A 57,671-nucleotide genomic window follows, 5' to 3' on the forward strand; every position below is an offset into this window, starting at 1 on the left:
TCACTTGTCTGGCTTCACCACCGGTCAGCGGCAAACGCCAGATTTGCGATGAACCACTGCGTCCTGCGATAAAATACAGCGCGTCGGAATTTTTCGACCACTGCACGCCATGTTCGCGGTCGTCGCTAAAGGTCAGGCGGCTGACTTTATTGCCTTCCTGCAAGTCCATCAGGTACAAGTCAGCGCTGGTATCGGCCGGGTTTAAACCGCCATTTTTCTGGCCGTACACCAGGTATCGGCCGTCAGGTGAGACATGAACGTCGTATAACTTGTTGAATTTGTTTAAGTGTTCGATAGTCAGTGGCGACTTGGCGACAGCTGCAGTGCTCATCAGAGCAAGTGCAACCAAAGATAAGGCTTTCATAACGTCTCCTGAAAAAACGCCCTGAAAGTCAGGGCGTTTTAGCTATTTTTTATAAGATTCAGGCGCTTGGCTCGAGCTCAGCAATCTTCACTTTCCAGATTGCAGGTCCTTGTTTATGCACGTTATTCCCGTTGCTGTCAACCGCTACGGTCACTGGCATATCTTCCACGTCGAACTCATAAATGGCTTCCATTCCCAGGTCTTCAAAGGCCACCACGCGGGCCTTTTTAATGGCTTTCGACACCAGGTAGGCTGCACCGCCCACCGCCATCAGATACACAGCTTTGTGCTCTTTGATGCTGTCGACCGTTTTGTCGCCGCGCTCAGACTTACCAATCATGCCCAATAAGCCAGTCTGGCTCAGCATCATGTCAGTAAATTTGTCCATCCGTGTGGCTGTGGTCGGACCGGCCGGGCCCACCACTTCGTCACCGACGGCGTCGACAGGGCCAACGTAATAAATGAATTTGTTTTTGAAATCGACACCGGCTGGTAAGCCTTCGCCTTTGGCCAGCATATCGGCAATACGCTTGTGCGCCGCGTCACGGCCGGTCAGCATTTTGCCCGACAGCAACACAGTTTCACCGGCTTTCCAGTCCAGCACTTGCTCTGGGGTCACTGTGTCCAGGTTGACCCGGCGCACATTGGTGCCAAGCTCCCAGGTCACTTGTGGCCAGTCTTCCAGTTTTGGCGGCGTTAATACGGCCGGGCCAGAACCGTCCAGGTGGAAATGCACATGGCGGGTCGCGGCGCAGTTCGGGATCATCACCACAGGCTTAGACGCTGCGTGAGTGGCGACCGATTTAATTTTTACGTCGACCACTGTGGTTAAACCACCCAGGCCCTGAGCACCAATGCCCAGTTTGTTGACTTTGTCGTACAGCTCCAGACGCAGTTTTTCGTCCGCGGTTTCAGCGCCTTTTTCCAGCAGGTCCTGAATATCCACCGGCTCCATCAGCGCTTCTTTGGCCAGCACTGCGGCTTTTTCTGCGGTACCGCCGATACCAATGCCGAGCATGCCCGGTGGACACCAGCCAGCCCCCATTTTTGGCAGGGTTTCCAGCACCCACTCCACCACAGAGTCAGACGGGTTCAGCATCACCATTTTGGTTTTGTTCTCTGAACCACCGCCTTTGGCGGCAATCATCACTTCAACATGGTGGCCTGTTACCATGTCGATATGCACCACTGAAGGTGTGTTGTCTTTGGTGTTTTTACGGGCACCTGCCGGGTCGGCCACAATAGAAGCGCGCAGCGGGTTGTGCGGGTTCAGGTACGCACGGCGCGTTCCTTCGTCCACCATTTGCTGCACTGTCATGTCCGTTTTGTCCCACTTCACGTCCATACCAATTTTGACGAAGCAGGTGACAATACCAGTGTCCTGGCAAATAGGCCGGTTGCCTTCAGCGGACATCCGCGAGTTGATCAGGATTTGCGCAATGGCATCTTTAGCGGCCGGGTTCTGCTCTTTGTGGTAGGCCTTTTCCAGAGCCTGTACAAAATCCAGCGGGTGATAATACGAGATGTACTGCAGCGCATCTTCGATGCTGTCGATGAAGTCTTGCTGGCGAATTACCGTCATGTTGTGCCCTTTTATCTCTGGTTCAGACGAGGTTACAGCCCCTGCACAGGCTATAGCGTCAGGATTAACTAATGGTGGTCAGGCTGTTATGATACCGCGCAACCGATCCAGCGGCTAGTCGACCAAAGTCGTTTTGCTGGAAATTGACGATTGATCAAGATGAGTTTTGCATGGCCACTGCGCTGTTATTAGCTGACACCCCTTCGGATTTAACCCGGTATTTTGCCGCTGTGGCACATCAACCCTGGGCATTGTTGTTTGATTCTGCGGCCCCTTCGCATGTGAACAGCCGCTTTCATCTGCTGCTGGCACAGCCGGTGGCCACCCTGATCTGCCGTGACGGCGAGTTAACCCTGAATAAAAACGGCCAGCAAAGCCAGTTTCAGGCCGACCCTTTTGCCACATTGCAGCAATTGCATCAGGAATATTTCCCCAAGCCGGTGGCTCCAGCGCAGCAGCCGCATTTGCCTTTTGCCGGCGGTTTGGCCGGTTTTTTTGGTTATGAGCTGGGCCAGTTGCTGGAACCTGTGCCAGAGGTGGCGGCACCAGAGCGCGCCCTGCCCGATTTAGCGGTAGGCCTGTACCTGTGGGCATTGGTGCTGGACCAGCAGCGTGGCGAGCTGTGGTACCTGGATGCCAGCGGCGACGCCAAGCAAAGCTGGCCAGAGCGGAAAAAGTTGTTTGACGGCAGCGTGACAACCACTGAGTTTTCGCTAAGCAGCGACTGGACCGCCAATATGGACAAGGCAAGCTACAGCGATAAATTTAACCGGGTGCAGCAGTACCTGAAAAGCGGCGACTGTTATCAGATTAACCTGGCGCAGCGCTTTTCTGCCCGTTACCAGGGTGACGAGTGGCAGGCTTACCTGAAACTACGCGCCAAAAATGCCGCGCCGTTTTCTGCCTTTATGCGGGTGCCGCAAGGCGCGGTGCTGTCGCTCTCACCCGAGCGTTTTATTGAAGTGAAACAAGGCCGGGTGGAAACCAAACCAATTAAAGGCACTTTACCCAGAAGCGCCGACCCGGTGCAGGACGCCGCCAACGCACAAGAGCTGCAGCAGTCGGAGAAAAACCGCGCCGAAAACGTGATGATTGTCGACTTACTGCGCAATGACCTTGGTAAACACTGTGTGCCGGGGTCAGTCAAAGTGCCTTCCTTATTTGCCATTGAGTCTTTTCCGGCGGTGCACCATTTGGTCAGCACAGTGACAGGTGAGCTCAACCCAAGTGCCGACGCCTTTGACTTACTGCGCGGCGCGTTCCCGGGCGGCTCTATTACCGGCGCCCCCAAAGTGCGGGCCATGCAGATTATTGCTGAATTAGAACCGCACCCCCGTTCGGTGTACTGCGGCGCCATTGGTTACATTAACCAACACGGCGATATGGATACCAATATCGCGATACGCACCCTGGTGCTGGCCGGTGGCGAAGCGCTGTGCTGGGCTGGTGGCGGCCTGGTGGCAGACTCAGAAGCCGCCAGCGAATACCAGGAAACCTTTGATAAGGTGCAGCGGATCCTACCTGTCCTTTCGGAGCAGCCCTGATGCAGTGGCAGCAGTTTTACCCGCGTTTTTTGCTGCAGCAAGCAGAGCCGCATCAGCGGTTGCTGCCCGCGCAGGCGCGAGCGTCAGCGGTGCTGGTGCTGCTACGCGAAGGGACAGAAGGGCTGGAAGTACTGCTGACAGAACGAGCCGCCCATCTAAAGCACCACCCCGGGCAAATTAGTTTTCCGGGTGGCCGCCTTGAAGAGGGTGAAAGCAGCTGGCAGGCCGCCGTCAGAGAAAGCTTTGAAGAAGCCGGTGTGCTCGAGCGCAATATCAAAGCATTAGGCCAGTTGCCGGATTACGTGACAGGCACCGGCTTTTTTATCTCGCCGCACCTGGCGCTGCTCACCAACGACCAGCCACTGGTGCTGCAAGCCGACGAAGTTGCCTCGGCGTTTTGGCTGCCACTGGCAGCGCTGACGGCCCCTGGCGCGCTTTACTCCGAGCTACGCCAGTTTGGCCCTGTACTGCACCGGCTGTATTATTTCCCTTACCAACACAAACTGATTTGGGGTGCCACCGCCGCCGTGCTGGTGAACCTGCTGCAACACACCACCTTCCTCGCCACCCCCCCTAACGCTGTAATAAACACCGACCAGTTACAAAGCGGGTTACAGTGCTGGTGGCTTTGGTTAGAATAGCCGCCATTCCAAGTTCACAAGAAGTATAACTATGATCATCAGCGCATTTGATATGTTCAGCATTGGCATAGGCCCGTCCAGCTCTCACACGGTTGGCCCTATGCGTGCAGCCAAAAAATTCTGTGAAGAGCTGCGCTCACAAGGTTTATTCGACCAGGTTACCCAGGTAAAAGTGGAGCTGTTTGGCTCATTGGGCCAAACCGGCATAGGCCACGGTACCGGCAAAGCAGTGATTTTGGGCCTGTCAGGCTATTTACCTGAAACTATTGATCCAGACGCTGTACCCGGCTTGCTGAAGCAGGTAGAAAGCAATGAGAGCATTCAGCTGGACCAGCAACGTGCTGTGCAGTTTCCGCGCGAAGGCGCCATTATTTTTCACCGCCGTAAAACCTTAAAAGAACACTCCAACGGCATGGAACTGATTGCTTATGCCGGCAACGACGTGCTGCTGAGCGAAATTTACTTTTCAATTGGCGGCGGTTTTATTGTCAAAGCAGAAGACTTCGCCCAGGAAAAAGAAGCGGCCAGCCAGTTTGCCGCCAATAACCCGCCCCCCTTTCCGTTTGAAAGCGGCGCCGAGCTGCTGAAGCTGTGTAAAGACAACGGCTTGTCTATTGCCGGCCTGATGATGGAAAACGAAAAGGTGCTGCGCAGCGAAGAGCAAATTCGCGCGGAGCTGGGCGCCATCTGGCAAACCATGGTGAACTGCATTAACCGCGGTATGCGCACCGAAGGCATTTTGCCGGGCGGCTTAAAAGTAAAACGCCGCGCCCCTGCCCTGTACAAACGCCTTGCGGCTGAGAAAAGCGCCGACCCGCTGCAGGTGATGGACTGGGTGAACCTGTTTGCCCTGGCGGTGAACGAAGAAAACGCCGCCGGTGGCCGCGTGGTGACAGCCCCCACCAACGGCGCCGCCGGTATTATCCCGGCCGTGCTGATGTACTACGACAAGTTTATTCAGCCGGTGACGCCAGAGATTTACAGCCGTTACCTGCTGACCGCCGCCGCCATTGGCATTTTGTATAAGAAAAACGCTTCTATTTCCGGCGCGGAAGTGGGCTGCCAGGGTGAAGTGGGGGTGGCCTGTTCAATGGCTGCTGGCGCGCTGACGGAGATTTTAGGTGGCAGCGTGGACAACGTTGAAAACGCCGCCGAAATTGGCATGGAACACAACCTGGGCCTGACCTGCGACCCGGTCGGTGGCCTGGTGCAAGTGCCCTGCATTGAGCGCAACGCCATGGGTTCGGTCAAAGCCATTAACGCCTCCCGTCTCGCGCTGCGCGGCACAGGCGAGCACAAAGTGTCATTGGATAAAGTGATCAAAACCATGTGGGACACAGGCCGCGACATGCAAAGCAAATACAAAGAAACCTCACGCGGCGGTCTGGCGGTAAACATTATCGAGTGTTAAACCCAGCCAGGTTCTGGATAGTAAGGGTGCAGTTTACTGCGCCCTTTTTATTTGGCAGACATCAGTCGTTTTGCTGGGGCGTACCTTGGTGCGCCCTTTTTATTTCTTTATTCTTGCTGACAGATTGTTACAGCTTGAACACTGGTCACTCACCAGATGGTCAGGCGACCCGGACAGGGGTAACTACTGCGTTCGCCCGTTCGCGCCTCCCGCGCTCACTTTTATATCGCTAACTACGCAGTCCCCCTGCCCGATTTGGTGGCCATCTAAGGTGGTTCAATACTGCTAAATACTGCTATCAATACAGCAAACATCTAATTCTAACGTCCATTAAAAATGGGATGTTTACCGTACCAGGTGAGCCAGCGATTCACTGATGAACGCCCCGCCTGAAGCACACGGGCGACTTCAGATTTGGAGGTCCCTTTTAACACCAGCAGAACCGCATTGGCTCTGCGGCATAGGTCTTTATCTCTGGTTTTATGAATGACTTTCTTCAAACGACGGGTTTCAGCGCCATGGAAAAATGTTATTTTGTTCATACTCAATGCGGTTAGTGATTTGTGTGGTTTGGCGACTGATCAGATCGCTCAAACCGCATTGAGTTCCCGCCTGCAAGTGATCTACTAATTGGAACAGTTATTTAGTTGTCCGAAATCTAAGTCATGCTCTTTTACTGGATTTGCGCACAGTGGTTTTCCAACGAAGCCACCGGGCTAGTCGCCGACAAACCAGGCGGGGGTGACTGCGAAGCCGCAACGAAAAAGCTGTCGCCGTGATTGGCTTTGTTATAGCTCGGCTATGTGTGACAGCGTTTCTGGATAGCGCTGTACCAGTTTTAACAGTGCCACGGCTTGTCCATTAGGAGCACTTCGCCCTTGCTCCCAATTTTCTAATGTACGTGAAGATGTATGAAGTAAACGGGCAAATACGCCACGAGACATATTAAATTGCTCTCGAATACTTACAATTTCACTGGGCGAGATATTGAGTTCACCTACATCATTAACTTGATGCGTTTTCAGTGTCAGTTTGCCTTCTGAATGCTGTTTTGCCTCAACAAGAGCTGAGCTTAACTCTGCAAATAGATCACGATTGCTCATTGCGCCATACCTCCATAAAAGCCATTAGTTGTTTTCTTTGATCTGCCGTTAAGTCTGGCATTTCATTTTTGCTGTAAATCGTCAGCAAATAGAATCGTCGCTTTTCATCAAGGAAGTAATAGATAACACGCGAGCCACCACGCTTGCCTTTGCCTTTACTTGCTACTCGAATCTTCCGCAAACCACCAGTACCTTGAATTACATCGCCCTGCTTAGGGTTCGACATCAGCTCAGCTTGAAATAATCTAAACTCTTCATCACTGAGGTATTCATTACGATACTTTTCAAATATTGTTGATTCGACAAATACACTTTTCATGAACATAAGTGTACGCAACTAGCGTACGCTTGACAAGAGTGGAAATGAATAGAGCTATAACGCTTATTCATAGGCTAAACACTCGCAAGTCGGAAGTTTTTTTGCCCGCTTTCCTGATTTTTACTTATGCCAAATTAACGCTGAAGTGTCTCTAAATCAACGACATTTTCTGAAATGGAAAAACTATTGCGTGGCAAAATCCGTACTCGCTGCCCACTAGTTGTCCGAAATTTAACTCATGCTCTTTTACTGGATTTGCGCACAGTGGTTTTCTAACGAAGCCACCGGGCTAGTCGCCGACAAACCAGGCGGGGGTGTGACTGCGGAGTGAGTGATCAAAAGTGAGCCCCAAACCCATGAAACAGCGCGCGAACGGGCGAACGCAGTAGTTGCCCCAGTCTGGTTTACCTGCCCTGTTGCGGAGAAAAAGCAGTCGCTACCCCGCAGGGTTCACAGTCCCAGCGACAGAGAAAGTGTTAAGACAATCCGGGCGCAGTAAACTGCGCCCCTACGCCAATCTTCATAGTGAGTTATTGCATCTGACCACTGCGCTGTCAGGCCGCTAAGTTAGTCGGCTATCTGCGTTGCAGCCGGCGTGATCCGGCTGGGTTCGTAGCTGTCGTAGCGCGGCAGTTTTGCGTCTAAATCGTCCCAGTTGGCTTTGGACGACACAAAGTTATGCGAGATGGGACGTTCAGTTATGTCCGAATCCAGAATGCCCAAACGTAACCGCAACCTGGCCGGGTCGGCGGCATTGCTGCTGTACACAGGTGAGGCGCAAATACTGCAGAAATAACGCACTTTGCCCGGCGAAGTTTCGTAGCCGCCGAGTTTGTCCTGCCCGGTTTTAATCAGCAAAGCGCTGCTGGCCACAAAGCCATTAGTGGCATAGGCGGTGCCGCTGTTTTTACGGCATTTAGAACAGTGGCAATGAATAATCGAATCAATACCGCCCTGCACTTGCAGCGTCACAGCGCCACATAAACAACTGCCCTGGTACATGATAAAACTCCCTGGTGACAAATAAGGTTGACCTGAGCCGGGCCTTGCCGACCTTGTTTACAGCTCAGGGTAAAGACTGTTTGCCTTGTAGGCTTCTACCTCTAACGGTGAATCGTCATAACCATAACGGGCTAAGTCGGCAAAATGCTGGCTGACTACTGCGGTTAAATCCGACCGCTCTATTTGCAGCACGTGCACCAGCTCATGGGCCAGCTTGGGCCGGGTCAGCTGGTAATCTTTTCGCACATAAATGGAATAACCAAACACCTGCGCATTATTAATAATGCCATCACCAATAAAGCCAAGGGCTTCGCCAACGGTTTTTAACAACAGGTTATGGTAGGGAAACGGCACCTCGTCTACGTACACCAGCCGAACCTGCTCCGGCTGCAAAATACCAATGTCACGGGCCAGTTGCAGTTGCTGAGCATTTAAAGGTTCACCCGCTGCAACACCGGCACTCTCTGTCGCGGCCGCCCATTCGATATAAGGTGGCAACACCAGCCATGCAATAATGCGCTGGTGAAAAAACGCTGCCGCCGCACCAACAATCAACAAAGTCGCCACTACATACTTCACTTTAGCCATAGGTAAGCATTCCTTTTAGAGCTTTGGTAAACACCGTTCCACCCTCTAAACAAAAGGCGCAGTCAACTGCGCCTTTGAGGGTAAAGCAAAGCAGCCATTACTTCTGAGCTGTGAACTCTTCAGCCTTGTAGTCCGCTGCCGCCGCTTTTTTACTGGCTGATTTACCTGTAAAGTCAGCCAGGATCATATACAGGCTTGGGATCAAAATCAGCGTGATCAGGGTGGCAAACACAATGCCGTAGGCCAAAGACACCGCCATCGGCACCACAATTTGTGCCTGCAGGCTCTTTTCCAACACTATCGGCGCTAAACCTAAAAAGGTAGTTAACGACGTTAGCATAATAGGCCTGAAGCGACGGGTAGCCGCCTGAATGACCGCATCGCGGACTGGTACCCCTTCCTCACGCGATTCGTTGACAAAATCCACCATCACCAGCGAGTCGTTCACCACCACACCCGCCAGCGCAATCAGGCCAAACAGCGACATAATGCTGACACTTAACCCCAACAGCATATGGCCCAGCACAGCGCCGATAAAACCAAATGGGATCACCGACATAATAATCAAAGGCTGGGTATACGACTTCAGCGGTACCGCCAGCAGGGCGTAAATCACAAAAAACGCCAGCAAGAAGCCCAGTGCCAGGTCGCGCATCGCTTCCATTTCTTCCAGGCTGGCGCCTTCCAGCGCGGTTTCGACACCGTATTTTTGTGCCAGCTCTGGCAGCATGATGTCTTGCAACTCTTTGGTGATCTTCATCGGTTCCGCCAGTGCTTTGTCTACAGACGCACTGATGGTCACCGACCGTTCGCCATCCACCCGGTTAATTGCTGAATAGCTTGGTTGCATGCGATAGCTGGCTACCTGAGAAAACGGCACCTCAGCGCCTGAAGAAGTCCGAATTTTCATATTCTCCAGGTTGCCTACCGAGCGGCGTTCATCTTTCGGGTAACGCACCATCACCTTCACTTCTTCGCTGTCGCGCTGAATACGCTGTGCTTCAGCACCGTAGAAGCCATAACGCACCTGAGTGGCCAGGTTTTGCAGGGTAATGCCCATGGCTTCAGCTTCTGGTTTTACTTCCAGCACAATTTCGTCGTTACCGCCGCTGATGCTGTCCTGAATGTCGTACACGCCTTGGTATAGCTGCATGGCCGCTTTCAAGTCTTCGGTCGCCAGACGCAGTTTATCCAAGTCTTTACTGACCAATTGGAACGAAATATCACCACCGCCACCGCCGTTGGTAGACGAGAAAATTTGCAGGGTTTTTACGCCCGCAATTTCGGGCAGCTCTTCACGCCAGCGCCGCACAAATTCGTTAGCGTCGGTTTCGCGGCCTTCGCTTTTTGCCAGCTCAATGACAAACTGACCGGCCGTTTCCCCTTGAGTAAAGGTCAGACGGTGTTTCACCATCGGCTCTTCGCCTTCAGACTGCAGTTTCTGGTCGGTACGCACCAGCGCCTGCTCCAGTTGCTGCATGGCATTGATGGTGCTTTGGCCAGACGAGCCTTCCATCATGGTCAGGTTGGCGTTAATAAAGTCACTGGGAATGTTCGGGAAAAACACCCAGCGCACATGGCCGCCAGCCAACAAGCCAATCATCAGGATCATCATCGCCATAAAGCCACTGGCGGTGATGTATCTGTGTTCCAGTGCCCATTCAATGGCGTTTTTATAACGGCCATGCACGAAACGTTCGGTAGCGCCGCTCACTTTTTCCCGCACACCCCGCACAAAACGGCTGGTGCCACGGCCCATGGCATAGAACACACCTTTACGGTTTGGGTCCCAGGGCTTGGTGTCCATCGCAATTAAGTGCGCAGGCAGGATCAGCTTGGATTCCACCATCGAGAAAATCAGACACAGCACCACCACCCAGGCAATGGATTCCCAAATGGGGCCTTGCGGTCCGCCGACCATCAGCATCGGGATAAAGGCCGCCACTGTGGTTAATACACCAAAGGTGGCTGGCACCGCTACGCGCTGGGCGCCGCGGATCACCGTCTCTGGCGATTTGCCATATTTCTCAATTTCGCTGTAGGCGCTTTCCCCAATGATAATGGCATCGTCAACCAGTATGCCCAGCACCAATATAAAGCCGAATAAGCTGATCATATTGATCGACACGTCAAAGAATGACAGTGGCATCAAGGCAATAGTGCCAAGGAAACAGACCGGAATACCCACCATTACCCAAAAGGCAACGCGGAACTCCAGAAACAGCGTAAGGCTTATCAGTACCAGCAGCGCGCCCATCCACATATTGCTGGTCATCAGATCCAGCCGGCCTTGCAGGTAATAGCTGGAATCGCCCCATGAATCGATGTTCATGCTGGCTGGCAGTTCAGGTTTCTTTTTCGCGACGTAGTCTTTCACCACCTGAGCAATATGCAACGTATTGTCATCGCCCACCGCATCGACCCGGATAGACACCGAAGGTTTGCCGTTAAAGGTGGAATAGGCGTCAAACTCAACAAAACCGTCGCGCACAGTGGCAATGTCACCCAGCAGCAAACGGGTGCCGTCGGCTCTGTTAATCAGCACCAGGTCGGCAAAGTCCTGCTCGCGGTAGGCCTGGCCTTTGGCACGCAGCAGAATGTTGCCGTTGTCCGATTTAATAGAACCACCAGGCACGTCCACCGAACTGCCACGCACCGCACTGACCACCTGGTCGAAGGTGAGGCCGTATTTACGCAACTGGTATTCCGACACTTCAATCGACACTTCGTAATCAAGCGCGCCAACCACTTCCACCTTGCTGACGCCTGGTAGTTTTTTCAGGTCATCCCGCACATCTTTGGCAAATTCTTTCAGGCCACGTTCGTCCGTGTCGCCGTAGACCGACAACCACAACACGTTACTGGAGAATTTGGTGTGATAAATCACCGGCCGCTCAGTCTGCGCCGGGAAGGATGAGATCGAATCCACCTGCATTTTGATCTCATTCATCACTTCCTGAATGTCATAGTCAGACTGAATTTCCACCTGCACCGTGGCCAGTCCTTCCACCGCTTTGGAGCGGATTTTCTTAATGCCGTTGATGCTTTGCAGTGATTCTTCAATTTTGTCGATAATGCCCTCTTCCACTTCCTGTGGCGCGGCGCCAAGGTAAGGCACGCGGATGGACACTTGTTCCAGCTGAATTTCCGGGAAGGTCTGCTTTTTAATCGTGAAAATGCCCACAATGCCGGCAAACAGCAGTATCACCATCAGAAGGTTGGCTGCCACGCTATTGCGGGCAAACCAGGCGAGCACGCCTTTATGAGTTTGATCCAAATGCTGCATCACTGAGCTTCCTGTTTCGCTACGGCGGCCACGGCAGTTTCTGCTTTGGCGTCGTCGGCGGCTTTATCCTTGTCTGCTGCGGTGCGCAGTGCCATGCCGGATAACGGGTTGGCAATGGCGGTCAGCACCAGTTGGTCTTTGTCCGCTAAACCTGCGCTGATGTAGGCATAACGCTCGTCCATCCGCTGAACTGTGACAGCACGGATTTCCAGCTTATTGTCGGCCGCAATCAGCACTTTATGGTCAGGCAGCAGCAAGGAACGGTCCAGCAACACCAGGTTAGACTCGGCGCGGCCCTGAATACGGGCTTTGACGAAACGGCCAAAACGCAGCACGTCGCCGCCCTGGCCTTGCAGCTGGTAAGGGTCCTGAATTTGGGCAACCGCATAAATCACCCGGTTTTGTTCGTCCAGCATGCCTTCGGTACGCACCAGCTTGGCATTCCAGCTGCGCTGCACACCACCCACTTCAGCAGTAAGTTCCACGTCCGGCAAACTGGCCTGGTCAGCGCCTTGGGCCGGAATATTCAGGTAGGCCACATCGTTATCGGTCAAGGGTAAACGCACTTCGGCAATCTGAGTACCGTAAATCTGCCCCAGCTGGGTACCACGGCTGATAAACTGGCCGATATTCGCCGCTTTGCTTTTCACGATACCGCTGTAAGGCGCACGAATTTCAGTACGAATAAGGTTACGACGGGCGTTCTCCAGCTCTGCTTCGGCAGAACGGACATTGGCCAGTTCCTGCGCCAGTTGCGGCCGGCGTAAACCCAGCTCTGGCGCTTTGCCTTCGCTGAACATGCTCCATTCACGCTCTGCCACTTTGCCGCGGGCTTTTTCTTCTTCCAGTGCAGCAGTAGCACGAGCCAGGCTGGCTTCTGCCAGTTTCACTGCCGTCTGGTAGTCATAGGGCTCTACCTGCACCAGCAGATCCCCTTTGTGAAAAAAGCCGCCTTCAATAAACTGGTCCGCTACATAGGTGATAACCCCGTTCACTTCGGAAGTCAGCGTCGTCATCACCCGCGGCTGCACCGATCCTTGCGACCACACCTGGTAGGTTAAGTCCTGTTGCACTACAGGCTTCACCTCAACCAGCATATCCTTGCGCTGTTCTGTTTTTTGCTCTGGCGGCTTTTTGGTGGAGGTCAGTACGACCGCCAATCCTATAGCTCCGGCAATAATCAGCACAGGTGCCACCTTTTTCAGCGTGCTTTTTTTCATGTTCTGTTCCCTGTTTGCATTCGAATTCAATCTGTTACCTATAGTACAGTGGTCATACGGCCGGTTATAGCAGTCAGATCTTAAGGGTTTACAACAGCCCTTGCCGGTCATAGCAACAACAGCTGCAGACACCATCCTAAAAATCACTTTAAAAACATAACATTACATCTTTATTATGACTGCAAATTGGTTAAATTTCTGCGAAGTTGTTTTGCACTGGGACATATTTAGTTACAACTTCCCGGCCTTTTGTGGTTATTTTATAGCCATCAGTGCTAACCTCAGATCGGAAAGTTATTTTGGGGTACAGCCTGGTTCTGGCTAAGGTGTAGACGCTTAGTGTCATTAAAGCGTCAGATGGCCAGACTAAGCTCGGACGAAAAGACCAGTGTGATTGAGAAGAGGGAAAGCAATGAGCATTCAGAAACAGTACTTAAAGACCAAGCCCGTATGCAAAGTGACTTTTACTGTTGCCGCCGATCAGCAGGTCGAATCTGTGGCGTTAGCAGGTGATTTTAACGAATGGGACCCAAAGGCCCTGTTGTTGAAAAAAAGTAAAACTGGCACCTTCAGCACCAGCTTAAACCTGGAGCCGAATAAAGATTACCAGTTCCGCTATGTGATTAATGGCGAACAGTGGGTGAACGACGACGAAGCCGATGCCTATCTGCCGACAGACGTCAGTTACGATCAGAACAGTGTGCTGCATCTGTAACAGTCAGGGCTCACGTCAGATCAGAATTAAAAAAGGCCGGTTTATCCGGCCTTTTTCATCGGGCTGCCTGTCAGCACTTTTCCAATACCAGACAACCGACCGAATAACCGGCACCGAATGAGCACAGAATGGCTTTTTCGCCGGCAGCTATGCCCGTTTTGTTCTGGTGAAAGGCAATAATGGAGCCAGCTGACGCCGTATTGGCGTAAGTGTCCAGCACCAGCGGTGCTTCACCCTCTTCGGGATCACGACCTAAAATTTTCTTCGCCGCAAACAGGTTCATATTGATATTGGCCTGGTGCAGCCACAGCCGTTTTAACTGCTCAGGCGCCACCTGACAGGCATCCATTTCGGCAAGGATCACGTCGGCGACAATAGGCAGCAATTCTTTAAACACCTTACGGCCCTGCTGCTTGAAGAATGGCGCTTCCGGATCCTGGTCGGCATAACAATGGTCCACATAGCTGACGTCGCAGCGGATATTGTTGGAAAACTCGGTTTTTAACCGCATGCCCAGAATACGGTAGGCCGACTCTGAGCTGGCGGTTTCTTCGGCTTCGATAATGGTAGCGGTACAGACATCACCGAAAATAAAGTGGCTGTCACGGCTGGTGTAATTCACCTGCGGCGAGGCAAATTCCGGGTTCACGATCAGCACGACTTTGGCGGTCCCCCCACGAATGGCATTGACCGCATTGCTGATAGCAAAGGTGGCAGAAGAACAGGCCACATTCATATCAAAGGCATAACCTGTACAACCCAGTGCCTGTTGCAGCTCGATAGACAACGCCGGGTACGGCCGCTGCATATTGGAGGCCGCACAGATAATCAGGTCAATGTCGGCAGCCGTTTTACCCGCCTGCGCCATGGCTTCGTGGGCAGCAGCAATGGCCATTTCCACCATTTCCGGGTGTTCATCTTCACCACGACGGGCAAACACCGGCTGCATCACGGCCGTGTCCAGAATGCCTTCTTTGTACATCACATGGCGGGATTTAATGCCTGAGGCTTTTTCAATAAATTCGCAGCTGGAATACTCCAACGCGGCGAGCTCGCCCGCGTCAATCTGGGCTTTAAACTCTTGGTTGTGTAAATCGACATACTGGTTATAGCTGGCGACCAATTCTTCATTGGTGACCACCTCTTTCGGGGTAAAACAGCCTGAACCGCTGATCACGACTTGTTTCATCGTTCTATCCTTCTGTTGCTGTCTCTGGTCTGGACAGCTTAAAAATTGCGGCTATTGTAGCTTAACTCTCGCAAAAGTTGAGCTAACTTTCGCTGTGACCCGCCGCTTTTCGCTTAACAATAACTAAGGTGCTGGCCACTTTGTCCTGAATCGCCTGCCGGTTGGGGTCCCATAAAATTTGCAAAAAACCAATTAAGCCAGTGGCTAAACCCGCACCATAACCGCCTTGCCGGCTAAAGGAATTCCATAAACTCAGTGGCTGGTCATCCAACTGCACCACCTGAATGCCCATCAGCAGTTTGCCGATAGTCTGGCCATGATTCCAGCTAATGTAAAACGTGAAATAGAACATAGCCCAGCCAAAACCCACACCAAAATCCGCCAGGATCCCTGTCACCCATTGCAGCAAACTGTGGTTGGACTGCTCCAGCTTTTGCCAGAGGTTTGGCTCCACATCATCGGCTTTGGGCTGTATTTTGCTGTGGTTTTGATTAGTACCCATCACAGGTTGTGTTAACTGCTGCAGCTGACTGGCCTTCAGCTGTTTTTGTTGTGATTCGTTCAGATGGCTGGCTTCGATGAGCTCTTCCAGGGTGAGCTTTTTGTCCTCCAGACTCATCTCACTGGCATTTAACTGCTGGCGAAATTCAGCGAGTTGCTCACTGACACAGTCATAATCACAGTTATCGTTGGCCACTTTGAGCGCCACCCCCGCCATTGGAAGTGCCAGGTCCGTCGGCAGGTTAAGTTTTTTTACGTCGCCGGAGTCCGGTTTTTGCGGTGAAAAATCAAGGGTAAACGCCAGAGTCAGGGCGACAATACCCACCAGTACCGCCTGTTGAATGCGCTGTTGCCGCACCCGGTTCCACAGCAAATAGCCCAACAATGGCAACACAAACACCAGGCTGCCTGAACTCAGGGCGCTGATCAGCAAGCCGTCTATGCCGATGGCGATACCCCGACGCATAGGTTTGGCAAGTGGTTGACCAATCAGACTGTCCGCCACTTTAAAGGCGTGCGGCGTGACTATTTGGCGAATTTCTTTTTTGCTGAGCTGATGACCGGTTTCATCAACAAAGGTATCAGGCGCGACCTGGGTAATATCATGGGAAGCATCGGGCGACGTCATGGCGATTCCTTGCACTTGGAGAGAAAAATTACTTTAAAGTCAAAAGCCGGTGCGGGCAATAGCGCGGTTGTTTTGTAGGCGCAACCGCCAGCATGCGGCCATTCAGACGTTCGTTTTGCTCAGCCAGCCCATCACTTGCTGTAAGCCTTGCAACGAAAAATCGGCCATGCGCTGCTGCACTAACTGGCGGATGATGTCAATCGAATGGTAATGACGCCACCAGGGCAATGGCTGTGGGTTCAGCCAGGCGTTATGGCTGAAATGCGCCAGCACACGTTTTAACCAAACCTCACCGCTTTCCTGGTTAAAGTGCTCAACACTGCCCCCTGGATAAGTGATTTCATAAGGACCCATAGTGGCGTCGCCTACCAACAGCAATTTGTAGTCGCTGCCATAACGATGCAGCAAGTCCATGGTGGACAGTTGGTCCTGAGCGCGGCGCTTGGCTGAGCGCCAGACGGTCTCGTACACACAGTTGTGGAAGTAGAAAAACTCCAGATGTTTAAATTCGGTGCGGGCCGCCAGAAACAGCTGCTCGCATTCATGGATGTAATCATCCATCGAACCACCGATATCAAACAGGATCAACACTTTGACGGCATTGTGCCGCTCGGGCTGAAACTTCAGATCCAGCCAACCGGCTTGCTGCGCCGTGGCTTCAATGGTGCCGGCTAAATCCAGTTCGCTGGCGGCGCCGGTACGGGCAAAACGGCGCAGTTGCCGCAGCGCCAGCTGCAAAGCCCGGTGGTTCAGCTCAGCCTTGTCGTCGAAATCTTTAAACTCGCGTTGGTCCCAGACTTTTACCGCCCGGCGAGCTCCACTGCCCTGCTGGCCAAGCCGGATCCCTTCCGGGTGAAAACCATAAGCACCATAGGGCGAGCTGCCACCTGTGCCTATCCATTTATTACCACCGGCATGGCGTTCGTGCTGCTCCTGCAAACGCTGACGGAATTGTTCCAGCAGTTGCTCCAGCCCGCCCAGGCTTTGCAGCCTCGCTTTGTCTTCAGCCGACAACTGCCGTAGCAAACCGGGTACCAGCCAGTCATCCGGAATAAGGCTGAGCGGGTCCAGACTGACCAGGCCCTGAAAATAATCAGCAAAAGCCCGGTCAAATTTGTCGTAGTGGCGCTCATCTTTCACCAGGCAAAGCCGTGACAGACTGTAAAAATCGTCCAGACTGGCGAACACCAGCCCTTGCTGCAATGCCTGCAGCAGGTCCAGCAACTCGGTCAGGCTGCAGGGCACACCGTAGTGGCGCAGCCGCAGAAAAAACTGCACCAGCATCAGCGCTGTTGCCTTTTGGCTAAAAAGGCCAGCTTTTCCACCAGTTCAACATCCTGCTCGTTTTTCAGCAAGGCGCCATACAAGGGCATCAGGCCGCCCTGATGCTGGCGGTCTTGCAGCACTTCGGCGCCGATATCTTCGGCCAGCAACAACTTCAGCCAGTCCAGCAGTTCGGAGGTGGACGGCTTTTTCTTCAGTTGCGACAGCTGGCGCAGTTCAAAGAACACCTCAAGAGCCGTGGTCAGCAGTTGCTGCTGCAACGAAGGGAAATGCGCCCGCACTATTTGCGTTAAGGTATCGGCGTCCGGAAAACGGATGTAATGGAAAAAGCAGCGCCGCAAAAAAGCGTCCGGCAGCTCTTTTTCGTTATTAGAGGTAATAATCACCACAGGGCGCTGGCTGGCTTCAATGCGCTGGCCGGTTTCGTACACATCAAAGGACATCCGGTCCAGCTCGTGCAATAAATCGTTTGGAAATTCAATGTCCGCTTTGTCGATTTCATCAATCAACAGCACAGGCCGGCTTGGCGCGGTAAAGGCCGTCCAGAGTTTACCTGGTTTAATGTAGTTGCCGATGTCGGCCACCCGCTCACTGCCAAGCTGACCATCCCGCAGCCGCGACACCGCATCGTACTCGTATAAGCCTTGTTGTGCCTTGCTGGTGGACTTGATTTGCCAACGGATAAGCTCAGTGCCCAATGACAGCGCCAGCTCTTCCGCCAAGCGGGTTTTACCTGTACCGGGTTCCCCTTTGAGCAATAAAGGTTTTTCCAGTTTAACTGCGGCATTCACAGCCAGTGCCAGTTCATCAGAAAGAATATAATGTTCAGTGCCTTGGAATTTCATTTGTCAGGGTCCGGCCTTTAAAAAGATGGCTATATCTTATAGCAAAACTATTCTTTCGTTTTTAGAAGGCACTAGTATTCTTATAACCAATTTGATGCAACAGGAGCTTTTTTAGCATGGCAACTATTTATGAAGACAACTCGTTGTCACTGGGCCGTACCCCACTGGTGAAACTGAAACGAGTGACTGGCGGCAATGTCTACGCCAAAATTGAAGCCCGTAACCCGAGTTTTTCGGTGAAATGCCGCTTAGGTGCCGCGCTGATTTGGGACGCCGAGAAAAAAGGCCTGTTGGGCCCAGGCAAAGAGCTGATTGAGCCCACCTCTGGCAATACAGGTATTGCCCTGGCTTTTGTCGCTGCCAGCCGTGGTTACCCGTTAACCCTGACCATGCCAGCCACCATGAGCCTGGAGCGTCGCAAGTTGCTCAAAGCCCTGGGTGCCAATCTGGTACTGACCGAAGGGCCAAAAGGCATGAAAGGCGCCATTGAAAAAGCCAAAGAAATTCAGGCGTCCAACCCGGACAAATACATCCTGTTGCAACAGTTTGAAAACCCGGCCAACCCACAAATTCACTTTGATACCACAGGCCCAGAGATCTGGAATGACACAGACGGTCAGGTCGATATTTTCGTTGCTGGTGTCGGTACCGGCGGCACCATTACCGGCGTCAGCCGTTATATCAAACAGGAAAAAAACCACCCGCTGCTGTCAGTCGCGGTAGAACCTGCCGACTCACCGGTGATTAGCCAGGCGCTGGCCGGTGAAGAAATCAAGCCAGGCCCACATAAAATTCAGGGCATTGGCGCTGGTTTTATTCCGGGCAACCTGGATTTAAGCCTGATTGATGCGGTGGAAAAAGTCAGTAATGACGACGCCATTGCGATGGCGCACCGTCTGATGAAAGAAGAAGGCATTCTGGCTGGTATTTCGTCTGGCGCCGCCGTGGTCGCCGCCAAACGCCTGGCCGAAAAACCAGAAAACGCCGGTAAAAACATAGTGGTGATCCTGCCAAGTTCGGCAGAACGTTACTTATCCAGCCCACTGTTTGCCGACGTATTTACTGAGCAGGAACTACAGGCTTAATCAGTTGAAAGCACTCGGAAAAAGGCCGGAACTCCGGCCTTTTTCTTTACTTTACCGGCAAAAAAAACCACACTAGGCTGTCTTTAAAGCTCAGTGGGTGTGCAGATGTTCAGATGGATCCTTTTATTCGCAGCCTTGGTGCTGGCAGGCTGTCAGGAAGACAAGCCTAAAGTTAACGCCGACGTCGCCTCCCCCGAATATGCCGCTGGTGAATTCTTCCACGCGCTGTACACCAGCAAAAACCTGAGCCGGGCCACCAAACTTGCCACCGAAAGCTATGCACGGGTATTAAGCTCGTACGGCAGCACCCGCAGCATTACCAACACCCTGTACAACATGAGCTTTGATGAAGTGACCATCAGCATTGACCGCACAGGTAAAAACCTGCGTGAGCAGTATGGCGACGAAGCCGAAGTCACCCTGTTGTTTGAAGGCAAAGCCAATGGCGGTAAAAAAATAGAGCTGCGGATCGCCCGGATGATTAAGGTAGACGGTAAATGGAAGGTGGCAGGGGTTAAACCTAACCCCTTCTCCCGCACTGATGTCTGAGATGGGCAGTTAGCCCTACTTTTTCTGCAAAAATGAACGCACGGCCTGCTGGCAATCAGGTCCTGCCAGCAAACGTTCAAATTGCTGCAGTTCCGCCTGGATAGCACCAGCCACAGCCGCAGGCTGACGCATTAAAGCCCTGGATGTTTGCACCGCATCGGCTGGCAAGGCCGCCAGCTTCAGCGCTTTGCCAAGCGCATAGTCCAGCAGTTTTGGCGCGTCCACCAACTCATTGACCATGCCCATTTGCAGCGCCTGCTCTGCAGTCACAGCTTCCGATAACAACAGCATGGCACTGGCCCGCTGTAACCCCACCAGCTTGGGCAATAACAAACTGGACGCAGCTTCCGGGCACAAGCCTAACTGCGTAAAAGGCAGCTGAAAGCGGCATGGACTGCTGGCGTACACCAGATCGCAATGCAGCAACATGGTGGTACCGATGCCAATCGCAAGACCGGACACCGCAGCCACCATCGGCTTGGTAAAACTGGCCAGCTTTTGCAAAAACTGCACGGTCGGGTGCTCCGCATTCAGCGCGCCGCCACCGAGAAAATCAACCAGATCATTGCCGGCACTAAAGCAGTCGGCGCTGCCCTGGAACAGCACCACCCGCACCTCTGGATCCGCCTGCGCCTGTTCCAGCGCCGACACCAGATCACGATACATTTGCTGGCTGAGCGCGTTTTTTTTATCCAGTCTGGCCAGCGTCAGCACCAGCACACCTTGCTGTTGTGTTAGTTCAATCGCCATTGCTTACTCCCCCGCCACAGCGCCTTCACGGCGCGGATCGGCTGCACCTTGCAGCACGGCGCCCTGACGCTCGATGGCATGAATGCCACTGTTTAAGTCACCCAGTTTTGGCTGATAGCCGAGTTCTTTCAGGGCAGGCACTAACTGTTCCAGCACCGTACCCTGCTCCAACACCAGGCCGTCATTGCGATGGCTGAAGCGGGGTAAAGCCGCAGCTTGCGCCGGGTCCATGCCCCAATCCAGCACCGCAATCAGGTTCTGCGCGACGTAGTTAATAATACGGCTGCCCCCCGGAGAACCGGTCACATATTTCAGCTGACCACTCTGGTCAAACACCATCACAGGGGCCATTGACGAGCGCGGCCTTTTGCCACCCTCCACCCGGTTGGCCACCCAAAAACCATTCAGGCGGGCGTCGAGCGAGAAATCGGTCAGCTGGTTGTTCAACAGATACCCATTCACCATCAGGCCGGAGCCAAAGGCATTTTCAATGCTGGTGGTCATACTGACTGCATTGCCCTGGCTGTCGACCACTGACAAATGGCTGGTATTGGCAAACTCAATGGCTTTGCTTGGCACCATAGGCTCAGCACCGACAGGCTGACCGGCTTCGGCTGGCGCACCTTCAGGCTGCGCCAACAGCGCGGCGCGTTGTTTCAGATAGCCGGCGTCCAGTAAACCAGCAACCGGGACTTTGACAAAATCCGGATCGCCTGCAAAACGCTCCCTATCAGCAAAAGCCAGCTTGGCCGCCTGGCTGATCAAATGCACAGCGTCTACCGAATTGGGTTTGAGTTTGTCGACCGGCGTCGCTGCTAACAAACCTAAGATTTGCAGAACGGCCAGACCACCTGAACTTGGAGGTGCCATAGAGCAGACTTTGTACAACCGATAAGGAATACAAATGGCGTCACGCTGCACCGGCTGATACGCAAGTAAGTCCTGTTCGGTCAGTTTGCCCGGATTCACCGACGCCTGTTGCACTGTATTGACAATCGCTTTGGCGTTGTCTCCCTGATAAAAAGCAGCGCTGCCTTCTTTAGCAATGCGGCGCAGCAAGGCCGCATAAGCGGGGTTTTTTAAGGTTTGGCCAGCCTGCAACCACTGACCAGTCGGTTGAAAATACGCTTTGGTCGGCGCAAAGCCGGTCAGGCCTGGATTCCAGCCAGATGCCAATAAGCCGGCCAGACGCGGGCTGACCACAAAACCCTGCTCTGCGGTCTTTATCGCCGCATCAAATAAACTGGCCCAGGGCAATTTGCCGTGCAGCTGATGCGCCAGCTCCAAGGACTTCACTACACCAGGCACGCCAACGGATTTGCCGCCGACAAAGGCTTCGCGCCAGGGCAACAGCTTGCCATTCACGCGGAACAAGTCAGGCCCGGCCTGTTGTGGTGCCGTTTCACGGCCGTCAATGCTGGTCAGTTGTTTGTTGGCGGCATCAAAGTGCAGCATAAATAAACCGCCACCAATACCTGAGCTCTGTGGCTCCACCAGGCCCAACATCAGCTGCATCGCAATAGCGGCATCCACCGCACTGCCGCCTTTGGCCAGCACCTGACGGCCCGCTTCCACCGCCAGCGGGTTAGCCGCCGTCGCCATATAATGCGAGCTGGTTACCAGCGCTTTGTGTTCAATTGAGGTGGTGGCTTCAGGGTCTTGTTGTGTGGCCAGCACTGGCAATGTCAGCACTGAGCTCAGGCACAGCACCTGAGCCAAATAAGAAATTCTTAACTTCATGGGTACGACTTCGTTGTGGTTAGACCATTACCTTACCCTGTCACCCAGGTGGTTTCAACGCAGAAAACCGCACTCTGCCACACCACAGCATGAAATCACCGCAGACAAAAGGCGTCTGCATGGCATAATGCAGCATCTGAATCGTGCTGGGCCCCTTATGTCTTTGTTTCGTCAACCTTTAATTTGTCTGTTTGCGCTAGCGCTGTTGTGCCTTTTATTACACCTGTTGTCAAGCGCGGCCACTGACTGGCTGAATTATCAACGCGCCGAACCGCTGCAGCTGTGGCGTTTCTGGACCGCGCATTTGCTGCACAGTAATTTCTGGCATCTGGCGATGAATCTGGCCGGTCTGGCGGTGATTTTTTACCTGCACCAGATGCACTACAGGCCAAAACAGCTGCTGCAGTTTTTTCTGCTGTCAGCCGCCCTGCTAAGCGCTGCACTCTATGTATTCAGTCCGGATATTCATAGTTATGTCGGCTTGTCCGGCCTGCTGCATGCACTGCTGGCGTTTGGCGCCGTACGCGACCTGCAGCAGCGCTGGTACTCTGGTGGCTTAATACTGCTGGGCCTTGCCGCAAAAGTGGCTTACGAACAACTGGTTGGCGCCGACCCTGCGCTGGCGGCGCTGATTGACGCCAGGGTTGCGGTGGACGCGCACGCGTATGGGTCAGTCATTGGGGTGCTGCTGGCGTTTTTACTGCCCAATTATGGGGCGCAGGGCGATTCAGCCAAAGCGGAGAAAAAATCCGGTTCGGCCTGAAAGCTCAGCACCTTTCCAGTCAGTGGATGGGTGAAACTTAACGACCAGGCGTGCAGCATTAAACGGCTGGCCTGCTGCTTGGACTCTGGGTCGGCATAAAACGGGTCGCCCAGGATCGCATGCCCCAGCGCCTTCATATGCAAACGCAGCTGATGTGAGCGACCAGTGACCGGCTCCAGTTCCACTAAGCTCGCCTGATGCTCTGGTAAGGTTTGCAGCAGGCGGTAATTGGTCTGACTCGCCTTGCCGTTTGGGTCGACTTTATACAGCGGTCGGTGCTCTGGGTCAGGTGCCAGGGCGGCATTCACCTGGCCCGAGCTCTGGCTTAGCTCGCCAGCAACAACCGCCTGATACAGCTTTTTGGTCTGGCGCTGCTGAAACTGAATACTGATTGCCGACAAGGCCTTTTTGGTCAGCGGCAGGACCAGCAAACCAGAGGTATCGTAATCCAGCCGGTGCACTATGCTGGCGGTTGGAAACTCTTGTTGCACCCGGGACAACAGACAATCGCGGTTAGCAGGATGGCGGCCAGGTACCGTCAGCAGACGCGCCGGCTTATTCACTACCAACAGCTGTTCATCCTGATACAGCAGCTGCCAGGCGTCTGTGGTTGGGGTCAGTACGGCTAATTCATCAAACGAGTCTGTCATATCAATTAGTTGCATCAGGCTGCATACAAAAGGCTGGCTATTATGCCAGAATTGGCAACTAAACCAACCAGCCCAAAGCGACCCATGCACAGGCCCTTTATTTATCAGCCGCCAAACGACCCGCTGGATATTCTGTACCAGGACAAAGATATTGTGGTGTTGAATAAACCCAGTGGTCTGTTAACCAACCCAGGACGTGGCCCCGACTACCAGGATTCGCTGCTAAGCCGTGTCTTGCTGCAGTTTCCAACCGCGCAGCTGGTGCACCGGCTGGATTGTGCCACTTCTGGCCTGGTGGTCTTTGCGCTGCGACGTAAAGCCGAAGCGGCCTTGAAACAACAATTTGCCACCCGCTCGGTGCGCAAGACTTACCGCGCCAGGGTGTGGGGCCAGATAGCCGAACATGGCAAAGTGGACGCCCCGCTGATTGCCGACAGCACTCAACCGCCGCTGCAAAAGATTTGTCACAGCACAGGCAAAAGTGCACTGACCTTTTTTCAGCGCTTAAGTCAGGATGAGCACAGCAGTCTGGTGGAATTGCGTCCGGTAACCGGCCGCTCGCATCAGCTGCGGGTGCATATGCTGAGCCTGGGCCATCCCATTCTGGGCGATGCCTTTTACGCTCATGATGACGCCTTTGCGGCCGCGCCACGTTTATTACTGCAGGCACAATGCCTGGAGCTGTACCAGCCCTACTCGTCCCAGTTACTGCGCTTCGAACTGGAACCGGACTTCGACTGACAAAAAGAAAAGGGCCTTGCGGCCCTTTTTGCTTTACGACGTCTCTTTTACAAGGTCTCTTCGAACAACTTCAGAATACGTTTGTATTCGTCCAGCCAGCTGGACGGTTGACGGAAACCATGCGGCTCCACCGGGTAAATCGCCGTTTCAAAGTTGGCATTTTCATGCTCGATCAGACGTTGCACCACGCGCACCACGTCCTGGAAGAACACGTTGTCATCCACCATTGGCGCGTTGATCAACAGCTTCGACTTCAGGCCTTCGGTAAAGTAAATCGGTGAACTGCGACGGTACGCAATAGGATCCACATCCGGCGTGTTCAGAATATTGGAGGTGTAGGGGTGGTTATAGTTCGCCCAGTCACTGACCGGGCGCAGCGCGGCACCGGCTTTAAACAGATCTGGCTGAGTAAAGAGTGCCATAAAGGTCATAAAACCGCCGTACGAACCGCCATAGGTGCCGACACGGGCGCGATCTACGTTGGCATTTTTCACCAGATAATCCACACCATCCATCAAATCCTGCGTTTCCGGCGTGCCCATTTGACGGTAAATGGCGGTACGCCAGTCACGGCCGTAACCTTTTGATGCCCGGTAATCCATATCCAGCACCACGTAGCCTTTTTGCAGCAACAGGTTATGGAAGAAGTATTCGCGGAAATAACCTGACCAGCCCAAATCGCTATTCTGCAGGTAGCCGGCACCATGGTTAAAGATCACCGCGCGGCGTTTTTCGCCCTGCTGATAATCTTTTGGCAGATAAAGTTTGGCGAATACCGGCTGTTTGCCATGGCTGGATGGCACAGCAACCACCTGAGGCGCCGCCCAGTTCACCGCTTTAAACGCAGCTGTGGTGGTGTTAGTTAACCGACTGGCGGCCGCTTTTGGCTTGTTGTCCATCAGGTACAACTCTGGCGGCGTCACCGAGTTTGACCAGGTCAGCAGTAGTTTGCTTTCATCCGGTGATAACTGGAAATCAGCCGAACCTTTTAGTGCCGTCATCTGCTCCAGTTGACCCGATTTCAAACCAACCCGGTACACTTCGTAAATACCAGGGTGACTGACATTGCCTTTGAAATACACGTACTGATCGTTTTTGCTCAGTACGGGGCTGCTGACCTCAAAGGTACCAGCCGTCAGTTTCTTCGCTTTGCCATCCACAGGCTTCAGGTACAAATGGGCATAGCCTGACTCTTCAGACAAGAAATACAGGCTACTGTCATTGTGTAACCAGCCGAAGTCGTTGAAGCTGTAATTGACCCAGGCGTCGTCATGCAAGCGGTGCTGGTTGACCAGACGTTTGTTGGCAAAGTCCACAGTAGCCAGCCAACGGTCTTTGTTGTCCCAGGCTTTGAGCATCACAGCAACCTGCTTGCCACTCTGATGCCATTGAATAGCGCCGTTAGCCCAGCTCCAGTCGTTCATCAGCGCGATAGCACGTGGTGCCTTTTTCGATTCGTACTTTTTACCTTCGGCTTTGGCGTTTTCCGCTTTGACGCTGGCCAGTACGTCTTCATCAAAACCTGGCAGGCTGTCGTATTTCAGCTCTGTCACTTCGCCCGAGATCAGGTCTACCAGCATTAACTGCTGCGATTGCGGTTTTTGATCCGCTACTCGGCGGCGAGCTGGCTGAGCGGCAATACCACCAGATGCGGTGATGTAGTTTGGCATAATGTCTTTATCGTCACGCCAGGACGATTTATCGGCCAGTGCCACCAGTAGTTTGTCAGCGCTCGGTGACAGCACGGCGCTGGCAATACGTTTGTCTTTGTCCAGGTAAATAGCTTGCGGCGCCAGCGTTGCATTTTGCTTGGCCAGCAATTGCTGCTGATCGAACTTGTCTTTGGCGTTCTGGTGTTCAAGCGCGATAAATTGGATCAGCTTGTGCTGCTCCTGCGCCATATAGTTTTTGGCAACTTCCGGCGCTTTAGGCGCATCGGCGTTTTTCAGGCTGACGAGCTCAGTTAAAGCGCCGCTGGTTAAATCCAGCGCCTGAAAGGTCCAGCCCTGACGGAACACCAGCCGGTTGTCAGCCAGGAACATCACGTCTTCTGCCGCTGTGGAGCTACGAGTCACCTGGCTGAGCTGGCCTTGTTTCAGCACAAAGACGTTGCCTTCAAAGATCCAGGCTTTGCTGGTCCCGTCCGGGCTGGTGATCAGGTTGTTCGATCCCAACTGATGCCAGTTAGCCATCGGTACCAGCTCTGCCGCAGTACCTGCAGCGGCTTGCTGGGAATACCAATCGCGAATTTCTGAGCCTTCACGTTTTTGTTGGTAATACAGACGACTGCCATCTGCGCTGAAAAATACGTTCTCGACAGCACGCTGAACCCAATCCGGATGCGCCATCGCCTGCTCAATGGTCAGGCCGGTTGGGCCGGGTTGCGGTTGCTGCGCCACAGACACAGGCGCCAGTTGGTAGGTCTGAGGTTCGCCGGCCTGGACCGGGCTTTGTAGTGCGGCAGCCAGTAAGGCAGCCAATAACCAAGGTTTTGTTTTCATTCTGTTGTTCTTATCTGTTGTAACCAGCGTCTTTTATACAAAGAAAATGACGGTGGGCCAAGTGCTGCGGTGTAGCCATGGGATTAACAGGAGCCAATGGGCGACAAGCGGAAGCTGCAAACAAAAAAAGCCACCCGAAGGTGGCTTACAAGGAGTGCTGCATCAATGCAGACAGGAACAAGAAGGGTAAAGCTCAGTGCAGCTTATGCCGCCACTGATGGCGCTAACTCAGCCAGACGGGCTTTGGCCGCAGCCAGTGCTTTTTCTGCGCTTTCCGGCCCCATATTCAGGCCTTCAGCGTAGACAAAGTGAACATCTTTCAGACCAATGAAGTTCAGGAAACTTTGTACAAATGGCGTCTGAGAGTCAGCAGAAGTACCTTGGTACAGACCACCACGGGTCGCCAGTACAATCACTGGTTTATCATCCAATAAACCGACCGGGCCGGTTTCGGTGTATTTGAAAGTGATACCCGCACGGGCCAGGCGGTCAAAATAAGCTTTTAACTGGCTTGGAATGCCAAAGTTGTACATGGGTACGCCAATCACAATGGCGTCCGCCTTTTTCACTTGAGCAATGGCGTTGTCAGACAAGGCAGCCAGAGCTTTTTGCTCCGGGGTGCGGTCTGACTCAGGTGTCATCCATGCACCGATTTCGGCCATCGCCAGGTGTGGGTAGCTGTCTTGTGCCACGTCCAGCGTCTCCAGACTGAAACCAGCAGGTAATTGCTGCAGGAACTGCTGAGACAGTTGGGTGGATTGACCTTTGTCGCCGCTGATTGAACTATTGATTACCAGAATGTGTGCCATGTTTTACGCTCCTCTGAGTTGATAGGCACAGATTAACTCGTATTTTTTAGATAAAAAATCAGAATAAAACGCTAAATTAGTTCGATTTATTCGAATGAAAAACAGCCAGTGCAAGCACTGCCTGTTTTCTCTGTTAAGACATACGACGCTAAGAAGAGGGTCAGGCTAACAACGCTACGCCGCCTTTGAGGTTATAGACCTGCTGATAGCCAGCCCGGGCCAACACTCTGGCCGCCAGCAAGCTGCGGTTGCCGGAGCGGCAGACCAGTAAAATAGCCTGTTGGGTAGTCAACTGACCTTCACTTAAACGCTGCACCAGACCTGATAAAGGCACGTGTTCAATCCTATGGTCAGGAATATAGTTCTCCAGCGCACCGGCCACTTGCTCGTAGGTTTCCCGCACATCCCAGATCTGCAGTGTTTTTTGCTGCTGCAGCAGCGCCTGCAATTCGTGATGGCTAATAAGCGCCTTGGCGTCTGACGCACTGACCTCGACCACACCGCAAAAGTGTTTTTGCTGCTGTTTCAGCCACTCATGTTGTGCCAACAACTGCTCTGTCCAGCTGTTACAACAATCCGGTTGCTGCAACAGACTTTGCAACACAGGTTGTTCCTGCAGTACCAAGTCCCAGCGGGTAAAAAAGCGCTGGGCATAATCATGGCTGGACAACACCAGGCTGTGCGGCGCTAAGCGTTGCTGCAAACGTTGCAGGCTCTGCACAAAAGCCTGGCTGTCGGCTCCGGGTAAATCCAGCCGGCCTGTGCCACCGGGTAAAATAAAATCACCGGTAAAGGCAAATTTCTGCACGTCGTCTTCGGTCACCAGCACTGTCACTGCTTCCGGGCTGTGGCCCGGTGTTGGCACACGGCTGAGCTGATAACGCCCGCACTGCACCTGCGCTTGTTGTTCCGGCCAGCCCAGCACATCCACACTGTCAGCACTGCAGAAATTGGCAAGCAAGGCGCACAATTCTGGCCTGGCTGAATGGTGGTCTTTGTGTAAATGGGTGTCCAGAATAGCGATCACCTTCAGCTGATGGCCCTGCACCAGCTGTGCAATGCGGCTGGCCAGGCTCTGCACCGGGTCAATCACCACCAGACATTTGGCTTTGGCGTCCACCAACAGGTAACTGCATAAGTCTTCGTGTTTTAACTGGATTAAACCGTCAATAGGTTGCAAGTCAGTGCTTTGGGCATCGCTGAGCACCAGGCAGCAGCTGTCCACTACAGCTTTTAGCGAACGGATCCGCTCACAGGCGGCGGTGCATTCCTCTGCCGTCATCGCTGGACCAAAAGACAAACGCACCGCACCTTGGGAGCGCCAGAGTTCCAGTCCCATAGCATTGAGGACAAAACTGCTGGGGATCTTTGAACTGCAGGCAGAACCGGCACTGACACGAATGGCTGCTGCGTCAAATAGATCCAGAATGTCTTTACTGGCAAAACCTGGTACGGAAAAATTCAGCGTGGTGGGCACCACATAAGGCGCATCGCTGTTCAGCACCAGCTGTGGAAATACCGTTTTTAACGCCGCCAATAACTCACTGCGGTACTGCCACAAGCTGTCACTGCCTACAAAGTCAGAGTGTTCTTTGGCCAGCAGCTGGCGAAACACCGCATTTAATGCCGCAATACCCGGCAGGTTCTCGGTGCCAGAGCGCAAACCCGCTTCCTGACCACCACCGGCCATCAGGGGCACATAAGGAGCGCCACTGCGCGTATACAAAAAACCAATACCTTTGGGCGCATACAGCTTGTGACCACTAAAAGGCGCGTAATCCACCCGCAATGACTCCAGTTGCAACGCAGTTTTACCAAGCGCCTGCACACAGTCCACCAGCCATAAAGGCTGATGCGAGCCGCCCTTTATCAACGCCGACAATGCGACCAGGTCTTGTGCAACGCCAGTTTCGTTATTGACCGCCATGGTACAGACCAGTGCACAACGCGGCAGATGCTCGCGGATAAAGGCCTGATCCAGCAGACCATGCTGGTCAACCGGGATGGCTTTGATTTCTGCATTGAGCCCCAACAACTGGTTCCAGTGCTCCAGGCTTTGCGGCACCGCTTTGTGTTCTGTGGCGCCATATAGCAACAACACCGGCTGATCAGCAGCTGCAGCCCGCGCAGCGGTCAGTGCCGATAACACCGCTACCTGAATACCTTCAGTGGCACCTGACGTAAAAATAATATCGCCCTGCCCGGCTCCAATCAGTTCACGCGCCAGTTGCCGGGTTTGTTCCAGCTGTACTTTGGCTTTGATGCCTGTGGCATGGCTGGAACTTGGATTGCCGAAACTTTGCTGCATCGCATATTGAGCTGCAGTAGCGGCGCAAGCTAATACGGGGGTGGTGGCATTGTGATCCAGATAAATTTCCGGATTAGGTAGAGCGGACATTCTCGGCACCTTATTTTATAACTGATATAACTTAGTGTTATATGGATATAACAAGAATAATAAACCAGAGCCAAAACGAAGGACAAGCGAAAAAAACAGCATGGTTCAGCTAAAAAAAAACCGCCAGTACGGCGGTTTGTTGTTTTGTGGTGTTATTCCACCAAATCTTTTGGAATTTGTGAGCGCAGTCCAGACCAGATAATGCCACTCTCTTTGCCGTATTTACGCACAGCAAACACCACTTCATCGTGTTTACCTGCTTCTGCGTACAGTTTTAATTGCTTGTAATACTGACGAGCCAGCTCACGGGCTTCCGGATTGGAAAAGTAAAAACGGGCAATCTTGTTGTACAGACCACGGAAGCCGTTCAGGATCAGCACATAAATGCGGTTGGACGAATGCAGCGCCAGCTCGTGGTTCAGGTTGTAATCGAACTCAGCGAAGGCTTCGGGTGTATCTTCCAGCTGCTCTGCTGCAGATAACGCAGCGATAACCTGGTCTTTGTGGGTTTTCACCGCGCCACGGATATAAATGGCGCTGATGTTAGTGCGGGCCGACAGCAACTCGTTGACCAGATCAGGCATCTGATCTTCGTCCAGCCGGGCCAGCGTTTCCAGAATATTCAGACCTGAAGTTTCCCAGAAATTATTTACTTTGGTTGGTTTGCCATGCTGGATAGTCAGCCAGCCGTCACGGGCAAGACGTTGCAGCACTTCACGTAAGGTGGTGCGGGTGACGCCTATCAATTCAGACAATTCACGCTCTGCCGGCAAAATTGAACCAGGGGCGAACTTTCCGTTCCAGATCGACTCCACGATATATTCTTCGGCAAAACCCGCCGGGCTTTGAGCTTTAATCAGATTCATAGTCATGCAATATGGCCCGCAATCATTGTTATTATGGGAAAACGGCACTGATTGTACCAGAGGTGCGGCAGTTAACAAGCCGGGCGTTTAAAATTGAGTTTCAGCAAGCTGAACCGCTGGCAAATGCTGCGAAAGAACGCATTCAAACAGGCTTTTGGCTGATCCATAGAGACATTGGTTGTGTTTGCTATTGATTTGCTCTAGATTGAGCCCATAAAAAAAATTTTGTTCGAACAAACAAAGGGATCCGAATGTTGGTGATTCTGGCCAAATGGTCAAAACAACGCTGGGCTTGGGGCCTGTTGGCGTTCTCCGCGCTGGTGCTTTTACTGGCCGCTTTGTATTTCCAATACCAAATGAATTTGGAGCCTTGCATGCTGTGTGTGTATGCAAGGGCTGCCCTCACAGGTGTGATGCTGGCCGGTGTTATCGGCATGACAGCGCCGAAAAGTGGCACGGTTCGCGGGATCGCCTGGCTGCTGCTGGCGGCTGCTGTCAGCTGGGGCCTGTTCAATAGCCATGATCATGTCCAGGTCGAGCAACTGGTGCAATCCGGTGGATTATATACCTGCAGTCTGTTCCCTGAGTTTCCTTTAGGTTTACCGCTGGACCGCTGGTTCCCTGACGTATTTAACCCAACAGGCATGTGCGGTGAAATCGGCTGGTCATTCCTTGGGTTGTCGATGCCGGAATGGACCCGGATCATCTTTGTGATCTACAGCCTGTTTACCTTATGCCTGCTGTTCAGTCAGTTTAAGAAAGTGAAATACAACCCCTACGATTAGCAGCAATAAAAAAGGGCCTGACGGCCCTTTTTTATTATCGGTTCACCGGCAATTAGCCAATGATATCCAGCAGCTCGACGTCGAAAATCAGCGCGCTGAACGGGCCAATTTTGCCACCGGCACCGCGCTCGCCATAAGCCAGTTGGTGTGGGATGTACAGACGTAACTTGGTGCCAACTGGCATCAGTTGCAGCGCTTCAGTCCAGCCAGCGATCACGCCAGACACCGGGAACTCAGCAGGCTGACCACGGTTGTAAGAACTGTCAAACACAGTGCCATCAATCAGGGTACCGTGGTAGTGCGTGCGAACCGTGGAAGCACGGGTTGGCTTCTCGCCATCGCCCTGTACCAGCACTTCATACTGCAGACCGGAGTCAGTCACAGTGATGCCTGGCTTCTTAGCGTTTTCCGCTAAGAAGGCTTCGCCGGCAGCGGCCAGTTCTTTGGCTTGCTCAGCTTGCTGAGCTTCCATCCGCTGGGTGATCACAGCAAAAGCTTCACGGATTTGCTGTTCAGTCACTTCAGGCTCGTCGCCCTGGAAAGCTGCGGCCAGACCTGCAGCTACCGCCAGGATATCCAGACCATCAAAAGGATTGTCAGCCAGTTGCTGACCCATTTGCAGACCAATGCCGTAGCTGGCATGCTGCTCAAGCGTTGTAAATTTAGTCATGAGACCTGCTTTAATAAAAGGCGATACCGCCTGGTTGTGACTATACCCGTTTTTCAGGTACATCCGTCACGCTTCAACCCGGGAACACCGGATCACGAAAGTTGTTGTACCTGAGCCCACAGCCCCAGCACCAGCTGCTGATCCTGCTCATTCAACTCGCCGTTGGCAATAGCCTGCTGCAGGCTTTGGTCAATATCTGCTGTAAGTTCAGCCACGGCGAACTCTTGCTCCAGCACCTGACGTTGGCCAATAGCCAAATCGACATGACCACGTAAGTAGCCACTGGCAAATAACTCATCATCACTGGCTTTGGGCACCAGCGCATCAAAAAAATCAGCCACCTGACTGATAAACAACTGAACCTGCACTACACGTCCTCCAGTCCCAGACGATACATCACATAATCGTTATAGCCCACCAGCACGGGGATCAGCCCCTGCAGCTCCCGGTCGAGTTCTGCATCGCCGGTATCTGCCAACAGAGGTCGCCCTGCCAGCTGTTTTAATTTGGTTTTGGTGGCAATCAGCAGGATATTGTCCCGCCCTATCGCCCGGATCACCGCCGGGCTGAGTTGCTGGTTGCCGCGGCCAAATACATGACCCTGGCCACCAATTAAGGTGATCACCAGTTTACAGGCGTGCCCTTGCACCAGTTCAAGCAGCTGGCTGGCCGTGACGTCGCTGGCAATCAGTTCGCCGTTTTCCACCACGTCCACGCCCAACAAGGTATTGTCCAGCCCAAGCTCAGCCATCACAGCGGCCACTGTAGAGCCAGAGCCCATCACATACCGGACATCGTCATCCATTTGCGTCGCGACGTAAGCCGCCAGGTCGTCAAGCACCAGCTCTTCGACTTCTTTACCGCCACTTTTTACATTCTGCACATAACGAAGCTCGGCTGGAATGCGCATCTCGCCGTAGCGTCTGGCTTTGACCACCCCCTGACGAAAAGCCGCTTCATCAATATCCATCACAGCGGCTTCGGTCAAGCTAACCAGTTCACCGGCCACCAGTTGGGCTATCACTTTGCCGGCGGCAGCCGGGCTAATGGCGTAGACGCCTGAGTGAATTTTACAGCCGGCCGGAATGCCCAATACCGTGGTTTTATCCTGCACCACAGTGCAGATATTGCGTGCCGTGCCATCGCCACCGGCAAACAGCAACAGGTCCACCCCGGCTTCGGCCAGTGCCAGCGCCGCCGCTTCGGTATCGGCTGCACTGGTATCAAGCTGTGCGGGCTGATAACAAATGCGGACCTGAAACCCCATCTCAGCCGCCAGCTCTGCGCCCATAGCACCAGCCACGCTGTAGATCTCCAGCTGATCGGCCAATGGCAATAACGGCTCCAGCGCTTTACGGGTTTTCTCCCCGGCCATCGGCACAGCGCCAAGCGCCAGCGCCTGCTCCACCACACCGTCACTGCCTTTGAGGGCTACAGCGCCGCCAACCCCGGCAACGGGGTTAATGATGAGCCCTAAACGAAACCGACTTGCCACAATGACCTCTGGCTTGTATTCAACTTTCAGCTGGCGCGCATTGTACTCAAGTTGGCTTTTGTTGCCCAGCAACAGCACTGGCCGGCGCATTCTGCCGTGGCAATGACCAGGCCAGATAACAGGCCCCGGCTGCCGCGACAGCGCTCGCACAAAAGGTCCAGGTGGAACCCGCACCATCAGCCCAAATCAGACCGGCAAAATAGGCCCCAATAGCACCACCGCCACCATACACCACACCTGCGTACAGCGCCTGACCCCGGCTACGTTGTTGTGGCGGGAAGAAGTTCTGCACAAATTGCATGGCCGCACTGTGCGCCAGAGCAAAACTGGCGGCGTGGAAACTCATACTAAACGCCAGCCAGTACCAGTCGGCCGCCAGAAACGCCACGATCAGCCAACGCACCACAGTGACGCCATAACAAAACATTAAGAGTTTGCGGTAATGCACCCGTTGCAAAATGCTGCCGGCAAAAAAGAACGCGACAATTTCTGCCAGCACCGCAATGGCGATCATCAGGCCTGAGAAGCTGCCGCTGTAACCCAAATCGCGGCAGTACAGCATAAAAAAGCCATAAAAAGGCGCAAAGCCCAACTGCATCAAAAAGGTGGCGCCCATAAAGGTTAAAAAGGTTTTATGCCGGAATAAGCTGCGAAAACGAATGCTGGCGGCTTCAGGCTGACTTTTAATGGAAAAAGAGGGTAACAGCCATAAAGTCCAGAGCAATAAGGCCAAAAAGACGCTGGCCGACCAGGGCAGAAACTCACTGCCCAGGTGCTGCAACAACCAGCCGCCCAGCATCACCACCAAAATGTAACCCACACTGCCAAAGCTGCGGATGCGGCCATAAATTTTGTTGTCGTTTTTCAAAAAATGAAATGCGCTCACTTCAAGCTGCGGCAATATAGCGGTCCAGAACAGGCTGTACAGTGCCATCGCGGCAACCAAAGGCCAGTAGCCCACATCGAAATAACTGACAGCCCAGCCCATTGCGGCCAGTATAGCGCCCAACCGCATCACAGACACCGGGTCGCCGCACCGCTCCACCACCATAGCCCAGGCGCTCGGCCCAACAATACGAGCTGCGGTAACGATAGCCAACAACACCCCTATCTGGTAGGAATTAAAACCACGTCCATCAAGAAACATCGGCAGATAAGGCACAAAAATACCCAGCACGGCGAAGTACGCAAAGTACGCCAGGCCAAGTTTGGAGCTGTTGGTCAGTTGCATGATAAGGATTCAGAAAAGAAAAGCGCGCTATTGTAGCGCGCCATCACATTGACAGCCAACCAAAGGCTGGCGGTTATTTGTCAGAAATTGTGCCGCCCGCCAATAGCTGGCGTATCCACCCGAACATCAGCATTTTGCGCACGATGACGTAAAAAGTGGTCCATCAGCACTATGGCCAGCATGGCTTCGGCAATGGGCACAGCGCGGATCCCCACACAAGGGTCGTGCCGGCCTTTGGTGATCATTTCCGTTTCTTCGCCACTGGTGGTGATGGTTTTACCGGCAATACTGATACTGGACGTTGGCTTAAGCGCAATGCTGACATTGATGTCCTGACCGCTGGAAATGCCCCCTAACACGCCACCGGCGTGATTGGCTGTAAAACCATTAAGACGCAGCTCGTCACGGTGGGTGGACCCTCGCTGCTCAACCACAGCAAAGCCATCCCCCACTTCCACAGCTTTCACCGCATTGATGCTCATCATGGCATGGGCAATATCTGCGTCTAACCGGTCGAACACAGGTTCGCCCCAGCCAACAGGCACACCGGATGCCACCACATTAACGCGGGCTCCAACAGAGTCGCCATCTTTCTTCAGCTGGCGCATGTACTCATCCAGCGCCTCCAGCTTGGCCGGGTCAGCACAGAAAAACGGATTGTTATCTACTTCAGACCAATCCACCAGGTCCAGCTTCACTGGCCCTAACTGCGCCAGATAACCACGAATTTCGACACCAAATTTGGCTTTCAGATACTGCTTGGCAATAGCGCCTGCGGCCACCCGAATGGCGGTTTCGCGCGCCGAAGAACGGCCGCCGCCGCGGTAATCGCGCAGGCCATATTTGTGCCAGTAGGTGTAATCGGCGTGCCCTGGGCGAAACACGTCTTTAATCGCCGAATAGTCCTGCGAGCGCTGGTCGGTATTTTCAATCAAAAGGCCTATCGAAGTACCTGTGGTAACACCTTCAAACAGGCCAGACAGAATTTTCACCACGTCGTCTTCACGGCGGGCCGTGGTGTAGCGCGATGTACCAGGCTTGCGTCTGTCCAGTTCGAGCTGCAGTGCGTCCAGGTCCAGTTCAAAACCCGGTGGCATGCCATCCACAATACCGCCCAGTGCCGGCCCGTGGCTTTCACCAAAAGTCGTCACCTTAAACAACTGGCCAATCGAGTTACCTGACATCCCATCGATCCTCTTATCCGAAAAGTTCTGATTTTAGAGCACCGATTAGTTTAAGAAGTGAGCAGCAGAGCAGCCTGAAAAAGACTCAATCAAGGCGTAACAGCGAAGGAATAGTGGGGCTATTTCGAGCTGTTACAACACGGAGTGAGGGTTTTTCAGGCGCTCCCGTACGGGCGAAATCAGAATGGCCGCATGCGGCTTTAGATTTTCTCAATTTAGGCCCACTAAACCTTCAAAAATCTGCCTTGCCTGCGGCCATTCTGACTTTCGCTGCTGTCGCTTTTTTAAACTATTCGGTGCTCTAGTTCTGATTAATTAAACAGGGCCTGGTGCGCCACCAGATCCGCTTTACTGATAGCAAAAACACCATGACCGCCTTGGGCAAACTCCAGCCATTGCAGCGGCAACTCCGGATACAGCTGGTCCAGTGCAGCCATACTGTTGCCCACTTCACAAATCAGCCAGCCGCCCTCATTCAACTGCGCGGCAGCACCGGCCAGAATACGGCGGGTCAGCTCCAGGCCATCGGCGCCAGAGGCCAGCCCCAGCTCAGGCTCATGATGAAACTCAGCGGGCAAATCCGCCATGTCTTCTTCATCCACATAAGGCGGGTTGGTAACGATTAAATCGTAGGTCATGCCGGCCAGCGCTTCGTAGCCGTCCGACAGAATAGGCACCACCTGATGCTCCAGACCATGCATCTCAATATTGTGAATGGCCACATCCAGCGCATCTTCGCTGATATCCACAGCATCCACTTCCGCTTCAGGGAACTGCTTGGCGCAGGCAATAGCGATGCAGCCAGAGCCGGTGCATAAATCCAGAATACGCTGTGGCGCCTGGTCGGCAAACCAGCTGACAAAACGGCCCTGGATCAGCTCACCAATTGGTGAACGCGGCACAAGCACGCGCTCGTCGACATAAAAACTCAGGCCGCAAAAATAGGCATGGTGTGTCAGGTAAGCCGCCGGAACTCGCCGTTCAATGCGGGCTTCGAGCAGTTCGCAATAGGCGCGGGCTTCGGAGCTGGTCATCCGGGTTGGCAGAATATTGTCAGTCACCCGGTTCAGATGCAGGCAGGATGCTAATAAAATACCGGCTTCGTCCCAGGAGTTGTCGGTGCCGTGGCCAAAATAAATGTCGGCATTGTTCAGCTGGCTGACGCCCCAGCGTAACCAGTCATGAATGGTCTGCAGTTCGTTTAACGCTTCATCAACAAGGGCTGGTGTTAAGGCTGAATTCAGAGCTTCGGTCATTGTATTTTACTCAGTGCTTTAGGTAGACTGCCGCGATGAAAAAGACGCCCCCTATAACCGATGAGGATATCCAGCTGTTCCGTGACGCGGTCAGCGGAGCCAAGCCTCTGCCTCAGGACAGTCATCTGCCAGAGCGGCCAAAGCGGCGGCCGAAGAAGGCTGTCACTTTAGCAAATAGCAGTCCGGATAGCCATTTGTTTTATTTTTCAGACCTGTATGAAGGTGTGTTCCCAGACAGTGGCGCTTTATCTTTTGCTCAGCCTGGTGAAGATCCCCACTTGCCGAAACGACTGAAACGCGGTGAGTTTCAACCTGCTGTGGTGTTGGACCTGCATGGACTGACGCAGGAAAAAGCCAAAGAGGAACTGGCCGGATTACTGGCCTACTGCCAGCAGGAACATCTGAACTGCGCCTGTATTGTCCATGGCAAAGGCCTGGGTATTCTGGCACGACGGGTGCCGAACTGGCTGGTACAACACCCGAATGTCCGGGCTTTTCATACAGCCCCAACCGAATGGGGCCGTGATGGCGCTTTGCTGGTATTACTGAAAACGCCGCAATAACGGCTTAGACCGAATGCTGGACCAATTGCAGCAGTGGCGGACTGGCATACTCCAACAACACACCTTGGTCAGGTTTGTAATGCAGGCAAGCCACACCTGCGGTATCGAAGATCGGCGTTTGGCCCTGACGGGTAAAAGCTTCAACCAGAAAGCTGACCAATGGCATATGCGACACCAGCAGGATGCGTTGTTCAGGCTGTTCGGTCAGTTGCAGGTTAATAAAATCCAACACCAGCTGTGCATTGCCTTCAGGCACCAGATCCGTGTTGGTTTGTATGGGCGTCAACGCCAGACCTGCTTCGGCAATTAATGCCGCGGTTTGTTGAGTTCGGCGATAAGGGCTGGCGTAAATACAATCAAAAGCACTATAGTGGTGCTGTAGCCACCCGGCCATTTGTTGTACTTCGCGGATCCCCGCCTGGGTTAATTGTCGTTCGCTGTCGCTACTGTACTGCGGCTGTGCTTCACCATGCCGCATAATAACCAGATTCACCATTGCTGCTACCAGTTACAACTTCGCGCTCGCCGCGAAAAGAGTGCGCTATGATAATGAAACTTGGCTGACTCGGTAACTGCCAATAAAGCATAAAATAACGTTATTATATTCCTATTAGCTATGATGAACCGTCGCCTTCAGTTTTTACGGTTCCGGACAAGAGGCCTGTTTTGAACGCACAGTCATTACTGCAAAGCCCCAATGATAGCCGCCAGTTTCTGGCGCTGACCCTGAGCAACCATTTAGCCGTTTTACTGGTGCATCAACAAGATGCAGAGAAAAGCGCAGCTGCGTTGACGGTCAATGTTGGCCATTTTGATGACCCTTTTGAACGCCAGGGTCTGGCACATTTTCTCGAACATATGCTGTTTCTTGGCACCGAAAAGTATCAGGGTGCCGGCGATTACGCCCATTTTATCAGCCACCATGGCGGCAGCCACAATGCATGGACTGGCACAGAACACAGCAGTTTCTTTTTTGATATAGACCCGGATTATTACAACGAAGCGCTGGACCGTTTTGCCGATATGTTCAAAGCGCCGTTATTTCACGCCGATTACATTGAGAAAGAACGTCAGGCCATTGAAGCCGAATTTTCGTTAAAACTAAAAGACGACGGCCGGCGTATTTATCAGGTGCATAAAGAAACGGTCAACCCGGCCCACCCCTTTGCCAAATTTTCAGTCGGCAATTTATCCACACTGGCCGACACCTCAGAGCAAAGCCTGCAGCAAGCGGTGCAACAATTTTTCCACCAACATTATGGTGCACGCCGGATGACCTTGTGCCTGGTGTCCTCCTTGCCACTTGAGCAGATGCAGCAACTGGCAGAGCAGCATTTTGCTGCGATCCCGGACCATGTGGCGCCGAAAGCCCCGCTGACCGAACCTCTGTATCTGGACGAACAACAAAGTATTCAGCTGTCGATTGAACCGCACAAACACAGCCAACGCCTGGTGGCCAGTTTTGCCCTGCCTGACATTCAGCCACTTTATAAATACAAGCTGATCTCTTTTTTGGCACATTTATTAGGCGACGAAGGACCAGGTTCATTATTAGCCATGCTGAAACAGCGCGGCCTGGTCAACCAACTCAGCGCTGGCGGCGGCATAGACGGCAGTAATTACAAAGACTTCAGTGTGTCTTTTGAGCTAACGCAGGCCGGCTTAAGCACTTGTGCGCAAATCCTTGAATTGTTGTTTGGCCAGATTGCGCTGCTACGTCAGTCGGCGTTTCCGTTAAACCTGTTTTTGGAGCGCCAGCGCCTGGTCCAGTGGAGCTTTTTGTATCAGGAACCCAATACGGCTCAGCAAACTGCCTGCGATCTGTCGGTCAATATGCAGCATTATCCGGTGCAGGATTACCTCTACGGGGATTACCGGATGGATTTGCCGTCCGAAACCCTGTACCGCCAGTTGCTGGAGTATTTCCGGCCGGACAATTTGCGGGTGATGCTGGTAGCGCCAGAACTCAGCACGGACAAACAGGCGCGTTGGTATCACACGCCATATAAAGTAGAAAAGCTAAGCCAGGCACAGCTGGATCAGCTGGCCAACGCACAGCCTGCACTGGATGCAGCGCTGCCCAAGCCAAACCCCTATCTGGTGGAAACACTGGAATTATTACCAGACAGCCAGCACCAGAACAGTCCTGAACTGCTGGTGGATGAAGCCTCATTGCGGCTTTGGTTTAAAGCAGATACCGAATTCCATACCCCCAAAGGCCATGTATTCGTTCAGCTGAATTTACCGAACAGTATTCAGTCGGTGGCAGCCATGGCACAAACCCGACTGTGGCTGGAACTGTTTCAGGATTTAATTAATGAAAACCTGTATGCCGCCACCACAGCGGGCCTGACCTACCATTTGCATGTACAGAATAACGGCCTGAGTGTGCACTGCGCCGGCCTTGCCGGCCATCAGATCCGCCTGATGCAGGATATTCTGCAGCAACTGCATCAATGCAGTTTCAGCGAAGACCGCTTTGAAGAAATACGCCGTCAATTAGTCCGGCACTGGCAGAACCACAGTAAAAGCAAGCCGGTCTCCAAACTATTCAGTCAGCTGTCGTCGTTATTGCAACCGCTGAACCCTGATATTGAGCAACTGGCAGCCGAACTGAGTGCTGTTGATTTTGACCAGTTTAATCAGTTCCATCAGCAGTTGCTGCAGCAGGTATCGCTAGACGCCTTTATGATTGGTAACTGGCCACGGCCTCAGGCGCAGGCCTTAACCACTGTGCTGAGCCAGTTCTTAAAAACTCAGCCCAATGGTGGTTTTTTACCACGCCAGCGCTACAGCACGGCCAATATAGGGCCGGTCTGGCTGGAGCAACAGGTTGAACACAATGACCATGCGCTGGTGATCTATTTACCTGCCCTGCAGAAAACGCCACAGCAAATGGCGCTGTTTATGCTGGCGAATCATTTATTGGCACCTGAGTATTTTCACGAGCTGCGTACCGAACAGCAACTGGGGTATCTGGTCGGCACAGGTTATGTGCCGATGAATCTGCTGCCGGGCATTGCCTTTTATATTCAAAGCCCGTCCACCGAATGCAGGGTGTTGTATCAGGCCACCCTGGATTTTTATAAAAACTTTCTGTCGGAACTGGAGCAGCTGGCCGCAGAAGATTTTGACCAGATGAAACAAGGCCTGCTGACGCAAATTCGCGAGCGCGATGCCAGCCTGGCTGCGCGGGCTAAACGGTTCTGGTTGGCGATTGCTCAGGGTGACCATCAATTCCACCTGCAGCAACAAATCGAGACGGCGTTAATTGAGTTGCCGCTAGATAAATTTATTGGCTTTTTCTACCAGTTATTGGCGCCAGACTACGATGCAATCTTTCTGGCCACCGGGCCTGCACCAGAGCACAGCCATCTGAAAGTGCAAAATGCCAGCGATTGGCGCCAGCAGCTGCAGTTACAAAAGGAATAGTTTTGACAGTCCATTAGACTTTGGTTACTTTGGATTGTGATAACAATAAGAACGAGCAGTGCTGCAGGTGAAGTTTCCCAGTCTTGTTTTGCTTTTGCTAAGCCCTCTTCCGGTGCTGGCCTCTGGTTGGGTGCTGATTCAGCCCTATTTATTACCTGTCGTCTCAGTCCTGTCTATTATGGCCCTGGTGCTGGCGCACCTTAGCCTGCTGCGAATGCGCCGCTACCAGCTTCGTCTGGAGCAAAGTGAAGAGCGGCTGCGCTTATCCTTGTGGGGCAGCGGCGACGAACTGTGGGACTGGGACATTGAACAAGGCCAGTTGTACCGCTCCAGCTCCTGGCATCAGCCACTGGAACAACCAGGCGATGCACAGCAGTTTCCGCCCAACCGCTCTGAAATTCACCCGCAAGACCTGGACAGGGTCACCCGGGCGCTTGAACAGCATATCCATGGCATTACGCCCATCTTTGAAGCCAGTTACCGCATCAAAGCCGCCGACGGCCAATGGCTCTGGGTGCTGGACCGCGGCAAAGTGGTGCATCTGGATGAAGAAGGCAAAGCAGCCCGGATGACCGGCACGCTTAAAAATATCCAGCAGTTAAAAGAAACCGAAGAACGACTGGGGTTGTTTGCCCGCTGTCTGGAAAACATTTCAGATGCAGTGCTGGTCTGTGACACCAATTTTGTGGTGATGGAAGTGAACCCGGCCTACCAGAGCATCACGGGCAAAAACCGTGAGCAGGTGCTGCATCATTTGTTTGAGTTGCCTCTGTACCCGGCCCGCTTTTTACATGAAATTCGCCAGACATTATTTGAACAAGGCTATTGGTCAGGCGAAATTGAAGAAAAACGCCTCAATGGTGAAATCTTTCAGGCGGAGCTCAGCTTTGACCTTATTCGCGATGAAGAAGGTATGGTGCAGCAGTTTGTTGCCGTCATATCCGATATCAGCGAACGCAAACGTCGTGAAGCCGAACTGAACCGGTTGGCTGACACCGACACACTGACCGGCCTGCCCAACCGTTCACGTTTCTCCAACCATTTGACACAACTGGTCAAAGAACAAGTCCCACATGCGCTGCTGGTGTTTGACCTGGACAACTTTAAAAAGATCAACGACTCGCTGGGCCATGAACTTGGCGACACCCTGCTCTGCCGCCTGGCCGAGCGTTTAAGCCACTTTATCCGCTTTAAAGCCAAACTGTACCGGCTAGGCGGTGACGAATTTGCGGTGGTGCTGGAAAACACCAATGACATTCACAGCATCACCAGCCTGGCAAAAGAGCTGTTAAAACAAATTAACCAGCCATTTTTTATCGAACAGCACGAACTGGCCATCACCAGCAGTATTGGCATTGTGATGTACCCGGAAGATGGCTTAGATCCGCAGGCGCTGCTGCGAAACGCCGATACCGCGATGTACCATGCCAAAAATGAAGGTGCCAACCGTTACCTGTTTTTCAACGATTCGATGAACAAGCTGGCAGTAAAACGCCTGCAGGTGGAAAACCTGATCCGTCATGGCCTGAAAGAAGATTATTTCTCCGTGTTCTACCAGCCGAAGATGGATATAGTCACGGGGCAACTGGTTGGTATGGAAGCTCTGGTTCGTTTTATTACACCGAAAAAAGGCGTAATAAGCCCGGCTTCCTTTATCCCTGTCGCAGAAGAAACAGGCCAAATTCTCGAAATTGGTGAGGTAGTACTGCAGAAAACCTGTGAAGACGTAAAACGCTGGATAGATCAGGGCTTGTTCCATGGCCGGGTGGCAGTGAACCTGTCGGCCAAGCAGTTTATGTTGCCGTTTTTGTGTGAACAGATTGACGATATCCTGCAGCGCTCTGAGCTGCCCTCGTACCATCTGGAACTGGAAATTACGGAAGGCACTGTTATGCAGTCGCCGAAGCTGGCCATCGACACCATGAAGAAGCTGCGTGCCCGTGGCATTCATCTGGCCATGGATGACTTTGGTACCGGCTATTCGTCTTTAGCTTACCTGAAGCAGTTCCCGCTCAATACGCTGAAAATCGACAAAGCCTTTGTCGACGATATGACGTCGGCCCGCGGCCGCAATATGGTGGACACCATAGTGACAATCGCGCACAACCTGAACCTGACAGTCGTGGCGGAAGGAGTGGAAACCGCAGAGCAGTTGCAACAGCTGAAACAGCTGCGCTGTGAAATCCTGCAAGGCTACTACTACAGCAAGCCTTTATCTGCCGCCGAGTTTGCCGCCTTCCTGAAGCAGCAGAAGCAGCTTAAACCTAAACTGACTGCAGTGCAGGCCTAAAGGCCAAAGAAAGGTTCACGACAAATTTCAGCCACAAAAAAAGCCCTGACGGGCTTTTTTCTTAATCTGAATCGCTGCTGTCAGCGAAGGAAAAGTCGTCACTGCCATCGGCAATACGCTTTTTGCCAAATACGGTGTGGAATTTACGTTTTTCTCCAACACGCTGCTTGTATTTAACCCAGACTTTTTCATATTGACTGCTGGCTTCCACTTCACCTTTGCAGACGTCCAGAAAACGTTTTTCTTCGTCGTTAACTGGCTGGCGGCTGCCTTGTTCTAACTCTTGCATGGCAATGCCATGTTTCTCCAGCAAATTACCTTCTGCCAGAGTAAAGCGCCCGGACCTGGTAAATCCCTTTGGGAAGTTACGGTCATCGAAAAAGCGACGGGTAGCGACAAAACTTTGCTGCATCACTTTTTACCTCTAATGTCGTTAATTTACAGCTGTCCCAGTGAAACTGTGCGCAGTATGGTAAACAAAATCAGACTCGTCAAACAAAAAATTGGCTTTGTCAAAAGATTTCAAAAAGGCAGGAACAAGCATGCAGAAGAAGTTGAAAAAACAAGCGCAACTGACTGACTTTTGGTCAGTTTTAGCGAGTTACCTTGCGTGGCGAAAACAGCCTCAACACAAAAAACGGCTGCAACTGGCGTAAGCCCGCTTCAAGGTTAGTCGTTTATGGCTATGAAAAAATGGCAGGATCAGCGGGCCAAAACACAAGGCCGCCAGCGCCCAACGACGAGCGGCCATGCCAGAACGTAACGCAGCAATATAACAGGCTACAGCACTGCCCAGACAGGCAAACAACAGCACCAACACAGACACCTCCAGCAAAAATCGCGCGCAGTATACCAACATCCCTCTGCAGGTGCGGTTGTTTTTCGCCCTGAGGTTGCTGTTATTTTATCCAGCACCACACAAAACCTGGTTCGGTCAGTTGCAAATAAAACAAAGCCAGCAGACGCTGGCTTTGTTGACTGTGAAAGACGGTACATCCACCTTTAATAGAAGGTTTCTGCCCGTTCCGCTTTATCCAGTAACAACTGGCAAGGGGCAAAACGGCTGCCATGCTTCTGTTCAAAGCTACGCAGGTGCGCTACCAGGGTCGCCGCGCCCATCTGGTCGATGTAACGGAACGGACCGCCGTGGAATGGTGGGAAGCCAATACCAAAGATGGCGCCGACGTCACCGTCACGCGCGCTGCTGATAATGCCCTCTTCCAGACAACGCACCGCTTCGTTCAGCATCTGCACTGTGCAGCGCAGGGCGATTTGATCCAGGCTTAAGCGTTCCTGCGGGTTCAAGCCCAGCAACAGGTAAACCGACGGGTCCACCTGCTTTTTGCCTTTTTTCGCTTTGCTGCCATACAGGTAAAAGCCTTTTTCACTCTTACGGCCTTTACGTCCATCGGCCATCAGCTTGTCAAAGGCAGCCGGAGCGACAAAACGCTCGCCCAGTTCTTTGGCCAGAATAGGGCTGATTTTCGCGCCTACATCAATACCTACTTCGTCCAGCAAGGTAATAGGGCCGACCGGGAAACCAAATTTCACCAGCGCTTTATCCAGCTGCTCAACCGGCTCGCCTTCCAGCAGGATATTGGCCGCTTCGTTCATATAGAGCGCCAGAATACGGTTGACATAAAAACCTGCACCGTCTTTGACGACGATAGGCGTTTTACCTTGTTTACGGGCAAAGGCCACTGTGGTTGCGATGGTTTCTGGCGAGGTTTTGTCATGGGCAATCACTTCCACCAACGGCATTTTGTCGACCGGAGAGAAGTAATGCAGGCCAATCACATTTTCCGGCCGTGCCGCTTCTGCGGCAATCTGACCAATTGGCAAGGAGCTGGTGTTGCTGGCAAATACTGTATGTTCGCTGCAGTGCTGCTCAATGTCTTTGACCATCTGACGTTTCAAATTCAGATCTTCAAATACCGCTTCTACCACCAGGTCGACATCGTGAAAACCACTGTAATCTGTGGTGCCGGTCAGCAATGACATCTGCTTTTGCAATTCAGTTTTGCTGATAAAACGGCGGCGGAATTTTTTCTCCAGCAGACTGTAGCTGTATTTGAGCGCATTTCCGATGCCGGTCTGGTTAATGTCTTTAATCCGCACCGGAATACCCGCTTTGGTGGCTGTGACGTTGGCAATACCACCGCCCATCAGGCCGCCGCCTAAAATGGCTGCTTTTTGCACTTTACGTGGCTGCACATCGCCGGCGCCTGTTTCTTTTTTCATCGCGGTGGTGGCGAAGAAAATAGAACGCAGCGCTTTGGATTCGGCCGTCATGCAAAGCTCACCAAAAGCTTTGGCTTCGACATCCAGGCCTTTATTAATGCCACCACTGATCCCCGCCTCAATGGCGTCGAGGATTTTCAGCGGTGCCGGGTAATTGCCATGGGTTTTGGCCAGCGTCTGTTTTTTTGCCTGAGAGAATAAAATAGAACGGCCAAAAGGCGTTTTCTCCAATACTTTGCCAACCAGGTTCAGCTTCACTTCACGGGCTTTGGCTTTGCCTTCCAGCGCCAGTTTCACCGCCGCGTCCAGCAGAATGCTTTTGGGTACCACCGCATCCACCAGGCCAGCCTTTTTCGCTTGTGCCGCACGTAACTGCTTGCCAGTTAAAATCATGTCCAGCGCTTTTTGGATACCGACTAAGCGTGGCAGACGCTGAGTACCGCCAGAACCTGGCAATAAACCCAGCTGCACTTCAGGTAACCCCAGTACGGTTTTGTTGTCTGTGGTCGCTACCCGTTTGTGACAGGCCATCGCCAGCTCCAGACCACCGCCCAGACAAGGGCCGTGAATAGCGGCAACCAAAGGGACAGGCAAGGCTTCTAACTGGTTAAACACCTGCTGACCCATGCGGCCAATCTCTTCGGCCTGCTGGGCTGTGCTGCAGCCGTCCAGCATGCTGATGTCGGCACCGGCAATAAAGGAGTCAGCTTTACCGGAGATAATCACCAGGCCCTTAATGTCTTTATTGCCTTTGATGTCACTCAGCAGCTGTTTAATTTCATCAGCAAAAGCGGCTTTAAGCACATTCATGCTCTCGCCTTGCACATCCATAGTAATAACGCCCACGCCGTCTGGACGGACGCTCAGGCTAAAGGTCGAAGCAGTCATTAATCTGTCTCCAGGATCATGGCGGCGCCTAAACCACCGGCGGCGCAGGCTGTGGTTAACGCTGTACCACCACCGCGACGTTGCAGTTCATTTAAGGTTTGCGTGATTAAACGAGTACCGGTGGCGGCAAAGGGGTGGCCATAGGCCAGCGAACCACCAATGACGTTAAATTTGTCCATATCAATGTCGCCGATGGCTTCAGAGCGACCCAACTTTTCTTCGGCAAACTTTTTGCTGCCGAACATCTTCACGTTGGCCAGCGCCTGAGCAGCAAAGGCTTCGTGCATTTCAATCAGGGTTAAATCGGACAGCTTCATACCAGCACGTTCCAGCGCGATTGGCGTTGCATAGGATGGACCCATCAGCATGTCGTCCCACACATCAATAGCGGCGAATGCATAACTGCGGATATAACCCAGAGGTTTATAACCCAGCGCTTTGGCACGGCTTTCAGTCATCATCAGGACTGCAGAGGCGCCGTCAGTTAAAGGCGTGCTGGTTGCGGCAGTGACAGAACCAAACTGGCGGTCAAACACCGGCTTCAGTTTGGCGTAGGACTCCAGCTTGGAATCCATCCGGATATTGTTATCCATCTCGAGGAAGGTTTTGTACGGTTCAATATGTGCCGCCATCACTTCGTCTTTCAGCTTGCCGTCTTTCCAGGCCTGAGCCGCCAGGCTATGCGAACGGTGCGCCAACGCATCCTGATCCGCACGGCTGATGCCGTGAGTTTTCGCCATTTGCTCGGCGGTATCGCCCATCGACAAGCCCGTGGTGTATTCGGCGACAGCAGGCGGCACCGGCAACAAGTCTTTCAGGCCCAGACGACGGAATATCGCAAGTTTTTGTCCGAAGGTCTTGGCTTTATTTAAATCCACCAGCGCACGCGCTAATTTCTTGCTGACGCCAATAGGCAACACTGAACTGGAATCGGCTCCACCGGCAATGGCAATGTCATGGATACCGGCCATCATGCCTTCTGCGACGCTGACCACGGACTGGAAACTGGTGGCACAGGCACGGGTCACGCTGAAAGCGTCGGTATGAATATTCATGCCAGTACCCAAGACGATTTCACGGGCAATGTTCGGCGCTTCAGGCATTTGCACGACTTGACCATAGACCAGCTGATCTATTAGCTTGGGCGACAATTCGCTGCGGATCAGCAGTTCGTTGACAACCAGCTTGCCTAATTCCAACGCGGAAACGCCATGGAATTCAGTAGCTTGTTTGGCAAAAGGGGTTCTCAGACCACGCACTATCGCGATGCGGTCTCCCTGACGGGTCTTAAGTTCAATAGGCGCGGCCATAACTGTCCTCGTGTTGCTGATGTGGCTGAGTCTGAACAGGTCAGACCTCTAATTTGAATCGATTGTAACCACAGATCGGTGAAATTAAAACACTTGTTTTAAAACCTGCAGAACCTTATATAAAACTTCAGGTCAGAGCCTAGCTGCTTTTGCAGTTAACTGCATAGAAAACAACAACTAACTGGACCAGTATTTATGGTACAAGCCTTTTCTGCATTAAAAGAGTATTTGGACAGTCAGGTGCTTGGTCAAAGCGCCCTGACCGAAGGAATTTTGCTGGCCTTGCTGGCCAATGGGCACTTGCTGGTGGAAGGCCCGCCAGGCCTGGCCAAGACCCGCGCGGTCAATGCCTTGGCCAAGGGTGTCGAAGCCCGCTTTCACCGCATTCAGTTTACGCCGGACTTATTGCCCGCCGATTTAACTGGCACCGATATCTACCGCCCGGATACTGGCCAGTTTGAGTTTCAGGCCGGTCCACTGTTCCACCATATTATTCTGGCCGATGAAATTAACCGCGCTCCCGCCAAAGTGCAATCCGCACTGCTCGAAGCTATGGCGGAAAAACAAATCACTGTGGGGCGTAAAACCTACGCCTTGCCTGAGCTGTTTCTGGTGATGGCGACGCAAAACCCGTTGGAGCAGGAAGGCACTTACCCGTTACCGGAAGCCCAGCTGGACCGTTTTTTATTGCATTTAAAAGTGGATTATCCGGACGCAGCCACTGAACTGGAGATCCTGCGCTTAACCCGTGGTGAAGCCTTATCGCAACCAAAAGCCGAGTTGTCGCCAATAAGCCAGGCCGATATCTTCGCCGCCCGCAAAGCCATTTTGCAGCTGCATATGGCGCCAAGCCTGGAGCAGTACATAGTGCAGCTGATTATGGCCACCCGTAACGCAGCCGCCTACAGTGATGAGCTGGCCAGCTGGATTGCTTATGGCGCTTCACCGCGCGCTTCTATTGCGCTGGAGCGTTGTGCCCGTGCCAAAGCCTGGTTGTCTGGCCGCGATTTTGTCACACCAGACGATGTACAGGATGTGTTTTTGAATGTACTGCGTCATCGCCTGATCCTGACCTATGATGCAGAAGCTCAGGGCCTGAGCACCGACCATGTCCTGAAACAAATTCTGAAACTGGTGCCTGTGGCCTGATGCAAAACGCCTCTTCTGTTTATGAGCAACTACAGGCGCTGAAAACCAACGGCATCGATTTGGATTTGCCGCAGCTGTTGGCGTACCAGCGCTTTCACAGCCTGCTCGATTTAAGCCCGAAAATGGCCATACAGAGTAAGCTGGCCGGTAGCTATCTGGCGAAAACCAAAGGCCGTGGTATGGAGTTTGATGAAGTACGGCATTACCAGACCGGTGATGACGTACGGACCATCGACTGGCGGGTGACTGCCCGCACCGGCAAAATGCACACCAAGCTGTTTCGGGAAGAAAAAGAGCGGCCGGTATTTATTCTGACCGACTTGTCCGACAGTATGCAGTTTGGCTCCAGCCTGTTGTTTAAATCGGTGCAGGCGGCGCATTTAGCCGCACTGCTTGCCTGGCATGTGAAGGAACGCGGTGACAAGCTCGGTGGTCTGGTATTCAGCCAGGATCAGCTGCTCGAATTGAAACCAGCGGCCCGCAGCCAGGGGGTATTGCGTTATTTAAATGCGATGCTGCGGGTGCAACAAGGCAAAGCACTGCCGTCCAGCGTTCAACTGGACCAGGCGTTGGCGCTGCTGCGCCGGTTGGTGCATCCGGGCGCTTTGGTGTATTTGCTGTCCGATCTCAGCAACCTGACGGCACAAGGCTGGCGCCATATTCAGGCCATTCGCCAGCACAATGAAGTCTGCGCCGTGCAAATTCTTGACCCATTGGACAGCAGCTGGCCTGCCCATGCCAGTGGTGGCGCCCGTATCAGCGATGGCCAGCAGGAAGCACTGCTGGACTTGGGTTCAGCCTTTAAACGTCAGCAGTACCAAAGCGTACAACAGTCTGAACAGCAACAATTACAACTGAGTTTTTCGCAGCTTGGCTGCCGTTTTATGCAGCTGTCCAGCGGTGAATCTTTATTACAACAACTCAACAGGAGCTGGGGCAATGGCCGCTGAACCTGCCTTACAACTGGCCGACATCAGTGAACCGGCCCTGGCCACCTTTTGGCCACCTGCCCCACTGTGGTGGGGACTTGCGTTTTTCCTGCTGCTGGCAGTGGGCTGGTTGGTCAGACGCCAGATGCGACAACGGCAAAAGCAACTGGCGTTGCGACAAGCCAGAGCGGAATGGGCCGCACTGAGTGCCAGCCAGAGTGCAGAACTGAACCAGCTGTTAAAGCGACTGGTGAAACATTATCAGCCAACGCACCCAGCTCTTTTTGCATCAGTTTCACAGTGGCAACAGCTGCTGCAGTCGCTAACGGCACAGCCACTGCCCGATTTACAACACCTGTTGTACCAGCCCCAGCCTGCTGCAGAACTTCAGCAGCAGTTTTATCACTGGGCAGGTGAGCTGCTGCGTCAGCTGAAGGTGCAGCAACTGGAGTCTCTATGTTCGAATTAGGTTATCCCTGGCTCGCCCTGTTGCTGCCTCTGCCGCTGTTGTTCCGGCAAAAAAGCAGCGCTCATGGCGCAGCGCTGCGCCATCTGGCCTTGTACAGGTTCAGTCAGCAGCAACAAAGTCAGGTGCAGGCGCCAAAAGACTGGAGCCGCTGGTTACGGGCCTTGTGCTGGAGTTTATTGGTGCTGGCAGCCACCCAGCCGCGCTGGCTGGGTGACACTATTACCCTGCCCCAACAAGGACGGGACCTGATGCTGGCTGTCGACTTGTCTGGCTCGATGGACATTACCGACATGCAGAACCAGAACCAGGCCATCAACCGGCTGGATGCCGTCAAGCTGGTGCTGAACGACTTTATTCAGAAACGCCAGGGCGACCGGCTCGGCCTGATTCTGTTTGGTGACGCCGCCTATCAGCAAACCCCGTTAACCTACGACCTGACCACAGTCCGCACTATGCTGGATGAATCTGTGCGGGGTTTGGCCGGAGAGCGCACGGCCATAGGTGAAGCCATTGGCCTGGCCGTGAAGCGGTTGAACAGTTACGAAACGTCCAACAAAGTGCTGATCCTGCTAAGCGACGGTGCCAACACCGCTGGAGTGATCCAGCCGCTGGAAGCCTTGCAACTGGCCAAAGCCGCCGGCGTAAAAATTTACACCGTGGGCGTCGGTGCTGAGCAAATGGTGCAAGAGAGCATTTTTGGCCGCCAGCTGGTGAACCCGTCACAGGATTTAGACGAAGCCTTGCTGACGCAACTGGCGAGTGAAACCGGCGGCCGCTATTTCCGAGCCCGGGATTTAAAAGAACTAGCCGGCATTTACCAGCTGCTCGATCAACTGGAGCCAGTGGAACGCGATCAGGTGAGTTACCGGCCGCAGCAAAGCCTGTTGCATTACCCGCTGCTGGCCGCACTGCTGCTGATGGCGGTGCTGGCACTGCGGCAAATTCAGCTTCGGAGGCAAAGTGATGTGGCCTGAACTGCATTGGTTACGGCCTGAAATGGCCTGGTTGTTGCTACCCGCTTTGTTGTTGTGGCTGCTGTTCTGGCGTTTTCGCCGTTTGCCAAGCGCCTGGCAACAATGGATAGCACCGCATCTGCAGCAGCGTTTACTCTCAGGCGACTCAGCACAAGGCCAACAAAAATCAACCTGGTTATTGCTGTTTTGGGCGCTGCTGGTGCTGGCGCTTTGTGGGCCCAGCCTGCAAAAAATTCCGCAGCCGGTGTATCAGCTAAAAAAAGCCACTGTGCTGGTGATGGATATGTCGTTGTCGATGCACGCCACCGATCTGAGCCCGGATCGGGTGACTCAGGCCCGCTTTAAAGCGATGGATTTTCTTGAAGGTGTGCAGGAAGGCGAAATGGCCCTGATCAGTTTTGCCGGCGATGCCTTTGTGATTTCGCCACTGACCCAGGACAAAAACAACCTGAAACTGCTGTTACCCACTTTGAGCCCGGACATTATGCCGGTGCAGGGCTCCAATCTGTCTGCCGCTTTGCATTTAGCTGGTCAGCTGCTGCAGCAAGGTGGCTATAGCCTGGGCGATGTAGTGGTATTTACCGACGGTTTTTCCAGCAGGGATTACAGCGCCTTACGTGACCAACTGGACAGCTATCCGCATCGCGTTTCGGTGATTGCCTTTGGCTCTGCCGATGGGGCGCCGGTGCGGCTCAGTAACGGTGAACTACTGAAGGACAATCAGGGCGCCATTGTATTGCCGAAAGTACCCTTGGGACAGCTGCAGCAACTGGCATTGCAAAAAGGTGGCGCCTTTTCCGTGGTGCAACCGGATGACAGTGACATTCGTCAGCTCTGGCAATTGCCTGAACTGAACAGCCTGCAGGATGAACAAAAACCCAGTCAGCTGCGCGGTGAACAGTGGCAGGACAACGCCGTCTTTATCGTCTGGCTGCTGCTGGCCTTTTGGTTATGGCAAAAGAAACAAGGTCAGTTGCTTGCGTTACTGCTGTGCGCTTACCTGCCGTCCAGCCATGCCATGGAGTGGCAGGATTTGTGGCTGAACCAACAGCAGCAGGCCAAGCAGGCGTATCAGCAGCAAGACTACAGCAGTGCCTGGCAACAATTCGACGACCCGCTATGGAAAGGCAATGCGGCTTACCGTGCGGGTGACTACAGCGCCGCCGAAAACGCCTATCGTGCCGCCAGCGGGCCAGACGCCAGCTACAACCTTGGCAATAGCCTGGCTCAACAACAGAAGTTTGCTGAGGCGATCAACGCCTATGAAGAGGCTCTGGCTCAGCAGCCCGATAACGCCAACGCGGCGCATAATCTGGAGCAGGTAAAAAAGGCGCTTGAGCAACAAAAACAGGAGTCGCAGGACAACAAACAAAAAGGGGACTCCAAAGACCAGCAATCGCAAGGAGATCCATCGTCCGATCAAGATTCAAAGGATCAGTCGGAGCAAGGCGACAATGCGCAGCAGTCTGCTGACCCAAATCAATCTTCCGGCCAAGGCGATAAAGACCCGGAACCACAAGCCGGCCAACAAAATGAACAGCAACAACAAGCTGAACCACAAGCTCAAGAGCAGCAGCAACAAAAAACACAAGCTCAGCAACAAAATGCTCAGGAGAAGCAGCAGGCCATTTCCGAAGCCTGGCCCAATGCTTCCGCCGAGCAAAGCCAGCAACTGGACAACTTGCTGCGAAAAGTACAGGACGACCCGTCGCTGTTGCTGAAACGAAAAATGGCCCTCGAATATCAGAAGCGGCGCTTTGAGCAGGCACCGCAGGGAGTACTGGAAGAATGGTAAGACACGCTGCGTTGGCTTTGGGGCTGACCCTGCTTTTATTCAGTCAGCCGTTGCTGGCTATCACTCAACTCAAAGCCAGCCTGGACAAAAACCCGATGTTGCTTGGGGAAACGGCGGTGCTGGAGTTGGTTGCCGACGGCGATGTCAGCAGGCAACCGGATTTTTCTGTACTGGAGCCTTATTTTGAAGTTCAGGGCCCTTCGATTGGCCAGCAAATGCAGGTGTTTAATGGTCAGGCAAGCCGCACCACCAGTTGGCGCCTGCTGTTAAAAGCCCGTGATGCCGGTCGTTTTGTGATCCCCGCCTTTACTCTGGAAGGCGTCAGCTCATCCCCTATTAATGTGGAAGTGCAAAAGGCGCCGGAGCGCAGCAGCCAGAACAAAGAACTGCTGTTTGTTGAAAGCTCGCTGGATCAGGAACAGCTCTATGTGCAGCAGCTTAGTTACCTGACTGTCAAAATTTACTTTAAAGGGGACTTGCAGCGCGGCAGCCTGAACGAACCCAAAGTAGACGGACTGAGCATTGAGCAGCAAGGCAAGGATCAGGAAGGCTCCGACCTGGTGAACGGCGAACGTTACCGCACATTTACCCGGCGTTACCGGCTGATCCCGGAGCAAAGTGGTGAATTCACGATTCCGCCAGCCATTCTGAGCGGTGAAATGCTGGACCGCAGTTCAGGCCGCTATGATTATTTTGCACAAACCCAAAGCATTACCGCCACATCCAATAGCCTGACGCTGCATGTGGCCCCACAACCGGCTGATTTTCCTGGAGACTGGCTGGTGGCAGGCCTGGTCGAACTGACCGAAGAATGGAGCCCGGCAGGGACCAAAGTTCGCCAGGGCGAGCCCGTGACCCGCACTATCACATTAACTGCTTTGGATGTGGCATCAAACCAGCTACCCGATTTACCGCAAACCACACCAGAAGGCGTCAAACTGTACCGTGAACAACCGCAGAGCAAGCAGGCTGAGCGTAACGGTCGGGTGGTAGCGCAAAAAGTATTTAGCATGGCGGTCGTGGCCACCAAAAGTGGTGAGTTGACCTTACCCAAAGTACGGCTGCCCTGGTGGAATGCCAAAACCAACCAACTGGATTACGCCGAACTGCCTGAAGTAACTTTGCAAGTAGAACCCGGTGAAAGTCAAAGCACCGAAACCGTGACTACAGCCGCCGTTCCTTCGTCAGCGTCTGTCGCGGAAGCAAGCCCATGGGCTTGGACCTACAGCAGTTCTGTGCTGCTGTTGCTCTGGCTCTGTACTCTGGCTCTCTGGGTATGGAAAGAACAGAAAAACAGAAAACACAGTCAGGCCCCGGTCAAAGCGGCAACCACCGACAAAGCTAGAATGAACCCGAAAAAACTGCAACAAGCAGCGCATGGCAACGACGCCGTTTTATGCCGCAGCTGGTTGCTGGACTGGGCAGAGCAGTATTTTGGCGAACGGCCACAGTCACTCAGTCAATTAGGACTTTGGTGCAAGCACCCCGACTTTGCCCATGAACTGAATGAGCTGAATCAGGCTTTGTATCAGGCCGGTTCAGTCTCCTGGCAAGGTAAAGCTTTATGGCAGGCCTGGTCGGGTTTGCAGCTAAAAAAGCAGCAGACCGCCTCGCCGCTCGCCTCTTTGTACCCGGAGAGCCAGTAAAACTGATGCTGCCCGAGTAGTGAAGGCTGGCGACGTTACCGCAGCCCGAAGCCGTTTTGCCGAAAGCACTGGCTTCACTGCGGCGCTGTTGTTAGCATGCAGCCGATTTTATTAAAACTATAACTACAGAGGTATTATGGCTACGGGAACCATTTTGGCACTTGCCATTTATTTTTTACTGATGCTCGGTATCGGCGTGGTGGCGTACCGCCAGTCCAGCAGTAATTTGTCTGAATATATGCTGGGTGGACGTAAGTTAAGCCCAAGCGTCACCGCGCTTTCAGCAGGAGCCTCAGATATGAGCGGCTGGCTGCTGATGGGCGTACCAGGTGCCATGTATGCGCTGGGGTTATCACAAATCTGGATCGGTGTGGGTCTGGTGATTGGCGCCTACCTGAATTACCGATTATTGGCTCCGCGGTTTCGGGTTTATACCGAGCTGGCAAAAGATTCGATTACCCTGCCCGACTACCTGGAAAACCGTTTTGCTGACCCAAGCCGTATGCTGCGCTTAGTATCAGCACTGGTGATTGTGATCTTTTTCACCTTGTATACGTCGTCCGGCATGGTCGCTGGCGGCAAACTGTTCGAAACCGTGTTTCAGCTTGACTACCGCTTTGGTCTGTTATTAACGGCTAGCGTGGTCATTGCCTACACCTTGCTGGGCGGCTTCCTGGCGGTCAGTATGACCGACTTTGTGCAAGGCATGATTATGTTTGTCGCGCTGGTTATGGTGCCGGTGGTAGCCTTTGGCGCGTTGGAACAACCGGCCACATTGTTTGACACCATAGCGCAGTTACACCCGACGCACCTCGACTTGTTTACCGGCACTTCGGTGCTCGGCATCATTTCCTTGCTGGCATGGGGTTTGGGCTATTTTGGTCAGCCACATATCATTGTGCGCTTTATGGCCATTCGCTCTGTCGACGATTTTAAAGCGGCCCGCCGTATCGGTATGTCCTGGATGATTGTGTCACTGCTGGGCGCTATGGCCATAGGTTTTGTCGGTGTCGCTTATGTACAGCAGTCTGGCGATACGTTGAACGATCCGGAAACCATTTTCATCTATTTCTCGCAAATTCTATTCCATCCCTTTGTCGGTGGTTTGCTGCTGGCCGCCATCCTGGCTGCGATTATGAGCACAGTTTCATCACAGTTACTGGTCACCTCCAGCGCCCTGACTCAGGATTTCTACAAAACCTTTTTACACAAAACCGCCACAGATAAGCAGCAGGTGTTGATTGGTCGCGTCTCGGTGTTGCTGGTGGCTCTGGTGGCGATTGCCCTGGCACTGGACAGCAACAACAGCATCCTGTCATTGGTGTCCGACGCCTGGGCAGGTTTTGGTGCAGCTTTTGGTCCAGTGGTTCTCTTAAGCCTGTACTGGTCACGGATGAATCATTGGGGCGCCCTGGCTGGCATCGTCGCAGGTGCGGCCACTGTGCTGTTCTGGGTCTATGCGCCGCTGCAGATAGACGGCAAACAACTGGATGATTTTATCTATGCAATGATCCCGGGTGTGTTTGTGTCAGCGCTGGCAACGCTGGTGGTCAGCCGGCTGACAGCGGCTCCTCAGACAGCAGTGCAGGATCTGTTTGCTGCCGTACTGCATAAGTTAGAAAAAAGTGAACACAATTAAATAGATAGACGGCAAATAGCGCCTTCGCTTTTTAATAAGATAAAACTAAAAAAACTCTGTCCGACGCGTAGTCGGATGGAGTTTTTTTTTGCTACAGTGAGATCGTGATCCCTAAGGAACAGGAATTTCGCTTATATGTACTTTTACACTGCACGCCAGCCAATTCTGGACAAAGCAAAGAATCTGTTTGCCTATGAGTTGCTATTCAGGGACGGTGTGGAAAATGTGTTCCCGAACATAGACAGCGACGAAGCAACCTCACGCATGATTGAAGGCGGTCACTTAAATCTGGGGTTGGATGAGTTTTTGGATGATAAGCCCGGCTTTATCAACTTTACTCTGGATGCTCTGCTTAAACGCTACCCAGCCTTACTCCCAGCTGAGCAGGTGGTGATTGAAATACTGGAAACAGTGCAGCCTGGCAAACGACTGCTGGCAGAATGCAAAATGCTGAAGGAACAGGGCTATATTCTGGCGTTGGATGACTATATTCACCAGCCGGTCTGGCGCCATTTCTATCCGCTGATCGACATCATCAAAGTCGACCTGCGCAGCACCTCCGAAGAACAAATCCTGCAAATTAAACACTCCATTAGTGAGTTTCCTCATCTGAAGCTGTTGGCGGAAAAAGTTGAAACCAATGAAGAGTTT

51 protein-coding genes (2 of these 51 cut by a window edge) are annotated in these 57,671 nt (G+C 53.0%); 20 read left to right on the top strand and 31 right to left on the bottom strand.

Going from position 1 to position 57,671, the window contains the following annotated elements; genetic code table 11:
* Both ACFO3I_RS15215 and ACFO3I_RS15220 read right to left on the bottom strand, forming a co-directional pair.
* Window positions 1-364, bottom strand: the beginning of a protein-coding gene (locus ACFO3I_RS15215; protein ID WP_377335359.1) for a S9 family peptidase. Its footprint begins 1,658 nt before the window's first position; 364 of the gene's 2,022 nt are visible here — the first part of the coding sequence; it begins with the start codon at window positions 362-364; its stop codon lies off the left edge, out of view.
* Between the two features lie 58 nt (window positions 365-422).
* Window positions 423-1,946, bottom strand: coding sequence for a fumarate hydratase (locus ACFO3I_RS15220; protein ID WP_377335361.1), 1,524 nt, complete (start codon window positions 1,944-1,946; stop codon window positions 423-425).
* A gap of 170 nt (window positions 1,947-2,116) precedes the next feature.
* Here ACFO3I_RS15220 and pabB point away from each other — a divergent pair, with 170 nt between their 5' ends.
* The 3 genes from pabB to ACFO3I_RS15235 are packed head-to-tail and all read left to right on the top strand — an operon-like array spanning window position 2,117 to window position 5,542.
* Complete coding sequence (gene pabB / locus ACFO3I_RS15225; RefSeq protein WP_377335363.1) at window positions 2,117-3,490, top strand: aminodeoxychorismate synthase component I; 1,374 nt, start codon at window positions 2,117-2,119, stop codon at window positions 3,488-3,490.
* Window positions 3,490-4,131: an NUDIX hydrolase gene (locus tag ACFO3I_RS15230; RefSeq protein ID WP_377335365.1), complete on the top strand. Its 642-nt coding sequence runs from the start codon at window positions 3,490-3,492 to the stop codon at window positions 4,129-4,131. Before pabB ends, ACFO3I_RS15230 begins: the two co-directional genes overlap by 1 nt.
* A 31-nt stretch (window positions 4,132-4,162) precedes the next feature.
* Entirely contained in the window at window positions 4,163-5,542 is a 1,380-nt protein-coding gene (locus ACFO3I_RS15235; RefSeq protein ID WP_377335367.1) for an L-serine ammonia-lyase, read from the top strand.
* A gap of 320 nt (window positions 5,543-5,862) precedes the next feature.
* On the opposite strand, the gene ACFO3I_RS15240 is transcribed toward ACFO3I_RS15235, so the two are convergent.
* The 7 genes from ACFO3I_RS15240 to ACFO3I_RS15270 all read right to left on the bottom strand — a co-directional run bounded on the left by ACFO3I_RS15240 (window position 5,863) and on the right by ACFO3I_RS15270 (window position 13,060).
* Window positions 5,863-6,084, bottom strand: a complete 222-nt coding sequence (locus ACFO3I_RS15240) for a helix-turn-helix domain-containing protein (protein ID WP_377335369.1) — start codon at window positions 6,082-6,084, stop codon at window positions 5,863-5,865.
* 246 nt (window positions 6,085-6,330) lie between these two features.
* Window positions 6,331-6,645, bottom strand: a complete 315-nt coding sequence (locus ACFO3I_RS15245; protein WP_377335371.1) for a helix-turn-helix domain-containing protein — start codon at window positions 6,643-6,645, stop codon at window positions 6,331-6,333.
* Entirely contained in the window at window positions 6,632-6,964 is a 333-nt protein-coding gene (locus tag ACFO3I_RS15250) for a type II toxin-antitoxin system RelE/ParE family toxin (RefSeq protein ID WP_377335373.1), read from the bottom strand. Before ACFO3I_RS15250 ends, ACFO3I_RS15245 begins: the two co-directional genes overlap by 14 nt.
* A gap of 567 nt (window positions 6,965-7,531) precedes the next feature.
* Window positions 7,532-7,966, bottom strand: coding sequence for a GFA family protein (locus ACFO3I_RS15255; protein WP_377335375.1), 435 nt, complete (start codon window positions 7,964-7,966; stop codon window positions 7,532-7,534).
* A 57-nt stretch (window positions 7,967-8,023) separates the two neighbouring features.
* Complete coding sequence (locus ACFO3I_RS15260) at window positions 8,024-8,554, bottom strand: hypothetical protein (RefSeq protein WP_377335377.1); 531 nt, start codon at window positions 8,552-8,554, stop codon at window positions 8,024-8,026.
* A gap of 97 nt (window positions 8,555-8,651) precedes the next feature.
* Window positions 8,652-11,840 carry an efflux RND transporter permease subunit gene (locus ACFO3I_RS15265; RefSeq protein ID WP_377335379.1) on the bottom strand — a complete coding sequence of 1,063 codons (3,189 nt, stop codon included), beginning with the start codon at window positions 11,838-11,840 and terminating at the stop codon, window positions 8,652-8,654.
* Window positions 11,840-13,060 carry an efflux RND transporter periplasmic adaptor subunit gene (locus tag ACFO3I_RS15270; protein ID WP_377335381.1) on the bottom strand — a complete coding sequence of 407 codons (1,221 nt, stop codon included), beginning with the start codon at window positions 13,058-13,060 and terminating at the stop codon, window positions 11,840-11,842. The genes ACFO3I_RS15265 and ACFO3I_RS15270 overlap by 1 nt, the downstream gene beginning before the upstream one ends.
* Window positions 13,061-13,472: 412 nt before the next feature.
* Between ACFO3I_RS15270 and ACFO3I_RS15275 the strand changes: the two genes are divergently transcribed.
* Window positions 13,473-13,775, top strand: coding sequence for an isoamylase early set domain-containing protein (locus ACFO3I_RS15275; RefSeq protein ID WP_377335383.1), 303 nt, complete (start codon window positions 13,473-13,475; stop codon window positions 13,773-13,775).
* A gap of 70 nt (window positions 13,776-13,845) precedes the next feature.
* Here the strand turns inward: ACFO3I_RS15275 and ACFO3I_RS15280 are convergent, their stop codons facing one another.
* From ACFO3I_RS15280 to ACFO3I_RS15295, 4 genes are all read right to left on the bottom strand, one after another.
* On the bottom strand, window positions 13,846-14,964 hold the full coding sequence (locus ACFO3I_RS15280; RefSeq protein ID WP_377335385.1) for a beta-ketoacyl-ACP synthase III: 1,119 nt from the start codon (window positions 14,962-14,964) through the stop codon (window positions 13,846-13,848).
* Window positions 14,965-15,046: 82 nt separating this feature from the next.
* Window positions 15,047-16,093, bottom strand: coding sequence for an RDD family protein (locus ACFO3I_RS15285; protein WP_377335387.1), 1,047 nt, complete (start codon window positions 16,091-16,093; stop codon window positions 15,047-15,049).
* Window positions 16,094-16,195: 102 nt separating this feature from the next.
* A complete protein-coding gene (locus ACFO3I_RS15290; RefSeq protein WP_377335389.1) occupies window positions 16,196-17,377 on the bottom strand; it encodes a vWA domain-containing protein in 1,182 nt (393 codons plus the stop codon).
* Window positions 17,377-18,222 carry an AAA family ATPase gene (locus ACFO3I_RS15295; protein WP_377335391.1) on the bottom strand — a complete coding sequence of 282 codons (846 nt, stop codon included), beginning with the start codon at window positions 18,220-18,222 and terminating at the stop codon, window positions 17,377-17,379. The genes ACFO3I_RS15290 and ACFO3I_RS15295 overlap by 1 nt, the downstream gene beginning before the upstream one ends.
* A 116-nt stretch (window positions 18,223-18,338) precedes the next feature.
* Between ACFO3I_RS15295 and cysK the strand changes: the two genes are divergently transcribed.
* Entirely contained in the window at window positions 18,339-19,307 is a 969-nt protein-coding gene (gene cysK / locus ACFO3I_RS15300; RefSeq protein WP_377335393.1) for a cysteine synthase A, read from the top strand.
* 105 nt (window positions 19,308-19,412) lie between these two features.
* Window positions 19,413-19,856 (top strand): nuclear transport factor 2 family protein, encoded by a 444-nt coding sequence (locus ACFO3I_RS15305; protein ID WP_377335395.1) that lies wholly within the window; start codon window positions 19,413-19,415, stop codon window positions 19,854-19,856.
* 15 nt (window positions 19,857-19,871) lie between these two features.
* Here ACFO3I_RS15305 and ACFO3I_RS15310 read toward each other — a convergent pair whose 3' ends face one another.
* The gene (locus ACFO3I_RS15310) at window positions 19,872-20,606 is read right to left on the bottom strand and encodes an enoyl-CoA hydratase-related protein (RefSeq protein WP_377335397.1); all 735 of its coding nucleotides are present in this window, start codon (window positions 20,604-20,606) and stop codon (window positions 19,872-19,874) included.
* Between the two features lie 3 nt (window positions 20,607-20,609).
* Window positions 20,610-22,346, bottom strand: coding sequence for a gamma-glutamyltransferase (gene ggt, locus ACFO3I_RS15315; protein ID WP_377335399.1), 1,737 nt, complete (start codon window positions 22,344-22,346; stop codon window positions 20,610-20,612).
* A 157-nt stretch (window positions 22,347-22,503) separates the two neighbouring features.
* Here ggt and rrtA point away from each other — a divergent pair, with 157 nt between their 5' ends.
* A complete protein-coding gene (rrtA, locus tag ACFO3I_RS15320) occupies window positions 22,504-23,109 on the top strand; it encodes a rhombosortase (protein WP_377335401.1) in 606 nt (201 codons plus the stop codon).
* Here the strand turns inward: rrtA and ACFO3I_RS15325 are convergent.
* The gene (locus ACFO3I_RS15325; protein WP_377335403.1) at window positions 23,055-23,774 is read right to left on the bottom strand and encodes an RluA family pseudouridine synthase; all 720 of its coding nucleotides are present in this window, start codon (window positions 23,772-23,774) and stop codon (window positions 23,055-23,057) included. The genes rrtA and ACFO3I_RS15325 overlap by 55 nt on opposite strands.
* 69 nt (window positions 23,775-23,843) lie before the next feature.
* Here ACFO3I_RS15325 and ACFO3I_RS15330 point away from each other — a divergent pair, with 69 nt between their 5' ends.
* Window positions 23,844-24,500 carry an RluA family pseudouridine synthase gene (locus ACFO3I_RS15330; protein WP_377335405.1) on the top strand — a complete coding sequence of 219 codons (657 nt, stop codon included), beginning with the start codon at window positions 23,844-23,846 and terminating at the stop codon, window positions 24,498-24,500.
* Window positions 24,501-24,547: 47 nt separating this feature from the next.
* Here ACFO3I_RS15330 and ACFO3I_RS15335 read toward each other — a convergent pair whose 3' ends face one another.
* From ACFO3I_RS15335 to fadR, 4 genes are all read right to left on the bottom strand, one after another.
* Window positions 24,548-27,001 carry a S9 family peptidase gene (locus ACFO3I_RS15335; RefSeq protein ID WP_377335407.1) on the bottom strand — a complete coding sequence of 818 codons (2,454 nt, stop codon included), beginning with the start codon at window positions 26,999-27,001 and terminating at the stop codon, window positions 24,548-24,550.
* Window positions 27,002-27,204: 203 nt separating this feature from the next.
* The gene (locus tag ACFO3I_RS15340; protein ID WP_377335409.1) at window positions 27,205-27,810 is read right to left on the bottom strand and encodes an FMN-dependent NADH-azoreductase; all 606 of its coding nucleotides are present in this window, start codon (window positions 27,808-27,810) and stop codon (window positions 27,205-27,207) included.
* 160 nt (window positions 27,811-27,970) lie between these two features.
* Window positions 27,971-30,208, bottom strand: a complete 2,238-nt coding sequence (locus ACFO3I_RS15345; RefSeq protein WP_377335411.1) for an aminotransferase class V-fold PLP-dependent enzyme — start codon at window positions 30,206-30,208, stop codon at window positions 27,971-27,973.
* A 152-nt stretch (window positions 30,209-30,360) separates the two neighbouring features.
* The gene (gene fadR / locus ACFO3I_RS15350; protein WP_377335413.1) at window positions 30,361-31,080 is read right to left on the bottom strand and encodes a fatty acid metabolism transcriptional regulator FadR; all 720 of its coding nucleotides are present in this window, start codon (window positions 31,078-31,080) and stop codon (window positions 30,361-30,363) included.
* A 245-nt stretch (window positions 31,081-31,325) separates the two neighbouring features.
* On the opposite strand from fadR, the gene dsbB reads away from it, so the two are divergent.
* Window positions 31,326-31,859 carry a disulfide bond formation protein DsbB gene (gene dsbB / locus ACFO3I_RS15355; protein WP_377335415.1) on the top strand — a complete coding sequence of 178 codons (534 nt, stop codon included), beginning with the start codon at window positions 31,326-31,328 and terminating at the stop codon, window positions 31,857-31,859.
* A 52-nt stretch (window positions 31,860-31,911) separates the two neighbouring features.
* Here dsbB and ACFO3I_RS15360 read toward each other — a convergent pair whose 3' ends face one another.
* The 6 genes from ACFO3I_RS15360 to prmB all read right to left on the bottom strand — a co-directional run bounded on the left by ACFO3I_RS15360 (window position 31,912) and on the right by prmB (window position 37,695).
* Window positions 31,912-32,529 carry an FKBP-type peptidyl-prolyl cis-trans isomerase gene (locus ACFO3I_RS15360; RefSeq protein WP_377335417.1) on the bottom strand — a complete coding sequence of 206 codons (618 nt, stop codon included), beginning with the start codon at window positions 32,527-32,529 and terminating at the stop codon, window positions 31,912-31,914.
* A 92-nt stretch (window positions 32,530-32,621) separates the two neighbouring features.
* Complete coding sequence (locus ACFO3I_RS15365; protein ID WP_377335419.1) at window positions 32,622-32,897, bottom strand: YfcL family protein; 276 nt, start codon at window positions 32,895-32,897, stop codon at window positions 32,622-32,624.
* Entirely contained in the window at window positions 32,897-34,024 is a 1,128-nt protein-coding gene (locus ACFO3I_RS15370; RefSeq protein ID WP_377335420.1) for an ATP-NAD kinase family protein, read from the bottom strand. The genes ACFO3I_RS15365 and ACFO3I_RS15370 overlap by 1 nt, the downstream gene beginning before the upstream one ends.
* A 46-nt stretch (window positions 34,025-34,070) precedes the next feature.
* Window positions 34,071-35,255 (bottom strand): MFS transporter, encoded by a 1,185-nt coding sequence (locus ACFO3I_RS15375; RefSeq protein WP_377335422.1) that lies wholly within the window; start codon window positions 35,253-35,255, stop codon window positions 34,071-34,073.
* Window positions 35,256-35,335: 80 nt separating this feature from the next.
* Entirely contained in the window at window positions 35,336-36,439 is a 1,104-nt protein-coding gene (gene aroC, locus ACFO3I_RS15380) for a chorismate synthase (RefSeq protein WP_377335424.1), read from the bottom strand.
* A gap of 311 nt (window positions 36,440-36,750) precedes the next feature.
* Entirely contained in the window at window positions 36,751-37,695 is a 945-nt protein-coding gene (gene prmB / locus ACFO3I_RS15385) for a 50S ribosomal protein L3 N(5)-glutamine methyltransferase (protein ID WP_377335426.1), read from the bottom strand.
* Window positions 37,696-37,730: 35 nt separating this feature from the next.
* On the opposite strand from prmB, the gene smrB reads away from it, so the two are divergent.
* Entirely contained in the window at window positions 37,731-38,258 is a 528-nt protein-coding gene (gene smrB / locus ACFO3I_RS15390; protein WP_377335428.1) for an endonuclease SmrB, read from the top strand.
* Between the two features lie 4 nt (window positions 38,259-38,262).
* Here the strand turns inward: smrB and sixA are convergent, their stop codons facing one another.
* Window positions 38,263-38,754: a phosphohistidine phosphatase SixA gene (gene sixA / locus ACFO3I_RS15395; RefSeq protein WP_377335430.1), complete on the bottom strand. Its 492-nt coding sequence runs from the start codon at window positions 38,752-38,754 to the stop codon at window positions 38,263-38,265.
* A gap of 170 nt (window positions 38,755-38,924) precedes the next feature.
* On the opposite strand from sixA, the gene ACFO3I_RS15400 reads away from it, so the two are divergent.
* The gene (locus ACFO3I_RS15400) at window positions 38,925-41,690 is read left to right on the top strand and encodes an insulinase family protein (RefSeq protein WP_377335432.1); all 2,766 of its coding nucleotides are present in this window, start codon (window positions 38,925-38,927) and stop codon (window positions 41,688-41,690) included.
* A gap of 67 nt (window positions 41,691-41,757) precedes the next feature.
* The gene (locus tag ACFO3I_RS15405) at window positions 41,758-43,980 is read left to right on the top strand and encodes a putative bifunctional diguanylate cyclase/phosphodiesterase (protein WP_377335434.1); all 2,223 of its coding nucleotides are present in this window, start codon (window positions 41,758-41,760) and stop codon (window positions 43,978-43,980) included.
* 61 nt (window positions 43,981-44,041) lie between these two features.
* Here ACFO3I_RS15405 and ACFO3I_RS15410 read toward each other — a convergent pair whose 3' ends face one another.
* From ACFO3I_RS15410 to fadI, 4 genes are all read right to left on the bottom strand, one after another.
* Window positions 44,042-44,392: a MaoP family protein gene (locus ACFO3I_RS15410; protein WP_377335436.1), complete on the bottom strand. Its 351-nt coding sequence runs from the start codon at window positions 44,390-44,392 to the stop codon at window positions 44,042-44,044.
* A 213-nt stretch (window positions 44,393-44,605) separates the two neighbouring features.
* Complete coding sequence (locus ACFO3I_RS15415) at window positions 44,606-44,800, bottom strand: hypothetical protein (protein WP_377335438.1); 195 nt, start codon at window positions 44,798-44,800, stop codon at window positions 44,606-44,608.
* Window positions 44,801-44,982: 182 nt separating this feature from the next.
* Complete coding sequence (gene fadJ, locus ACFO3I_RS15420) at window positions 44,983-47,109, bottom strand: fatty acid oxidation complex subunit alpha FadJ (RefSeq protein ID WP_377335440.1); 2,127 nt, start codon at window positions 47,107-47,109, stop codon at window positions 44,983-44,985.
* On the bottom strand, window positions 47,109-48,419 hold the full coding sequence (fadI, locus tag ACFO3I_RS15425) for an acetyl-CoA C-acyltransferase FadI (protein ID WP_377335442.1): 1,311 nt from the start codon (window positions 48,417-48,419) through the stop codon (window positions 47,109-47,111). Before fadI ends, fadJ begins: the two co-directional genes overlap by 1 nt.
* A gap of 195 nt (window positions 48,420-48,614) precedes the next feature.
* Between fadI and ACFO3I_RS15430 the strand changes: the two genes are divergently transcribed.
* The 8 genes from ACFO3I_RS15430 to ACFO3I_RS15465 form a co-directional block, all read left to right on the top strand.
* Complete coding sequence (locus ACFO3I_RS15430) at window positions 48,615-49,568, top strand: AAA family ATPase (RefSeq protein WP_377335444.1); 954 nt, start codon at window positions 48,615-48,617, stop codon at window positions 49,566-49,568.
* Entirely contained in the window at window positions 49,568-50,518 is a 951-nt protein-coding gene (locus ACFO3I_RS15435; protein WP_377335446.1) for a DUF58 domain-containing protein, read from the top strand. Before ACFO3I_RS15430 ends, ACFO3I_RS15435 begins: the two co-directional genes overlap by 1 nt.
* Window positions 50,508-50,966: a DUF4381 domain-containing protein gene (locus ACFO3I_RS15440; RefSeq protein WP_377335448.1), complete on the top strand. Its 459-nt coding sequence runs from the start codon at window positions 50,508-50,510 to the stop codon at window positions 50,964-50,966. Before ACFO3I_RS15435 ends, ACFO3I_RS15440 begins: the two co-directional genes overlap by 11 nt.
* Window positions 50,954-51,940 (top strand): vWA domain-containing protein, encoded by a 987-nt coding sequence (locus ACFO3I_RS15445; protein WP_377335450.1) that lies wholly within the window; start codon window positions 50,954-50,956, stop codon window positions 51,938-51,940. The genes ACFO3I_RS15440 and ACFO3I_RS15445 overlap by 13 nt, the downstream gene beginning before the upstream one ends.
* Complete coding sequence (locus ACFO3I_RS15450; RefSeq protein ID WP_377335452.1) at window positions 51,930-53,735, top strand: vWA domain-containing protein; 1,806 nt, start codon at window positions 51,930-51,932, stop codon at window positions 53,733-53,735. Before ACFO3I_RS15445 ends, ACFO3I_RS15450 begins: the two co-directional genes overlap by 11 nt.
* Window positions 53,729-55,381 (top strand): BatD family protein, encoded by a 1,653-nt coding sequence (locus ACFO3I_RS15455; RefSeq protein WP_377335454.1) that lies wholly within the window; start codon window positions 53,729-53,731, stop codon window positions 55,379-55,381. Before ACFO3I_RS15450 ends, ACFO3I_RS15455 begins: the two co-directional genes overlap by 7 nt.
* Before the next feature lie 136 nt (window positions 55,382-55,517).
* A complete protein-coding gene (gene putP / locus ACFO3I_RS15460) occupies window positions 55,518-57,020 on the top strand; it encodes a sodium/proline symporter PutP (RefSeq protein WP_377335456.1) in 1,503 nt (500 codons plus the stop codon).
* A 135-nt stretch (window positions 57,021-57,155) separates the two neighbouring features.
* Window positions 57,156-57,671, top strand: the 5' portion of a protein-coding gene (locus tag ACFO3I_RS15465; RefSeq protein WP_377335457.1) for an EAL and HDOD domain-containing protein. 705 nt of this gene lie beyond the right edge of the window; 516 of the gene's 1,221 nt are visible here — the first part of the coding sequence; it begins with the start codon at window positions 57,156-57,158; the stop codon falls past the right edge of the window.

It is taken from the genome of Rheinheimera marina (assembly GCF_042654345.1).
Classification (GTDB): domain Bacteria; phylum Pseudomonadota; class Gammaproteobacteria; order Enterobacterales; family Alteromonadaceae; genus Pararheinheimera; species Pararheinheimera marina.

What these genes read in the sequence shown, in the direction of transcription:
- ACFO3I_RS15345 (WP_377335411.1), bottom strand. Translation starts at nt 30,208, where the DNA reads ATGTCCGCTCTACCTAATCCGGAAATTTATCTGGATCACAATGCCACC.
- ACFO3I_RS15250 (WP_377335373.1), bottom strand. Translation starts at nt 6,964, where the DNA reads ATGAAAAGTGTATTTGTCGAATCAACAATATTTGAAAAGTATCGTAAT.
- ACFO3I_RS15305 (WP_377335395.1), top strand. Translation starts at nt 19,413, where the DNA reads ATGTTCAGATGGATCCTTTTATTCGCAGCCTTGGTGCTGGCAGGCTGT.
- ACFO3I_RS15295 (WP_377335391.1), bottom strand. Translation starts at nt 18,222, where the DNA reads ATGAAATTCCAAGGCACTGAACATTATATTCTTTCTGATGAACTGGCA.
- ACFO3I_RS15235 (WP_377335367.1), top strand. Translation starts at nt 4,163, where the DNA reads ATGATCATCAGCGCATTTGATATGTTCAGCATTGGCATAGGCCCGTCC.
- sixA (WP_377335430.1), bottom strand. Translation starts at nt 38,754, where the DNA reads ATGGTGAATCTGGTTATTATGCGGCATGGTGAAGCACAGCCGCAGTAC.
- fadR (WP_377335413.1), bottom strand. Translation starts at nt 31,080, where the DNA reads ATGACTATGAATCTGATTAAAGCTCAAAGCCCGGCGGGTTTTGCCGAA.
- fadI (WP_377335442.1), bottom strand. Translation starts at nt 48,419, where the DNA reads ATGGCCGCGCCTATTGAACTTAAGACCCGTCAGGGAGACCGCATCGCG.
- ACFO3I_RS15265 (WP_377335379.1), bottom strand. Translation starts at nt 11,840, where the DNA reads ATGCAGCATTTGGATCAAACTCATAAAGGCGTGCTCGCCTGGTTTGCC.
- ACFO3I_RS15450 (WP_377335452.1), top strand. Translation starts at nt 51,930, where the DNA reads ATGTGGCCTGAACTGCATTGGTTACGGCCTGAAATGGCCTGGTTGTTG.
- ACFO3I_RS15245 (WP_377335371.1), bottom strand. Translation starts at nt 6,645, where the DNA reads ATGAGCAATCGTGATCTATTTGCAGAGTTAAGCTCAGCTCTTGTTGAG.
- ggt (WP_377335399.1), bottom strand. Translation starts at nt 22,346, where the DNA reads ATGAAGTTAAGAATTTCTTATTTGGCTCAGGTGCTGTGCCTGAGCTCA.
- prmB (WP_377335426.1), bottom strand. Translation starts at nt 37,695, where the DNA reads ATGACCGAAGCTCTGAATTCAGCCTTAACACCAGCCCTTGTTGATGAA.
- smrB (WP_377335428.1), top strand. Translation starts at nt 37,731, where the DNA reads ATGAAAAAGACGCCCCCTATAACCGATGAGGATATCCAGCTGTTCCGT.
- ACFO3I_RS15375 (WP_377335422.1), bottom strand. Translation starts at nt 35,255, where the DNA reads ATGCAACTGACCAACAGCTCCAAACTTGGCCTGGCGTACTTTGCGTAC.
- ACFO3I_RS15455 (WP_377335454.1), top strand. Translation starts at nt 53,729, where the DNA reads ATGGTAAGACACGCTGCGTTGGCTTTGGGGCTGACCCTGCTTTTATTC.
- cysK (WP_377335393.1), top strand. Translation starts at nt 18,339, where the DNA reads ATGGCAACTATTTATGAAGACAACTCGTTGTCACTGGGCCGTACCCCA.
- aroC (WP_377335424.1), bottom strand. Translation starts at nt 36,439, where the DNA reads ATGTCAGGTAACTCGATTGGCCAGTTGTTTAAGGTGACGACTTTTGGT.
- ACFO3I_RS15285 (WP_377335387.1), bottom strand. Translation starts at nt 16,093, where the DNA reads ATGACGTCGCCCGATGCTTCCCATGATATTACCCAGGTCGCGCCTGAT.
- ACFO3I_RS15310 (WP_377335397.1), bottom strand. Translation starts at nt 20,606, where the DNA reads ATGGCGATTGAACTAACACAACAGCAAGGTGTGCTGGTGCTGACGCTG.
- ACFO3I_RS15330 (WP_377335405.1), top strand. Translation starts at nt 23,844, where the DNA reads ATGCACAGGCCCTTTATTTATCAGCCGCCAAACGACCCGCTGGATATT.
- ACFO3I_RS15325 (WP_377335403.1), bottom strand. Translation starts at nt 23,774, where the DNA reads ATGCAACTAATTGATATGACAGACTCGTTTGATGAATTAGCCGTACTG.
- ACFO3I_RS15410 (WP_377335436.1), bottom strand. Translation starts at nt 44,392, where the DNA reads ATGCAGCAAAGTTTTGTCGCTACCCGTCGCTTTTTCGATGACCGTAAC.
- ACFO3I_RS15230 (WP_377335365.1), top strand. Translation starts at nt 3,490, where the DNA reads ATGCAGTGGCAGCAGTTTTACCCGCGTTTTTTGCTGCAGCAAGCAGAG.
- ACFO3I_RS15275 (WP_377335383.1), top strand. Translation starts at nt 13,473, where the DNA reads ATGAGCATTCAGAAACAGTACTTAAAGACCAAGCCCGTATGCAAAGTG.
- ACFO3I_RS15340 (WP_377335409.1), bottom strand. Translation starts at nt 27,810, where the DNA reads ATGGCACACATTCTGGTAATCAATAGTTCAATCAGCGGCGACAAAGGT.
- rrtA (WP_377335401.1), top strand. Translation starts at nt 22,504, where the DNA reads ATGTCTTTGTTTCGTCAACCTTTAATTTGTCTGTTTGCGCTAGCGCTG.
- fadJ (WP_377335440.1), bottom strand. Translation starts at nt 47,109, where the DNA reads ATGACTGCTTCGACCTTTAGCCTGAGCGTCCGTCCAGACGGCGTGGGC.
- ACFO3I_RS15445 (WP_377335450.1), top strand. Translation starts at nt 50,954, where the DNA reads ATGTTCGAATTAGGTTATCCCTGGCTCGCCCTGTTGCTGCCTCTGCCG.
- ACFO3I_RS15435 (WP_377335446.1), top strand. Translation starts at nt 49,568, where the DNA reads ATGCAAAACGCCTCTTCTGTTTATGAGCAACTACAGGCGCTGAAAACC.
- dsbB (WP_377335415.1), top strand. Translation starts at nt 31,326, where the DNA reads ATGTTGGTGATTCTGGCCAAATGGTCAAAACAACGCTGGGCTTGGGGC.
- ACFO3I_RS15220 (WP_377335361.1), bottom strand. Translation starts at nt 1,946, where the DNA reads ATGACGGTAATTCGCCAGCAAGACTTCATCGACAGCATCGAAGATGCG.
- ACFO3I_RS15440 (WP_377335448.1), top strand. Translation starts at nt 50,508, where the DNA reads ATGGCCGCTGAACCTGCCTTACAACTGGCCGACATCAGTGAACCGGCC.
- ACFO3I_RS15270 (WP_377335381.1), bottom strand. Translation starts at nt 13,060, where the DNA reads ATGAAAAAAAGCACGCTGAAAAAGGTGGCACCTGTGCTGATTATTGCC.
- ACFO3I_RS15360 (WP_377335417.1), bottom strand. Translation starts at nt 32,529, where the DNA reads ATGACTAAATTTACAACGCTTGAGCAGCATGCCAGCTACGGCATTGGT.
- ACFO3I_RS15240 (WP_377335369.1), bottom strand. Translation starts at nt 6,084, where the DNA reads ATGAACAAAATAACATTTTTCCATGGCGCTGAAACCCGTCGTTTGAAG.
- ACFO3I_RS15260 (WP_377335377.1), bottom strand. Translation starts at nt 8,554, where the DNA reads ATGGCTAAAGTGAAGTATGTAGTGGCGACTTTGTTGATTGTTGGTGCG.
- putP (WP_377335456.1), top strand. Translation starts at nt 55,518, where the DNA reads ATGGCTACGGGAACCATTTTGGCACTTGCCATTTATTTTTTACTGATG.
- pabB (WP_377335363.1), top strand. Translation starts at nt 2,117, where the DNA reads ATGGCCACTGCGCTGTTATTAGCTGACACCCCTTCGGATTTAACCCGG.
- ACFO3I_RS15430 (WP_377335444.1), top strand. Translation starts at nt 48,615, where the DNA reads ATGGTACAAGCCTTTTCTGCATTAAAAGAGTATTTGGACAGTCAGGTG.
- ACFO3I_RS15290 (WP_377335389.1), bottom strand. Translation starts at nt 17,377, where the DNA reads ATGCTGGTGCAGTTTTTTCTGCGGCTGCGCCACTACGGTGTGCCCTGC.
- ACFO3I_RS15335 (WP_377335407.1), bottom strand. Translation starts at nt 27,001, where the DNA reads ATGAAAACAAAACCTTGGTTATTGGCTGCCTTACTGGCTGCCGCACTA.
- ACFO3I_RS15280 (WP_377335385.1), bottom strand. Translation starts at nt 14,964, where the DNA reads ATGAAACAAGTCGTGATCAGCGGTTCAGGCTGTTTTACCCCGAAAGAG.
- ACFO3I_RS15255 (WP_377335375.1), bottom strand. Translation starts at nt 7,966, where the DNA reads ATGTACCAGGGCAGTTGTTTATGTGGCGCTGTGACGCTGCAAGTGCAG.